This is a genomic window from Pseudomonas sp. PSKL.D1 (genome assembly GCF_028898945.1).
In the GTDB taxonomy this organism is placed as follows: domain Bacteria; phylum Pseudomonadota; class Gammaproteobacteria; order Pseudomonadales; family Pseudomonadaceae; genus Aquipseudomonas.
On sequence record NZ_CP118607.1, the window covers coordinates 1,579,680 to 1,636,758 of the forward strand.

The window sequence follows — 57,079 nt, forward strand, 5'->3', positions numbered from 1 at the left end:
CCGGGTGAATGTTGCGGGCCAGCACCTGCACACGCGGGTGGCCGGCAAGGGCCGCCAGGTCAAAATGCCCGGCCTTGCGCCCTGCCATCACGTCGGGGTGCACCTTCAGCAGAATCGTGCTGTACGGGTAGCGCACCAGGGCGGCGTCGAGCATGGCCTTGAAGTCATCGGCCCCGGCGCCTTGCAGCGAGGCATCGGCGCAGGTCTGGTCGGCCACCAGTACGCAATCGTCTGGCAACAGCGGGTGCTCGATGCGGGCGTCGTTGTATTTGGACACCCGCTGCTGCTGCCACAAGTCACGCAGCGCAAGCGCGCGAGCCGTTTGTTCAGCATTGAGTGGCGTGGCAATCAACTGCTCCAGCCGCGAAGGCTGGCTGGCATCGTAGTACACGCCCACGTCGTCGACGATCAGCGACAGCGGCGGCTCATCGGCACCCAGCCCTACAGACCGCACAAACCCGTCTTCCAGGGTGAGCACTGCCTTGCTCGCCTTGCGTGCTTCGGCCATGGCCTTGATCGCGCTGGGCTTGCGGCCCCAGGCCATTACCCAATCGCTGTGGGGAACGTCACGCACGGCACCATTGTGCAGCGCGTAATCGGGCAGCAGGGCGGGCAAGGTGGTGATGCGCTGGGCGCCCTTTGACAGGACCAGCAAGCGCGGGCGGGGTGACGCGTCGTCCATAAGCGAAAAGCGGAGTTCCGTACCAGAAAAAGGAGAGCAGGACCGGCCAAGGGATCCAAAATTCAGCGCGCGGAATCTTAATACAATTTCACATTTCGGGTTCGGCTTTTAGAGACTTTATCTATAAAGAAATTAGACATTGTGCGGAAATGCCGACGGATGGCATCAGAATGACATCAGTTCGCGTTTGCAGGGGATTATGTGACGAATCACTACGTTGCATGAATCTGGTGAATTTTTTCCGAACTTTGTCACCGCCGCTATTCTCGTAAACAGGGTTCGTCATTCGAATTACGTCATGGAGACCTCCCGCATGCATAAACGCAACCTGCTACGTCACACCTGCCTCCTCGCCCTGATGGGCGCCCCTTTCGCGGCAAACGCCGCCCCCAGCACCGAACCACGGTTTGTCATTGGCGCACTGGGTGCCTATGACGAATTCACCTTCCATGGCGGCAGGCAGTCGCAAAGCGAACACGTAGGGGAGGGCGGTATCTTTGCAAGCTTCGGCAACAAGATGACAGCGGAGGCCGGCCTGGTGTACCAGGTGGGTGCAGAAGGCAAATATGCCGAGCGTGATGATTACAAGTTCAAGGATGCCCGCGCAGCGGTGGACCTGGGCTGGCGCGTGGCGATGGATGCCCGCAACTTTGCCGACGTGATTGTGGGGGTGGGGTATACGTGGCAGCGCTTTGAGCTGGTGTCGCACAACCTGGACACCGACCTGACCTACAAATCGCCCTTCGCCAAGGCGGCGTTGGGCTACAACCACCAGTTCGACGCGGCCACCCTGCGCGTGGAGGCTGGCGTGCGGCATACCTTCGATGGCCGGGTGAAGCTGGATGTGGAAGATTTTGGTGACGACACCGGCGACATGAAAGACCGCACCAACCCCTATGCCGAGGTGACGTTGCTGATGAACCAGCAGGGGGATTTTCCGATTCAGGCGGGGGTTTACTACATTCGGTCCAACTACGAGCTGGATGATCAATCGCTGCTGGCGGATAACACCGAGCTCAAGCGCAACGAGTACGGAGTGAAGCTGGGGATTGCGTTTTAACGGTGATGGCGCGCGCCGTGCAGGCGGCGCGCGGTTTACACCCCCACATTCCTCATGGTTGATCTCCACGCCCCGAAGTCGCTAAGGTCGCGGCCTTGATCCACATGAGGCAACCATGGGCTACCTGATAATCGTCGCGCTGATCCAGGCGTTTTCCTTCAGCCTGATCGGCGAGTACCTGGCCGGGCACGTCGACAGCTACTTCGCCGTGCTCGCCCGCGTGCTGCTGGCGGGGCTGGTGTTCCTGCCACTGACCCGCTGGCGCCAGGTCGAGCCGCGCTTCATGCGTTCGATGCTGCTGATTGGCGCGTTGCAGTACGGCATCACCTACGTCTGCCTGTACCTGAGCTTTCGCGTGCTCACCGTGCCCGAAGTGCTGCTGTTCACCATCCTCACGCCGCTGCACGTGACGCTGATCGAAGACGCTCTGAACCGGCGTTTCAACCCATGGGCGTTGCTGGCCGCATTGGTGGCGGTGGCGGGCGCGGCGGTGATCCGCTTCGACACCATCAGCGGCGAGTTCTTCATCGGCTTCCTGCTGCTGCAATTGGCCAACTTCACCTATGCCGCGGGGCAGGTGTTGTACCGCCACCTGGTCGCGCGCCACCCCAGCGACTTGCCGCACTACAAGCGCTTTGGCTACTTCTACCTGGGCGCCCTGATCGTCGTGCTGCCGGCGTTCCTGCTGTTTGGCAATGCCCAGCACCTGCCCACGACCGATGTGCAATGGCTGGTGTTGCTGTTCCTGGGGCTTTGCCCGACGGCGTTGGGGCTTTACTGGTGGAACAAGGGCGCCTGCCTGGTTTCGGGCGCAACCTTGGCGGTGATGAACAACCTGCCTGTACCGGTGGGCCTGCTGCTGAATTTGCTGATCTGGAACCAGGACGAGCCGTTGGGCCGGTTGTTCATTGGCGGGGCGGTGATTCTGGCGTCGGTCTGGATGAGCCGGTTGGGGACACGGCGCGGTCAGATAAGCCATGACGTAACTAGCTAAGACGCGTTCGTTACTGAACCCAAACCCCGCCGGTGCCTACCCGATAATCATGAAAATGAATCGGGAGACCGGCGTGAAGCTAGAAACGCGAAGTATCGAATTTGTCCCACACGCTGAGCGTTATGGCACGCCGAAACGACTGTTCACCATCTGGTTCAGCTCCAACTTCCAGATAACCGCGCTGATGGTCGGCACCTTGGGCGCCGCTTCGGGGTTGAGTTTTGGCTGGACGTTGCTGGCCCTGCTGGTTGGCAACCTGATCGGCACCGTGTTCATGGCTGCGCACTCTGCCCAGGGCCCTCATTTGGGTGTGCCGCAGATGATCCAGAGCCGGGCGCAGTTCGGCGTCCATGGTGCGGCGATCCCGTTGCTGGTGATGGTCACGGCGGCGGTGCTGTTCCTGGCCGCCAGCGGTGTGCTGATGCGTGAGGCCCTGCAGGCGCTGGTGCCGATGAGCGATGGCCAGGCGATTGTGGTGGTCGGGGTACTGACCTTCATCATCGGCTTCATTGGCTACGAACTCATTCACCGCCTGGGCGCGTGGATGAGCTTGCTGTCCACGCTGGTGTTTGCCGGGGCTTTGCTGCTGATCCTGCTGCACCCAGGCGACAGGGCCGCAGCGTTAGGTACCGGCTTTTCATTCACCGCCTTCAGCCTGATCGTGGCCCAAGCCGCCTCCTGGACGCTGGGCTACGGCCCCTATGTGGCGGATTACTCGCGTTACCTGCCGGCCAACGTCAACCCGCGCGCCACGTTCTGGGCCACCTACGGCGGTTGTGCGTTGGGCTCTTTCGCCATGATGGCATTGGGTGCGCTGGTGGCCGTGGAACTCCCCGCGGCGCTGGGGCACGACCCTGCAACGGCCATTGCTGCGCTGTTTGGCTCTTGGGCACCATTGGCGCTGGCGGTGATTGCGCTGGGGGTGATCCAGTACAACGTGCTGTGCCTGTACAGCGCCTACATGTCGGCGGTGACCATTTTTGGCGCGTTCAAGCCCATCACCCACGTCACCGCGACGGCCAAAGCGATGGTCATGGCTTGCCTGACCACAGCTGCAACGCTGATAGCCATTGCCACCCAGTACCATTTCGACACGTTCTTCGCCGACATCCTGATCGGCCAGCTGTACCTGCTGATTCCGTGGAGCGCGATCAACCTGGTGGATTATTACTGGGTGTGCAGGGGCCGCTATGACGTGGGGGCTTTGTACGACTGCAAAGGGCGTTACGGCCGCTTCAATCGGCGCACCCTGGCGGTGTACGCCGTGTCGATCATTGGCACGATCCCGTTCATGAAACTGTCGTTCTACACCGGCTTCGTGGCCGAGTGGCTGGGCGCGGACATCAGCTGGGCGATGGGCCTGATCCTGGCCGGCGCGCTTTACTGCATGGTCCACAGCCGCGCAAGCAAGCCGCTGCCCACCCCCTTGAAATACGACCCCCTGTAGGAGCGGCTTTAGCCGCGAAAGGGCCGCAAAGCGGCCCCGGCATTCTAAACCCGCGTCCATCTTTATTTGCCTGGGCTGACTCTGTGGGCGTCTTGCTTGCCGGTGCGATTTACCCGTGCAAAAGACACCGTGGTGGATGGCACCGGCTGCGCCGGTGATCGCGGGTAAACCCGCTCCTACACCGATCGCATCCGCTGAGACGCGCGCGATATCAGGTGAGAATGGGCTTATCTCGCGAATGGGCATCAGTTGCTCCCGCAGGTATTTCGCAATGCTCAGGAGAAGGAAATTCCTGTAGGAGCGGCCTTGTGTCGCGAAAGGGCTGCAAAGCAGCCCCAGCGATTTCAGACCTCACTCACCTCTTCTAGGCGGCGCGTGATGGGTTCTAAAGGCGCCCGCCCCGCCAACCCCACCCGCATGTCATTCCCACTCGGCTGCTGATACAAACTCAACCCAAACTCCGGCAGCACCGCCAACAGATAGTCAAAGATATCCCCCTGAATCCGCTCATAGTCGGCCCACACGGTGGTAGTGGTGAAGCTGTAGATCTCCAGCGGCACGCCCTCGGCACGGGTTTGCATCTGCCGCACCATGCAGGTCACCGATTACTATCTACACACTACTACCTACTCGAGTGATTTCGGGCAGAAAGCCCCCTAGGTTCTGTACGAAAAGCCTTGATACTTTTTCATGCTGCGTTGAAAACAGCCTTGCCTGACCTGCGTCTCAAGACTTTTCGTACAGAACCTAATGGCTAAAAAATCAGATTTTGCCTCTTTTTTGTAGGACGTTTCCCAAAGATACTGTCAGCCATTGTGGTGTCATGAGTCGCCCTCTAGTCTCAGCCGGTCGTTGCCATTCAACGACCGGCTTTGACAGGCCGACTCAAATTACAATCCTCAGCTTTGCCTTCAATGGCGGCTGTGCGTGGGGCGCCTTCGGGTGCGCCGGGTTTCTCAATTTGACCGGTCTGTCAACCCGTGCACAGCTGCCACCCTTTGTTTGACAGCAAATGGTGGTGGTCCCCAGCCACAAATTGAGGGTTACACCATGTTGAAGATAGTCCCCGATCCACCGTTCAACCTCCATTCCCTGGAAGACACGCTGCTGATGGCTGCGGACTACGCACTCTGCGCAGAAGCCGTCGCTCAGCAAGCGCGATTGATGCAGCCGAAATCACCCGTCTCGGTTTTGATGATGACGTCGATGCACGAACTGGAAACCCTTCGCAGGTTGCTCGAGTCAGCGTTAGCTCAAGTTCAAAAGCCAACGGATGCACAGCCGCTGCATTAGTCCGCGCCATGATTTGCCTGGGCCGTTGGCTTACCGGTGACGCGCCAGCCCAGGCATCAACAATTTCAGGGAGAAGAACTCGTGGCCACCGAAGAAACTCATTTCACTGTTGGCAAAACCACCTTTTACCAAGGTGAAAATCAGACCCATCCATTGTTCCGCATCGAGCCCGGCATCCCTTGCCAGAGCGCCCGAGAACAAGCCTCAGAATTGATGGGCTACGCTCGTGACCTTTCCATTGATGGCCTGATGGATGACAAACCCCAGCTACTCTGGGCCTCGCACTACCTCTGCGCTCTAGCCAAGGCACTGCTAGACGATGCTGAACTGGGTATGATGAAGAACGCCTGAAACAGCCAATGTGCCGCTCTCCTTTTGTTTTGCGGTGTAGTTGTTGGCCTCTTCGCGGGTAAACCCGCTCCCACAGGTCGGAATTCCTGTAGGAGCGGCTTCAGCCGCGAAAGGGCCGCAAAGCGGCCCCGGCGATCTCAAGCCTCGTCCATCTCTAGCCGACGCGGCGTCACCTCTGTAGCCGCCCGCCCCGCCAACCCCACCCGCATATCATTGCCACTCGGCTGCTGATACAAACTCAACCCAAACTCCGGCAGCACCGCCAGCAGGTAGTCAAAGATATCCCCCTGAATCCGCTCATAGTCGGCCCACACCGTCGTGGTGGTGAAGCAATAGATCTCCAGCGGCACCCCTTCGGCGCTGGTCTGCATCTGCCTCACCATGCAGGTCATGCCCTTGTGCACGTTGGGGTGATTCTGCAGGTAGGCCAGGGCAAAGGCGCGGAAAGTGCCGATGTTGGTCAGCTTGCGCCGGTTGGCCGCCAGCTCCGGCACCGGCCCCAGGGCCTCGTTCCAGGCCATCAGCTCCTGGCGCTTGCCGGCCAGGTAGTCGCCCAGCAGGCTTATCTGGCTCAGGCGGTGCTCTTCGTCCGGCGTCAGGAAACGCACCCCTGCCGCGTCGATGAACAGGCTGCGCTTGATCCGCCGCCCGCCTGATTGCTGCATGCCGCGGTAGTTGCGGAACGACTCGCTCATCAGGCGCCAGGTGGGGATGGATACGATGGTCTTGTCGAAGTTCTGCACCTTGACGGTATGCAGGGTGATGTCCACCACATCGCCATCGGCACCCACCTGCGGCATTTCGATCCAGTCGCCCACGTGCAGCATGTCGTTGCTGGTGAGCTGCACGCTGGCGACGAACGACAGCAGGGTGTCCTTGTACACCAACAGCAGCACCGCCGACATCGCACCCAGGCCAGACAGCAGCAACAGCGGCGAGCGGTCGATCAGGGTGGCGACGATGACGATGGAGGCGAAGATCCACAGCATCATCTTGGCCAGCTGCACGTAGCCCTTGATCGAGCGGGTGCGGGCGTGTTCGGTGCGGGCGTAGATGGCCAGCAGGCCGTCCAGCAGGCACGAAAGCGCCAGGGTCATGAACAGCAGGGTAAAGGCCAGCGCCACGTTGCCGAGGAAGTGCTGGGCGGTGTCGGACAGCTCGGGCACCAGTTTGAGGCCGAACTGGATCACCAGCGACGGCGTGGTCTGGGCCAGGCGGTGGAACACCTTGTTGTGGCGCAGGTCTTCCAGCCAGGCCAGGGCGCTCTGGCGCGCCAGCAGGCGGGTGGCGTGCAGCATCAGGAAGCGTGCCAGGCGGCCCAGCACCAGAGAAATCACCAGCAGCACGGCCAGGCCGATGGCCGCGTGCAGCAGGGGATGTTGGTCGAGCGTGCCCCACAGGTCGAGGCTGTCGCGCCAGATTTGTTGGATATCCATAGCGTGTAGAAGGTCTTTTACAGCGAAACGAAGCGCCATTAGAGCGCGGAAGCCGACAAAGTTGCCAAAAGAAATTCGGCTAAGGCGGCAGAAAACGTTACCCTATGCAACTGAATTTCCCGCACTTGCCTGAGGTTACCTCCGTGTTCTCCCAATTCGCCCTGCACGAACGCCTGCTTAAAGCCGTGGCCGAGCTTAAATTTGTCGAGCCAACCCCGGTGCAGGCCGCGGCCATTCCCCTGGCCCTGCAAGGGCGCGACCTGCGTGTGACCGCGCAGACCGGTAGCGGCAAAACCGCAGCCTTCGTGCTGCCGCTGCTCAACCGCCTGGTCGACCTGAGCGGCCCGCGCGTCGAAATCCGCGCGCTGATCCTGCTGCCGACCCGCGAACTGGCCCAGCAAACCCTCAAGCAAGTGCAGCTGTTCTCGCAGTTCACCTACATCAAGGCGGGCCTGGTCACCGGCGGCGAAGACTTCAAGGAACAGGCCGCCATGCTGCGCAAGGTGCCGGACGTGCTGATCGGCACCCCGGGCCGCCTGCTCGAGCAGCTCAACGCCGGCAACCTCGACCTGTCCCATGTGCAGGTGATGATCCTCGACGAAGCTGACCGCATGCTCGACATGGGCTTTGCCGAAGACATGGAGCGCCTGTGCAAGGAATGCGAGAACCGCGAACAGACCTTGCTGTTCTCCGCCACCACCGGCGGTGCAGCCCTGCGCGACATCATCGGCAAGGTGCTCAAAGACCCTGAGCACCTGATGCTCAACAGCGTTTCGCAACTGGCCGAAGGCACCCGCCAGCAGATCATCACCGCCGACCACGACCAGCACAAAGAGCAGATCGTGCAGTGGCTGCTGGCCAACGAGACCTTCGACAAGGCCATCATCTTCACCAATACCCGTGCCCTGGCCGACCGCATTTATGGCCACTTGGTGGCCAAGGATGTCAAAGCCTTCGTGCTGCATGGCGAAAAGGACCAGAAGGACCGCAAGCTGGCCATCGAGCGCTTCAAGCAGGGTAGCTCCAAGGTGCTGGTGGCCACTGACGTGGCGGCCCGTGGCCTGGACATCGACGGCCTGGACCTGGTGATCAACTTCGACATGCCACGCAGCGGCGACGAGTACGTGCACCGCGTGGGCCGTACCGGCCGTGCCGGCGGTGAAGGCCTGGCGATTTCGCTGATCACCCACAACGACTGGAACCTGATGTCGAGCATCGAACGCTACCTCAAGCAGCAGTTCGAGCGCCGGGTGATCAAGGAAGTGAAGGGCACCTACAGCGGGCCGAAGAAGGTCAAGGCGTCGGGCAAGGCGGTCGGGGCGAAGAAGAAAAAGGTCGACAAGAAGACGGGTGAAAAGAAAACCGCAGCCAAGCGCAAGCCCACGGCCAAGCCGAGAGCCAATGCGCCGCTCACCAGTTCGGATGGCATGGCGCCGCTGAAGAAGCGCAAGTCCACTGCCGAGTAAGCACTGTAGGAGCGGCCTTGCCGGGGCGCCGGACCGGTCGGAAAGGGCCGCAAAGCGGCCCCACGATCTCAGCGTTGACGCTGGAATTGCTGGGGCTGCTCCGCAGCCCTTTCGCGACACTAGGCCGCTCCTACAGGTCTCCTGCAGTCACCGACCCCGTGCTTCCTACAAGCGTTGTGTTACGAAGCTTTCTTTTCTGCTGTCTTCAATTCCTGAATTCGCTTGTCGATCAACTGACACTTGTCGGGCAAGTCCTTACTCGCCGTCCCCAGCTCCATCCCCTGCAGCTCTTCATTAATTTCCTTGGCCTTCTGCGCATTTTGCTCGGTCAGCTGGCTCACCAGCCCGGCCAGTTCTTCGCGTTTCTGGGTGGCTTCCTCCGGCGTACAGGCCCAGGCGGGCAGCGCGCCCAGCAGGGCGGTTGCGCAGACGATCGGCAGTAACAGTTTCATCCTTTGATCCTCCATACGTGGGCATGCCCGGTGGAGGTGCTACTGGCCCGCTTGGTTCAGCCACCGCGACAGGCGGTGGCCTATATCCCTGGGTATATGGACCCGCCACCCACAGTTGATGATTAACGTGCCAGATGAGGCGTTGCGGTCATGTCTATACCCAGTGCTTTCATTACCGCCAAAAATGATTTGAGCGTTGGGTTGCCGTGCTCGCTGAACGAGCGATAAAGCTGTTCACGAGACAAGCCGGTTTCTTTGGCCAACTCCGTCATACCTTTGGCCCGTGCCACCACACCGACAGCTTTGGCCACGTAGCTGGCGTCTCCTGTTTCCAGGGCGTCGGTCATGAATAGTGCGATGGCCTCGGGTGTAGTGAGGTAGTCGGCCGGGTCAAACTCAAAAAAGGTGTCAGTCATTTTGCATCCTCCACGCGCGCAGAATCTGGTGGGCAGCCTTGATGTCTCGTTGCTGGCTATCTTTGTCACCACCGCAAAGCAATATCACCAAGGTATCGCCCGATTGGTGAAAGTACACACGGTAGCCAGGCCCGAGGTGGATTCTGAGTTCACTGACGCCATGCCCAACCGGCGAGACATCGCCGGATATGCCTTCCATGAGTCGGTTGATGCGCGAGATGATCCTGACTCTTGCCTTGGCATCTTTGAGTCCGATCACCCACTTCCTGAAGCTGCTGGATTCGATTTTTTTCATCGAACGAATGTAGTTTATAAAATACATTCGGGTAACGCTGCAAATGGTTTCTGCAGGTTGCTACCTTGGAGCCAACTGAACCAGGAGCACTTTCTCGTGTAGTCCATTTCTGAACTCCACTAGTCTAGAAATCTGCTGCAATAGTTAACTTTGCAGGCGTGATGGCAGGCTTGAGCGTTAGTGGAGTTCGCCAGAGGTCGTTATCAAGCTGGCAACGCTGCCCAAGGAAAACCGATAATCGGATTTTCTTGAACCTGCCGAGCTACTGCCAATGCCAATCTTCACCGTGGAGGCCCGCCCATGAGCGCGGCCCGCAAGAACCCCGACGCCTTCGCCTTCCAGGTCATGCTGGGCCTGTGCCTGATCTGGGGTTGCCAGCAGGTACTGATCAAATCCGCCGCGGTGGACATCGCGCCCGTCATGCAGGCCGCCCTGCGCAACGGCATCGCGGCAGTGCTGGTGGGGCTGCTGGTGTGCTGGCGCGGTGGCTGGGAGCAAGTGGGCAGTACCTGGCGCGCCGGCCTGGTGGCGGGGGGCTTGTTCGGCCTGGAATTCCTGTTCATTGCAGAAGGCCTGAAGCTGACCTCGGCGGCGCACATGTCGGTGTTCCTCTACACCGCACCCGTGTTCACGGCCCTTGGGCTGCACTTCATGTTGCCAAGCGAACGCCTGCGCCTGTTGCAGTGGCTGGGCATCCTGCTCGCTTTCGGCGGTATCGCCACAGCATTTGCCGGGGGCATGTCATTCGCGGAAATGGACGGGCGCATGCTGCTGGGTGATGCCCTGGGCGTGTTGGCAGGCCTGGCGTGGGGCGCAACCACGGTGGTGATCCGTGGGTCGCGGCTGTCGGAAGCCCCGGCGACCCTGACCTTGTTCTATCAACTGGCAGTCGGTTTCGCCGGGTTGTTGCTGATTGCCTTGTTCAGCGGGCAGATCGGCAACGTGACGCTGACGCCGTTGGCGGTGGGCAGTGTGCTGTTCCAGGGCATTGTGGTGTCTTTTGTCAGTTACCTCACCTGGTTCTGGTTGCTGCGCAAGTACCTGGCCTCGAACCTTGCCGTGTTCTCGTTCATCACACCGCTGTTCGGCGTCACCTTTGGGGTGCTGCTGCTGGATGAGCCCCTGAGCGCCAACTTCGTGCTAGGGGCGGTGATGGTGCTGATGGGCGTTATATTGGTGAGTGCCGAGCCTTGGGTGAAGCAGCAATTGCGTCGGGTGTTAGGGTGAGGTTTTTCCGGTTCTGGCCCGCAATCACCAGCACGCCGGCCACCCCCAGCCCCGCCGCAGCCAGCATCAGCGCCGGTTGCAGGCTGCCGCTGTAATGGTTGCTGACCGCCGCCAGCAACGGCCCGCTCAGTTGCCCCAGGGCAAAACAGGCTGTCAGCAAGCCGGCATTACGCTGCGTGGCATGCGGCGCCAACTCGCGCGAGCGTTGCATCACCAGCTGCATGCAGGCCAAAAACGGCGTGCCGCACAGCACCACACCCAGCGCCAGGCCAACGCCACCACCCATCAGGCAGGCCAGCACCCCCAGTCCCTGCAGCCACAGCGTCACGGTCAGCCAGGTTGAGGTGCGGCCCGCGCGCCGTAGGCTGACCAACCATACGCCCAACGCTGCGGCCACGCCAAAGGCTGGCCAGAACAGGTCGGCCATCCAGTTGCCCCGAAACTGCTGGTTGGCCATTTGCGACAGGAAGGTCGCTGGCAGGATATAGCCAATCCCATACAAGGCGTACACCAGGCCCAGCCGGCCGATGCCGACATTGCGCACCGGCTGTTGCACCGATGCCACGGCAGCTTCCTGCGGGCGAGGCAGCCAAGGCAGCACGGCCAGCAGCATGACCAGCGCGGCCACCGCATAAACCAACCACAACGCTGCCGAACTCAATCCGAACAAGTGCGCCACCAGCGCCAACAGGCCGGTAACGGCAATGCCGACGCCAGGCCCGGCAAACACCAGTGCCCCGGCACGCTGGCGCTGATGCGCATTGGCTATCTGTTGGCTCAGGCTGGTAATCATTACCAGCACCCAGGCGCTGGCCACCCCGGTGCCAAAGCGCAGCAGCAGATGCGCCCAGAAGCCGTTGGCGGCCCAGGATGCCAGTGTCAGCAGCACACACAACCACAGCCCGCCATGCAGGCGCAGCCGCACTTGCCCCGGTTTGCGGGCGAACATGGCGTCCAGTGCGCCGAGGAAGTAACCCAGGTAGTTGGCTGCCGCCACCAGGCCGGCGGCGGTCAGGTCGAACTGGCCCTCGGCAATCAGTTGCGGCAGTTGCGGGGTCAGGGCAAAGCGGCCGATGCCCATGGCCATCATCAGGGCCACGGCGCTGGCCAGCAGTTGTACGAGCGGCGACATGAGATAACTCCTGCGCGAGGGTAAGCGATGGATGGCAGGGTAGGGCGGATTGACTTTCAATAAAATTGAATAATGATGATCAAGTTGTTCTGTTTTGGAGAATGCTATGGAGTTCAGCCAACTGCGCATCTTCCAGGCCGTGGCCGAGGAGGGTTCGATCACGCGCGCCGCCGAGCGCTTGCACCGGGTGCCGTCCAACCTGTCCACACGCCTGCGTCAGCTTGAAGAGCAATTGGGCGTGGAGTTATTTTTGCGCGAGCGCCAGCGCCTGCAGCTTTCGCCCGCAGGCAAGGTGTTGCTGGACTACGCCAATCGCTTGGCCGCACTGCATGACGAGGCTGTGGCAGCGGTGCAGGGCGGCCAGCCGGCGGGGGATTTCGTGCTGGGTACGATGTACAGCACCGCAGCCATCCACCTGCCGGCCTTGCTGGCGCGTTACCACCAGGCCTACCCGGCGGTGAACCTGCAGGTGCAGGCGGCGCCCACAGGGGATTTACTTGAGGGATTGCTGAGCCATCGCCTGGATGCCGCATTCATGGATGGCCCGCCACGCCTGGCCGGGCTCGATGGGGTGCTGCTGTGTGACGAGGTGCTGGTGATGATCACCAGCCCGGAACACCCGCCGGTGCATAGCGCCAAGGATGTGGCGGGCAAGGCCGTGTTCACGTTCCGCCAGGGCTGTTCCTACCGCATGCGGCTGGAAGCCTGGTACGCCCACGCCCATACGCCAATGGGCCGGGTGATGGAAATCGAGTCGTACCAAGCCATGCTGGCCTGCGTGATTGCCGGTGCAGGCGTGGCCATGATGGCCCAGTCCATGCTCGACAGCCTGCCGGGGCGCGGCGCAGTGAAGGTTCACAGGCTGCAGGCGCCGTTCGATCAGGCGCAGACGTGGCTGATGTGGCGCCAGGGCATGCGCGGGGCGAATTTGCAGGCGTGGGTCGACTTGCAACAAAGCGAAACGATTAACCAATCGTCGGAATACGCCGTTTCCGCTTGATCCGCGTCAAACTGGCCCTTATCTGTAGGATTAAGGGCATGCGTAGTACAGGACATCGGACTATGATCTGTATAAAACATCTGAAGTTTGATTGACCGTGAGGCTGACCCGTCAAGGGGGCATTATGAATAGACCTATGAACAACTGGCTCCACGACCTGGCGGTCGCATTGGGGCTGATCCCACCACCCTTGCAGCCGGTGCCGATCCCGACTGACGAAGAGCAGCGCAAACGCCAGCCACGTCGTCGCTGAAATGCAAAAGGCCGCTGCATCATCGCTGATGCAGCGGCCTTTTTGTTGCCAGCCGATCAGGCCAGCTTCACCTCACCCACTGGCTTTCGCGACAGCAGGCTCACCACCACGAAGCTCACCAGGCCAATCGCCAGGCTGTAGTAGATCGGGGTGTTGGCATCCAGGCCATCCTTGAACATGAAGAACAACGCGGTGGCAAAGCCCAGCGACATGCTGGCGATGGCGCCGGCGGTGGTCGCGCGTTTCCAGAAGATGGCACCGATCAGCGGAATCAGCATGCCGCCCACCAGCAGGTTGTAAGCCAGGGTCAGGGCACTGATCACATCGTTCACCGCCAGGGCGATGCCCAGCACCACCAGGCCGGTGAGCAGGGTGAACAGGCGGTTGACGCCCAGGCTCGACTGCTTGCCGCCGCGCAGCTTGGGCAGCAGGTCTTCGGTCAGGGTGGTCGACGCAGCCAGCAGGCCGGCACTGGCGGTGGACATCATCGCAGCCAGGGCAGCGGCCATCAGCAGGCCACGCACACCTTCCGGCAACTGGCCCTTGATCATTTCGGCAAAGGCGTTGTTCGGGTTGGCCAGGTCGGGCATCAGCACATGAGCGGCCATACCGATCAGGGCGCAGGCCAGGCCGTACAGCACGCAGTAGATACCGGCGGTGGTACCGGCGCGCTGGCAGACCTTTTCGTCACGGGCGGTGAACACCCGCTGCCAGATGTCCTGGCCAATCAGGATGCCGAAGAAGTAGATCAGGAAGTAGGTGATGATGGTGTCCCAGCCGATGGTGGTCCAGCTGAAGCTTGCCGCTGGCAGCTTGGTCACCAGGGCGTCCCAGCCGCCTGCGTTGTACAGGCAGATCGGCAGCAGGATGAACATCAGGCCCACGGTCTTGATCACGAACTGCACGATGTCGGTCAGGGTCAGCGACCACATGCCGCCGATGGTCGAGTACGCCACCACCACGCCACCGCCAAACAGCATGGCCATCCAGAACGGCACATCCAGCAGCACTTGCAGCACGGTGCCCATGGCCAGGGTCGAAGTGGTTGCAATCATCAGGGCGTAAGCGAGCATGATCGCTGCGCTGGCCTGGCGTGCCATGGGGTTGTAACGACGCTCCAGCACCTGGGTGACGGTGAAGATCTTCAGGCGCAGCAGCGGTTTGGCGAGGAACAGGTTCAGGGCGATGATGCCCAGGCCCAGTGCTGCGCACAGCCAGAAGCCGGAAATGCCGTGGACGTAGCCCAGGCGCACGGTGCCTACGGTGGACGCGCCGCCGAGTACGGTGGTGGCCATGGTGCCCATGTACAGGGTTGGGCCCAGGTTGCGGCCGGCCACCAGGTAGTCTTCGTGGGTTTTTGCACGGCGCATGCCGTACCAGCCCAGTGCGAGCATGCCGGCGGCATAGATCATTACAACGATGATGTCCAAGGCCATTGGGGGTCTCCCGATTATCTTTATTATGGCGAGATCGACCACGCGGGCGTGTTCACGGCGCCCGGCGGTCTTGTCGTGTAGGTGTCATGGCTCCTGCCGTTGTATCAGTCCATCACTGCCCGATTGTGGGAGCGGCCTTGTGTCGCGAAAGGGCTGCGAAGCGGCCCCGGGTTTTCAGCTTCGCAGCACAGATGGCCGGGGCCGCTTTGCGGCCCTTTCGCGACACAAGGCCGCTCCCACAACGGTCAGCGGCGTACCACGCCCGGCAGCACGCAGAGCATTTCGAACAACAGGTTGGCCCCCAGCAGCGAAGTGTTGCCGGTGGTGTCGTAAGGCGGGGAGACTTCGACCAGGTCACAGCCAATCAGGTCCAGGCCGTGGCAGCCGCGGATGATCTCCATTGCCTGAATGGTCGTCAAGCCGCCGATTTCCGGGGTGCCGGTGCCCGGGGCCCAGGCCGGGTCGATGCCGTCGATGTCGAACGACAGGTACACCGGGCCGCCACCGACTTTTTCGCGCACTTCGGCCATCAGCGGTTCCAGTGATTTGTGCCAGCACTCTTCGGCCTGCACCACGCGGAAGCCCTGGCGGCGGCTCCAGTTGAAGTCGTCAGCGGTGTAGCCCTGGGCGCGCAGGCCAATCTGCACCACGCGGTCGCAGTCCAGCAGGCCTTCTTCCACGGCGCGGCGGAAGGTGGTGCCGTGGGCGATCTTCTCGCCGAACATGTGGTCGTTGACGTCGGCGTGGGCATCGATGTGCACCAGGCCAATCTTGCCGTGCTTTTTATGCAGCGCGCGCAGGATCGGCAGGGTGATGGTGTGGTCGCCACCCAGGGTCATCGGGATGATGTTGTGTTCGAGGATCTCGTCGTAGGCTTCTTCGATGATGCGCACGGCGTCGAGCAGGTTGAAGGTGTTGATGGCCACGTCACCGATGTCGGCCACTGACAGCGAATCGAACGGGGCGGCACCGGTGGCCATGTTGTACGGCCGGATCATCACCGATTCGGCGCGAATCTGCCGTGGGCCAAAGCGGGTGCCGGAGCGCAGCGAGGTGCCGATGTCCAGCGGCACGCCAATGAAGGCAGCATCCAGGCCTTCGGCGCTTTGCAGGTGGGGCAGGCGAAGCATGGTGGCGATGCCGCCAAAACGCGGCATTTCGTTGCCGCCCAGTGGTTGGTGAAGAATCTTGTCCACGGTGGGCCTCATCAGTCGGTCGATTGTTTTGTTTGTTCGAACCTGTGCCGCCGCGCGCCTTTCAGAGTGGTTATGCCGGCGGGCAGGGACATTTCGGCCAAGTCTGCGCAAGGTAGTGCGTGGGAAAAATCGCTACCGGCAAATACTTACTTCAGGAATTTCTGAACTAAAGGCCGCCGGACCGGTTAGACTGCGCGCAAATACCCCAGCGGAACCGTTGCACCATGGCCTCGACCCTGCCCGACCTGAAACTGCTGCGCATCTTCGTCAGCGTGGTGCGCCACCAGGGGTTCGCCAATGCCCAGCGCGACCTCAACTTGTCCACGTCGGCCATCAGCACTTACATGAGCCAGCTCGAAGGGGCGCTGGGCATCGTGCTGTGCCACCGGGGGCGGGGCGGTTTCAGCCTGACCAGCAAAGGCGAGCTGTTCCACCAGGAGACCTTGCGCCTGCTGGCCGAGTTGGACGGTTTCGAGCAGTACGCCGCTGCGCTCAAGGGCGAGCTGCGCGGCACCCTCAACCTCGGCGTGATCGACTCCACCGTCGGCGACCGTGCGCTGCCGCTGGCCGAAGCCATTGGTGCCTACAGCCAGGAACACCCGGCCGTGCACCTGCACCTGTCGGTGTCCAGTCCGTACGAGTTGCAACTGGGGGTGCAGGACAACCGCCTCGACCTGGCCATTGGCGCGTTCTCTTCGCGCATGAGCGGCCTGGTGTACCAGCCGCTGTACCGCGAGCAGCACTGGCTTTACTGCAGCAGCCGCCACCCACTGTTCGCCGAACGGCGCATCCCCGAGCAGGTCATTACCCAGCAGCGCATGGTCGGGCGTGGTTACTGGAGCCAGGCCGAACTGGCCCGCCACGGCTTCAAGCACAGCGCTGCAACGGTGGAGAGCATGGAGGCGCAGCTGATCCTGATCCTTTCTGGTGCCTACATCGGTTACCTGCCCGAGCACTACGCCCAGGCCTGGGCCGACAAGGGTGATTTGCGCGTGCTTTCCCCGGCCACCTTCGGCTATCAGGCGCCATTTTCGTTGATCATCCGGCGCGGGCGCAGCCGCGAGCCCTTGATCCAGACGTTCCGCGACCTGCTCAAAAGCCAGCTCATTGTCGGTTGATAAACGCGCTGTATCGGACCCTGCGTCGAGATAGGGAAATTTCCTACAAAACCTGACCGCTTCCGCGGTGGCACTCTGCTAAACCTCTACTTGCTTTGATGATTTTCCCCTTTCATCTATACAAGCAAGGACCGCCCAGATGCGCATGAATTTGCCCGTCACTGAGCACGAAAGAACGTTCCCCAGCGAGCAGCGCCTGATCTCCACGACGGACCTCAACAGCCGGATCACCTATTGCAACGATGCTTTCGTGGCGATCAGCGGGTTCACCTACGACGAACTGGTCGGCCAGCCGCACAACCTGGTGCGCCACCCCGACATGCCGCCGGCGGTCTTCGGCCATATGTGGGACACCCTCAAACAAGGCAAACCCTGGATGGGCGTGGTGAAAAATCGCGCCAAGAACGGCGATTTCTACTGGGTGAGTGCTTACGTCACGGCCGTTTACGAAAACGGGCGCATCAGCGGTTACGAGTCGGTGCGCTCCGTGCCGACCCGCGAGCAGATCCGCCGCGCCGAGGCCCTGTATGCGCGGCTGCGCGCCGGGCGTTCGGCGGTGCCATGGGCGGCAAAACTCAGCCATGGCCTGGGCAGCGGCTGGCCGCTGATTGGCGCGGGCTTGCTGTCTGCCGCCGCCTACCTGTGGTTGCCGCCCTACGCCGCGCTTGGCGTGCTGATGGCCAGCCTGCTGGTGGCCTGGTACCTCATCGAGCAGCGTCAGGACCAAGCCATCCGCCGTACCCTGGCTGAACACCCCAAAGCCTTCACCAGCCCATTGGTTGCGCTGACTTACAGCGACAACCCGGGCCTGCGTGGCCAGCTGGACCTGGCCATCATCAGCGAAGAAGCCCGCCTGCAGACCGCGCTGACCCGCCTGGTGGACGCCGGGGTCGGGGTGAAGTCGCGGGCCGCGCAATCTGCCGACCTGTCCGACGCCCAGGCGCAGATGCTCGACCGCCAACGCAGCGAAACCGACCAGTCGGCCACCGCCATTGCGCAAATGGCGGCGACCATCCAGGAAGTGACCCACAACGTGCAAAGTACTGCCCACGCGGCCGGTGATGCCGACCAACTGGCCCAGCAAGGCAGCGAGCTGGCGAAACAGAGCCTCAAGGCCATGGGCAGCATGAGCGAGGCCGTGACGGACATCGGCCAGGCGGTGAATGCCCTGGCCGAGCAAACCCAGTCCATCGGCAGCGTGGTCGACACCATTACGTCGATTGCCGAACAGACCAACCTGCTGGCGCTGAACGCTGCGATCGAGGCGGCCCGTGCTGGCGAGCAGGGCAGGGGTTTTGCCGTGGTGGCCGACGAAGTACGGTCGCTGGCCCAGCGGACCCGTTCGTCCACCGAGGAAATCCACCACATCATCGCCTCGTTGCGCGCAGGCGCCGAGCGTGCGGTGAGCACGGCCAACCGCGGCGAGCAGATTTCGCGGGACAGCGTGCACAGCGTCGAGGCGGTGCAGTCGGCCCTGGCCGGCATTGCCCAGGCGGTCAGCCGCATCACCGGCATGAGCCAGCAGATGGCCACGGCGTCGGAGCAGCAAAGCCACGTGGCTGAAGACATCAACCAGCAGATCGTGCGGATTGCGCAGTTGTGCGACCAGAGTGCCGGGCAGGCCAAGCAGGGGGCGGAAATCAGCCAGGACCTGGAGCGCATGGCGGAGTACCTGCACAGCCTGGCGGAGCGGTTTAATCGGTGAGGTGTGTGGGCTTCGGGTGAATGGCGTAGGTTATTGGCTGTGTTTGAGATCGGGCGCCGCCGCGCGGCGCTCGATCTCACAGGCGACATACCCCCCCAAGCCTATGGCAAACTACGCCGGGTAAGGAGAACCCCCCCCATGCCCAGACCCCGCTGCGAGCGCTGCACCCGCCCGCTCGACCATTGCCTATGCCCGCTCATCCCGCACCTGCCCAGCCGCACCCGCGTGGTGCTCCTGCAGCACCCCAGCGAAACTTCCCACGCCCTGAACACCGCCCGACTGGCAGCCCTGGGCCTGACCAATGCCGAGTTGCGCGTTGGTGAAGTGTTCGAAAACCTTGAAGCCTTGCTGCAAACACCAGGCTACCGCCCCGTGCTGCTGTTCCCCGGCGAGCACGCACAAGCCTTGTGCGCGTCCCCCTCGGCGGATGAGCTGCCACTGCTGCTGATCGTGCCCGACGGCACCTGGCGCAAGGCGCGCAAGATGCTTTACCTGAACCCTGTGCTGGAAGCGCTGCCCAAGGTCACCCTGGCGAACGTGCCACCCTCCCGTTATCGCCTGCGCAAGGCACCGGAGCCGGGTGCGGTATCGACCCTCGAAGCGGTGGTACACGCATTGAACGTGCTGGAGGCACCGGCCCGTTTCGATGCTTTGCTCAAACCCTTCGAGGCATTGATAGAAGGCCAGATCAGCGCGATGGGCTGCGAAACGTTTGAACGCAACCACGGCGATATTTGATTCACCACCCTGTTTTGGTTCACGCCCCGACGCCTGCTTTGCTCCAAAGCCCCGATCTGGTGCATGCCCGTGCCCACGCCTGCCCAGCCACCCCGCACACCGCCTGAGGCGCCACCATTCCGGCATCGCTATTGCTAGATCAACCCTGCATCTAAAACGGATATGCATCGCGTGTTGGGGAGTTGAGTATGGCTCGGGCCTTTTTCAATGAGATGTATGATGCGGCAGGCGTTTGCCGGCCCCATTACCAGGAGTTCGAACGCTGGTTGGCCGACACGCCGCTGGAGCTGCTGGACCAGCGCCGCCGCGAAGCCGACCTGCTGTTCCATCGGGCAGGCATCACGTTCACCCTGTACGGCGACGAGCAGGGCACCGAGCGGTTGATCCCGTTCGACATCATTCCGCGCAGCATCAAGGCCAGTGAATGGCAAATGGTCGAGCGCGGCTGCATCCAGCGGGTGCAGGCGCTCAACCTGTTCCTCGAAGACATCTACCACGGCCAGCGCATCCTCAAGGAGGGCATCATCCCGCCAGAGCAAGTGCTGGCCAACGATGGCTACCAAGTGGCCATGCAGGGCCTGGACTTGCACCGTGGCATTTACGCGCACATCGCCGGGGTCGACCTGGTGCGCGACGGCGACGGCAGCTACTACGTGCTGGAAGACAACCTGCGCACCCCAAGCGGCGTGAGCTACATGCTCGAAGACCGCAAGATGATGATGCGCCTGTTCCCCGAGCTGTTCGCCGCGCAACGGGTCGCGCCCATCGACCACTACCCGAACCTGCTGCTCGACACGCTCAAACGCTCAAGCCCGCTGGACAACCCCACCACCGTGGTACTCACCCCGGGCCGCTTCAACAGCGCCTATTTCGAACATGCCTTCCTGGCCCGTGAAATGGGCGTGGAGCTGGTCGAAGGGGCCGACCTGTTCGTGCGCGACAACCGGGTGTTCATGCGCACCACGGCGGGGCCCCAGCAGGTGGACGTGATCTACCGTCGCCTGGACGATGCCTTCCTCGACCCGCTTACCTTCAACCCGGATTCGATGCTTGGCGTGCCGGGCCTGATCGCCGCCTACCGCGCCGGCAACGTGGTGCTGGCCAATGCCGTGGGCACCGGGGTTGCCGACGACAAGTCGATTTACCCCTATGTCGACGACATGATCCGCTTCTACCTCACGGAAGAGCCGATCCTGAAGAACGTGCCCACCTGGCAGTGCCGCAAGCCGGCTGAGTTGTCCCATGTGCTGGCCAACCTGCCCGAGCTGGTGGTGAAGGAAACCCAAGGCTCCGGCGGCTACGGCATGCTGGTTGGCCCGGCCGCCACGGCCGCCGAGATCGAAGACTTCCGTGCCCGCATCAAGGCCCGGCCCGACGCCTATATCGCCCAGCCCACGCTGTGCCTGTCCACCTGCCCGACCTTTGTTGAAAGCGGCATTTCGCCCCGGCACATCGACCTGCGCCCGTTCGTGCTGTCGGGCAAGGAAACCCGCCTGGTGCCGGGCGGGCTGACCCGTGTGGCGCTGCGCGAAGGCTCGCTGGTGGTGAACTCGTCGCAAGGCGGCGGTACCAAGGACACCTGGGTGGTGGAGGACTGAACCATGCTGTCACGCACCGCTGCAGACTTGTACTGGATGTCGCGTTACCTGGAACGTGCCGAGAACCTCGCACGCATGCTCGAAGTCAGTTACTCGTTGTCGCTGATGCCCCAGGCCGGGCGCAGCGATGGCCGGCCAGAGCTGGCCATGTCGCTGCTGGCGGCCGGCACGCTGGATGACTACCATCGCCGTCACGGCGAGCTCAACGTCGAAAACATGCTGCACTTTTTTGCCCTGGACGAGCGCAACCCCGGCAGCATCTATTGCTGCCTGCGCGCCGCACGCACCAACGCCCATGCCGTGCGCGGGCGCATCACCGCCGACATGTGGGAGAACATCAACGCCACCTGGCTGGAAATGCGCAACATCGCCAGCAATGGGCTTGGGCGCTATGGCATCAACTATTTCTGCGAATGGGTCAAGGAACGTTCGCACCTGTTCCGTGGCGCCACCGCCGGCACCATCATGCGTAACGATGCCTATGGTTTTATTCGCCTGGGCACCTTCCTTGAGCGGGCGGACAACACCCTGCGCCTGCTGGATGCGCGCTATGAAATGTTCGGTGAAGAGTCCGAAGAAGTCAGCGACAACTCGGCCCGCGGCTATTACCAATGGAGCGCCTTGCTGCGGGCGTTGTCTTCCTTTGAGGCATTCAACGAAATTTACCGCACGGCCCCCGGGGCCGAGCAGGTGTCCGAGATGCTGCTATTGCGCGCCGATGTACCGCGCTCGCTGCACGCCTGCGTGGAGGAACTGGCGCAGCTTTTGGCCGACATGCCCGGCGACAACGGGCGCCCGGCCCAGCGGCTGGCCGCGGAACTCAGCGCCCGGCTGCGCTTTACCGGCATCGAGGAAATTCTGGCATCAGGGCTGCACCAGTGGCTGACCCACCACATCGGCCAGATCAACCATTTGGGGCAAAGCGTTCACGATTCCTACCTGGAGGTTGTATGAGACTGTCCATCCGCCACGACACGACCTACCACTATTCCAACGACGTGTGCATGAGCATCCAGCTGCTGCGCCTGACGCCCAAGACCAGCGAGCGCCAGCGCATTCTGCAATGGCAGCTGGACCTGCCGCGCCCGGTGGGCAGCCAGCTCGACCCGTATGGCAACGTGCTGCACGTGCTGACCATCGACGAGCCCCATGGCGCGCTGATGCTCAGTGCCCACGGCGAGGTGGAAATCGACCAGACCCTGGAAATGGAACACGACACCCAGTCGGCGCTGCCATTCTTGCGCTCGAGCAAGCTCACCACCCCCGATGACGCCTTGCGCGCCTTCGCCAACCGCCAGTGCGGCAACCGGCGTGACCGGGCGGCGCTGATCGACTTGATGAACGGGCTGGCCGACCACATCGCCTACAGCCCCGGCGCCACGGCAGTGGATACCGTGGCCGCCGACGCCTTCGCCAGCCGTGCAGGCGTTTGCCAGGACCACACCCACGCCTTCCTGGCCTGCGCACGCAGCCTGGGCATCCCCGCGCGCTATGTGTCGGGCTACCTGTGCACCGAGGACGAAAGCCACCTGGCCAGCCATGCCTGGGCGGAAGCCTGGCTGGACGATGGCTGGTACAGCTTTGATGTGACCAACCGCCTGGCCCGGCCCGAGCGGCACTTGAAGCTGGCCGTGGGGCACGACTATCTTGATGCCTGCCCGGTGCGTGGCATGCGCAGGGGCGGAGGCACCGAATCGATGCAGGCGTTGGTGCAAGTCAGCTCCATGCCACAGGCTCAGCAATAATGACCTACTGCGTTGCAATGCACCTGGCCGATGGGCTGGTGTTCATTTCCGATTCGCGCACCAATGCGGGCATCGACCAGATCTCGACGTTCCGCAAGCTGTTCGTGTTCAACGTGCCGGGCGAGCGCCTGATCGTGTTGCAAACGGCCGGCAACCTGGCCACCTCGCAGTCGGTGGTCAGCTTGCTGCGCCAGCGGTGCAATCGGGATGGCCAGCACTTGCTGAACGTGCCGACGCTGTATGACGCCACCGCCCTGGTGGCCGAAACCGTGCGCGAGGTGATGGCCCGCGACAGCAGCAAGCTGGCGGGCAAGGTCGACCTGGGCTGCTCGTTCCTGGTGGGCGGGCAGGTGGGTGACCAGCCAATGGGGGTGTACAACATCTACCCCCAGGGCAATTTCATCCAGGCCACGGAAGACACGCCGTTCATGCAGCTGGGCGAGAGCAAGTACGGCCGGCCGATCCTTGACCGTAACCTGCTGTACCACACGCCGCTGGGGGAGGGGTTGCGGTGTGGGTTGATCTCGTTCGATTCGACCATGCGCAGCAACCTGTCGGTGGGCATGCCGCTGGATGTGCTGGTGTACCGCAAGGACAGCCTGGTGGCCAGTAACTGCCATCGGATTACGGCGCATGATCCGTATTTTTTGCGGATACAGGCGCAATGGGCGGATGGGTTACGGGATTTGCTGGCGGCGTTGCCGGAGCCGCCGGATACTTACATCCGGTAGGAGCGGGCGCCGCTGACGCGGCGCATCGCGGATAAATCCGCTCCTACAAGCGCCTCGACCTGTAGGAGCGGATTTATCCGCGATGCGGCGCGCCAGCGGCGCCCACCTACCTCTCCCGCATCGCCTCGGTCCGGGCCTTGAGCACCGGCTTGAGCACATAATCCAGCACGCTCTTCTGCCCGGTAATGATATCCACCGTCGCCACCATCCCCGGGATGATCAGCAACGGCTTGTTATCTCCGCCCAAGTGGTTCTTCTCGGTGCGCACCTGAATCAGGTAAAACGCATTGCCCTTGTCATCGGTCACCGTGTCGGCACTGATGAGCTCCAGCTTGGCCTTCAGCCCGCCATAGATGGTGTAGTCATAGGCACTGAACTTGACCATCGCCGGCTGCCCCGGGTGCAGGAAGGCGACATCTTGCGGCCGTACCTTGGCCTCGATCAGCAAGTTGTCCTCGATGGGCACGATTTCCACCAGGTCGCTGCCCGGCTGCACCACGCCGCCGATGGTGTTCACCTTCAGCAGCTTGACGATGCCGCGCACCGGTGACACCACGGTGGTGCGGTTGACCCGGTCGTCGATGGCGATGCTGGTGGCGGTGATCTTCGAAAGCTCCGTGCGTTTGTCGTTGAGCTCCTTGGCGGCCTCGGAACGGAAGGTGGCGTCGGACTCCTGGATCTTGCTGCGGATTTCGGCTACCGCCGCCTCGGCGCGGGGGATGGCCAGGTTGGTGGCGTTGAGCTGGCCGCGGGCTTCCACCGTGCGTTGCTTGAGGCGCAGGATTTCCACCGGTGAGATGGCGCCCTTGCTCACCAATGGCGCCGACATGTCGGTCTCTTGCTGCAGCAGGGCGACGGCGGAGCGGTACTGGTCGACCTTGGAGCGGAACTCGGCCAGCTCCTGGGTTTTTTGCCGCAGTTGTTCGTTCAGGGTCTGCTTTTCGCTGGCCAGGCGGCGCTGGCGCGAGTCGTACAGGGCGATTTCGTCTTCGGCCACCTGCGGCGCCTTGCTGCGCACGTCGTCCGACAGCACGAACGGGCGGCCTTCGGCTTCGGCCGACAGCCGTTCGACCTGGGCAGTGAGGGCATAGCGGTCGGCTTCACTCTCGCCCTTGTTCGACTTGAAGCGGGTGTCATCCAGGCGCAGCAGCGTGGCGCCTTTCTCGACCATCTGGCCTTCGCGCACGAAAATCTCGGTGACGATACCGCCTTCAAGGTTTTGCACCACCTGGATCTTGCTCGAAGGGATCGCCTTGCCTTCGCCCACGGTGACTTCATCGAGCACCGCCAGGCTGGCCCAGACCAATGCGGTCAGCAGCAGGGCGCCGGTCAGCCACACTGTCAGGCGCGACAGGCGTGGGGAGTCTTGCAGGGTGGCGCTGGCCAGCTCCGGCATGTAGTCGCGTTCGACGTGCTTGCCGGTGGCGTGGGGGCTGCGGATGCTCGGGCTTACAGGCATGGTCTGTCTCTCCTACAACGCCGCGCCGATGCGGCCTTTGCGCAGGGCGTCGATCACCGCATCCTTCGGCCCGTCCGCCACCACTTTGCCGTTGTCCAGTACCAGCAACCTGTCCACCAGGCTCAGCATCGAGGTGCGGTGGGTGACCAGCAGCAGGGTCTTGCCCGGTACCCAGCTTGCCAGGCGTTGGCGCAGTTGCTCCTCGCTGCTGTTGTCCATGTGGCTGGTGGGCTCGTCCAGAATCAGGATTGGCGGCTCCAGCAGCAACGCCCGGGCCAGCAACACGGCCTGGCGCTGGCCGCCGGACAGCAACTGGCCGCGCTCGCCCACCGGGCGATCGAAGCCGTTCGGGTGCTGCCGGGCCAGCTCGCTGACGCCGGTCAGCTCGGCCACTTCAAGCATGCGCGCGTCGCTGATGTGGCGGGCGCCCAAGGTCAGGTTGTCGCGCAGGCTGCCAGCCAGCAACGGCAGGTCGTGGGCCACGTAGCCCAGCTGGTTGCGCAGGTCGGCGATGTCGAGTTGGCGCAGGTCGAGGTTGTCCAGCAGCACCTGGCCTTCGTCGGGGTGGTGGAAGCCCATCAGCAGGCGGCCCAGCGTGCTCTTGCCAGAACCGCTGCGGCCGATGATGCCGATGCGTTCACCGGGCTTGACCGACAGGGTCACGTCCTGCAACGCCGGGCTGGTTTGCCCAGGGTAGCGGAAGGTGACGTGGCTCAGGGCAAGGCCGCCCTTGAGTGCAGTGTGGTCCAGCGCCTGCTGCTCGGCCTGGCGCTCCTGGGGCAGGGCCATCAGCGCGTCGGTGCTTTTCATGGTGAGCTGTGCTTGCTGGTAGCGGGTAATCAGCCCGGCGATCTGGCCCAGCGGCGCCAGCACCCGGCTGCCGAGCATGTAGCTGGCCACCAGTGCGCCGACGCTGAGGTTGCCGGCCACGATGCTGTACACGCCGGCAACGATGGTGGCCATGCCGCAGAACTGCTGGATGAACAGCGTGCCGTTGCTGGCCAGCGACGACAGGTTACGGGCGTGGGCGTCGAGGCGGGCGATGGCGCCATTGGTGTGCTCCCATTGGTACTGGCGCTCGCTCTCGGCACCGCAGGCCTTGAGTGTTTCCAGCCCGCCGAGGGTTTCGATCAGCAAAGCCTGGCGCACGGCGCCCAGGCTCAGGCTTTTTTGCACGGTGTCGCGCAGGCGGGCTTGTATGAACAGTGCAAAGCCCACGGCGAGCGGGAAGGCAATCAGCGGAATGAGCACCAGCCAGCCGCCAAGCAAGCCGATCACCAGCAGCATCAGGGCTACGAACGGCAGGTCGATGATGCTGGTCAGGGTAACCGCCGTGAGGAATTCGCGCAGGCCCTGGAAGTCGTGGATGCTCTGGGCAAACCCACCAATGGTGGCGGGCTTGGCCTTCATGGCCATGCCGGTGATGCGTTCGAACAGGGTGGCGGAGAGGATCAGGTCGGTTTTTTTGCCGGCCTGGTCCAGCAGGTGCGCGCGGACCATGCGCAGCACCAGCTCAAAGGCGGTGCCGATGAACAGGCCGGCCACCAGCATCCACAACGTCGACAGTGCCTGGTTGGGCACTACCCGGTCGTAGGTCTGCATGACGAACAGCGGCACCATCAGCCCCAGTACGTTGATCAGCAGGCTGGCCAGCAGGGCATCGCCGTACAGCCAGCGGGAATGGCGCAGGGTGTCGCGGAACCAGGCGTCGACCCGGGGCAGCAGGGGTGAGCGCAGTTCTTCCAGGGTGTGCCGTGGGCGTGCGAACAGGGCGTGGCCGCTGTAGGCCGTTTCCAGCGTTTCACGGTCTACCCACTGCTCGCCTCCCTGCGCCTCGCAAGGCAGGATCAGCGCCCGGCCATCGTCACCCCAGCGTTGCAGCACCGCGCTGCGGCCATCGGCCAGCAACAGCAGCACGGGCAGGTTGAGCGCCGAAATGTCGCCCAGCCCACGCGCCAGTACCCGCCCTTGTAAGCCAGCGCGGGCGGCGGCACGTGGCAGCAGGTCTGGCCCCAGGCGTTGCTGCGCCAGGGGCAGGCCGCTGCTGAGGCTGGCCCGGCTGGCGGGGCAACCGTGCAGCCGGCAAAGGATCAGCAGGCCATCGAGCAGCGGGTCGTCCACATCCGGGCGCGGTTGCGCACTTTGCATACTGGTCACGATGGCCTACTCCCGCCTCTGTGGATGGGTGGTGACGCTCAGCGGTCCGTGCCAGTAGCGTTAAGCGGTTAGCGCATTTCCGGCAGCTTGGCCTGGTTACGCACTTCGCTCTGTGCAATCGCCTCCGGTGGCAACGAAATGCGCTGCTTGCTCAGCAACTCGCCCATGGTCGACAGCACGCGGTACATCGAAAACTCTTCGGTGTAGCGCACTTCGGTGTAGCGGCGGTTGGCGTTGTACAGCTCGTTTTCACTGTCGAGCACGTCCAGCAGGGTACGCTGGCCAAGGCCGAACTGGTCCTGGTAGGCGGCACGCACGCGCTGGGTGGTTTCGGCGTATTCGCGGGCGGTCGGGGTTTGCTTGCGTGCGTTGTTCATGGCGTTCCAGGCCAGGCTCAGGTTTTCGGTCAACTCGCGCAGGGCGTTGTTGCGGATGTCCATGGCCTGGTTGATCTTGTGCGCATCGGACTGCAGGCGGGCTTTGTCGCTGCCACCACGGAACAGGTTGTAACTGAGCTCGACGCCGGCCTGCCAGTCGTTGTTGCTGTGGCCTTTCTCGCCGCTGAGGTTGTTGTTGGCGCCGGTGGCCAGCACCGCGTCCAGGCGAGGGTAGAAGGGCGACTTGGCCACTTCGTACTGCTGCTCGGCGGCATCCACGTCAGCCTGGGCCGATTTCAGGTAGGGGTTGTTTTCCAGCATGCCCTGGCGCGCACCGTCCAGGCCGGTGGGTACTTCGGCCTTGATGGTGGAAGGCGCTTCCAGTTCGTCCGGCATGCGGCCAATCACGCTGTAGAAGTTGGCCTCGGCATCGGCCAGGTCAACTTCGGCGGTGTCCAGGTTGTTTTCCGCCAGGGCGCGACGGGCGCTGGACTGGTCGAGGTCGGCGGTGCTGCCCACGCCGCGCTCGCTGCGCAGGCCGATCTGGTCGTTCACCCGCAGGTGCGCTTGCAGGTTGTTCTTGGCCAGGCTTACCAGTTCGCGGCGCTTGAGTACTTCGAGGTACACCTCGACGGCGCGCAGGGCCACGGTCTCGGCGGTGGCTTGGGTGTAATAGGCACGCGAATTGGCCACCGCCTGCGTGCGGCCAACTTCATTGGAGGTGTTGAAGCCGTCGAACAGCATCTGCCGCAGGCGCAGTTCGGACTGGGTGTAGTTGAGTGTTTCCTTGTTGTGGTTGGTGGTGCCGTCGGCATTCAGGCCGCGGGTATTGAGGTTGTCCGAGCGCTGGCGACCATAGCCGGCCACCAGGTCCACCGACGGGTAGTAACCGCCACGGGCGAATTTCACATCCTCGTCAGCCGACAGCCGGCTGTTACGGCTGGCGCTGATCTCCGGATGATTGTCCACGGCGTTCTGGACTGCCTCGTTGAGTGACATCGCCTGAACGTTGGCGCACGCCATGGCCAACAGAATTGCACTGGTGATGGGGGTGAAAACGCGCATGGGGTACTTCTCCCTGGGGTCTTGAAAAATGTCCTGCTTTCGCCAAAAAAATGGCGATATTTATCATTCAAACCGTTTCAAGTTTGTAACAACAGAGCTAAGAACATTTAACGCGCGAGCTAAGAAGATTTTTTCATAAGCCCTATGCGAAAAAAAACTTATGCGGTCTAACGAAACCAAGACATTGTTTCATTCAAGTGAATTGGCGGCCCGCTGCAACGCGCGGTTTACAAGCACTGCACAGAGTTCCAGATTTTTTACAGCTAAGGACGCGGGGCGGTAAGGTGAAAGCGGTATTTGGCGACAAAAATTTGGCATCTATTGATGGCCAACTTACATTACGACTATCGCCAAAGTAGGGCCTTCGAAACCGATTCTCACCGTTGAGACAGTCGAGATCGAAGGCCATCAATCGCCACCCGGCCTGTGATTGCAATCGGTAAGGGGAGGCGTGCGCTCATGGCTAAATTGGTCGGTGTGGTCAGCAAGGTGGTGGGTGAGGTGTTTGCCGTTGGCAGTGATGGCAGCCGGCGCCCCTTGATCGAAGGTGACCGCCTGTACGCGGGCGAGCAACTGGACACGGGCAGTGCAGGTGCCGTGGCGGTGCACTTGCAGAACGGCGCCGAGCTGACGTTGGGGCGGGGCAGCAGCTTGCTGATGACCCCCGAGCTGTTGGCCAACCGCGCACCCGATGTGCAAACCCATGACGTGGCGCCCAGCGACGCGCAGCTGTCGGATGTGGAGCGCATTCAGCAGGCGATAGCAGCAGGTGATGACCCCAGCCAGAGTGCCGAGGCCACGGCGGCCGGGCCTGGCTCTGGTGGTGCACCGGGTGCCTTGGGCGGCGGCCACAGCTTCGTGCTGCTGACCGAGGTGGCTGCGCGCGTCGACCCGGTGATTGGCTTCCCGACTGCGGGCTTCAATGGCATCCCCGAACTGGCCAACCGTGAGGTGGGTGACCTGAGCAACAGCACTGCCCGCGACTTGCTCGGCATCCCCGAGGACGATGGCCCCGACGCAGGCCTGCCGCCCGTGCAGCCCAATCCGCCGGTAGACCCCACGCCGCCGGTGGGCGTCAACCCGCCAACCGACCCGACCCCGCCTGTGGACCCGAACCCGCCCATTACACCCATCGATGAGGATCACCCTGTCGAACTGCGGGGGCTGGACCTGAGCCCAGCCGAGCTGGAACTGAACGAAGCCAACTTGCCCCTGGGCTCGGCCAGTAACCCGGCTGCCCTGACCCAGCAAGGCAGCTTCACCGTGGTCGCACCGGACGGCGTGTTCAACCTCAACGTCGGTGGCATCAATGTGGTCACCGCTGGCGTGGTGACCGGTGTCGGCCAGTCCATCACCACCGGGCTGGGCAACACCCTGACCATCACCGGCTACAACCCGTCCACCGGGGTAGTGAGCTACAGCTACACCCTGACCGGTGCCGAGCAGCATGCCGATGGTGCCGGTACCAACACCCTGAGCGAGCACTTGCCGGTGCTGGTCAGCGACACCGACGGCGATGTGGCGCAAGGCTCGCTGGATGTGATCATCCGCGACGACGTGCCCAAAGCCGTGAATGATGGCAATGCCACCGCCGCCACTGAGCAGCATGTCGAGCTGACAGGCAACGTGCTCACCAACGATGTGCAAGGCGCCGACCGCGTGCCCGGCGGCCCGGTGATTGCCGGTACATTCGTGGGCACCTACGGCACGCTGGTGCTGGCGGCGGATGGCTCTTACACCTACACGCTCAACACCAGCGACCCGGACTTCAAGCAGCTGGGCGGTGGCGGCAATGGCGTGGAAACTTTCGCCTACACGATCAAGGATGCCGACGGTGACACCAGCACCGCGACCCTGGCCCTGAACGTCAGCAACCTCGACGACCCGGTCACGCTCGATGGCCTGGGCACTCAAGGCAGCCAGCTGACGGTGTACGAGAAAAACCTCGTTGACGGCACCGCGCCCGATGCCAGTGCACTGACCCAGCAGGGCAGCTTCAAAGTCACTGCACCGGACGGCCTGCAGAGCCTTACCGTGGGCGGTATCACCGTGGTCAGTGGGGGTGTGGCGGCGGGCTTCCCGCAATCGATCGTCACCCCCGAAGGCAACACGCTGACCATTACCGGCTACAACGCCAGCACCGGAGTGGTGAGCTACAGCTACACCCTGCTCGACAACGAGAGCCACCCCAATGGCCAGGGCAGCAACAGCATCACCGAGCAGTTCCAGGTGGTGGCCACGGACGTGGACGGCAGCACCGCCAGCGGCACGATTGCGGTGAAGATCGTCGACGACCTGCCGCAGGCCAATGACGATTACGTGAGCGTGGGCAAGGGCGATGTGGTGCGCGGCAACGTGATGTGGAACGACGTGACCGGCGCCGACACGCGCGCCGACGGCCAGTACGTGGTCGGCGTGCGTGCCGGCAGCGATACCTCCACCTCGGCCATTGGCCAGCTGGGTGTTCACGTGCAGGGCCAGTACGGCTACCTGATCATCGATGCCGAGGGCAATGCCGAGTATTACTCCGACCCCACCGTCACCTCGCCGCGTGATGCGCTGGAAACCTTCGTCTACACCATCCGCGATGCCGATGGCGACGAAAGCACCACCACCATCACCATCAATGTGCACAACGGCCTGATGGCCTGTGTGGACCGGGATGTGACGGTGTATGAAAACGCGCTGGACCTGTACAAGGACGGCAATGACCTGGCCGCTGGTACCGTCACCGGCAGCAACCCGGATTCGCCCCGTGAAACGGCCTCGGGCACCTTGGTCGGCTCGACCAGCGGCGGCGTGGGCGCGCTGACCTACACCTTGGTCGGCAGCAGCGCGGGCCAGTACGGTCAGCTGCAATTGAACGCGGACGGCAGCTACACCTACACCCTGACTTCACCGGCCAACTCGCCCACCCACGCCAACGACGGCCCGAACACCGTCACTGAAACCTTCACCTACAAGGTGACGGACTCCCTGGGCAATTCGACCACCAGCACCATCGTGGTCAGCATCGTCGATGATGTGCCGCAGGCCCATTGCGACTTTGTCAGCGTGGCCAAGGGTGATGTGGTGCGCGGCAACGTGATGTGGAACGACGTAACCGGCGCCGACACGCTCAGCGATGGCAAGTACGTGGTGGGCGCGCGTGCCGGCAACGACACCTCGACCTCGGCCATCGGCCAACTCAATGTGCAGATCAATGGCCAGTACGGCTACCTGACCATCGACGCCTACGGCAATGCCGAATACCACTCCAACCCCAACGTTGCATCACCGCGGGATGCGCTGGACACGTTCGTTTACACCATTCGCGATGCCGACGGCGACGAAAGCACCACCACCATCACCATCAACGTGCACTCAGCGCTCATGGCCTGTGAGGACCGTGATGTCACGGTGTACGAAAAAGCGCTGGACCTGCACAAAGACGGCAACGACCTGGCTGCAGGCACCGTGACCGGTAGCGACCCGGATTCGCCCCGTGAAACCGCCTCGGGCACGCTGGCCGGCTCCACCAGTGGCGGGGTTGGCGCCTTGACTTACACCCTGGTCGGCAATGCCGCCGGGCAGTATGGCCAGTTGCTGTTGAACCCGGATGGGACTTACACCTATACCCTGACGTCGCCGGCCAACTCGCCGACCCATGCCAATGACGGTGCCAACACCGTGACCGAAACCTTCACCTACCGCGTGGAGGACAGCGCAGGCCACTGGACCACCAGCACCATCGTCATCAGCATTGTCGATGACGTGCCCACGGCCAACAGCGACTACGTGAGCGTTGGCAAGGGCGACGTGGTGCGTGGCAATGTGATGTACAACGACGTGGTCGGTGCCGACACCCTGAGCGACGGCAAGTACGTAGTCGGCGTGCGCGCCGGCAGCGACACCTCCACTTCGGCCATTGGCCAGCTCAACACGCACGTGCAAGGGCAGTATGGCTACCTGACCATCGATGCCTACGGCAACGCCGAATACCACTCCGACCCCAATGCCGTGGCACCCCGCGATGCGCTGGAATCCTTCGTCTACACCATCCGCGATGCCGATGGCGACGAGAGCACCACCACCGTCACCATCAACGTGCATGACCATTCGCTGAACCCATGTGGCGACGGTGGCGTCACGGTGTACGAAAAAGCGCTGGACCTGAACCAGGACGGCCGTGACCTGGCCCCCGGCACCGTCAATGGCAGCGAACCCTGCTCGCCACGTGAAACCGCCACCGGCAGCCTGGTCGGGCAGGTGGCCGGCGGCGTGGGCGCGCTGACCTGGAGCCTGGTAGGCAGCGCCGAAGGCCAGCATGGCCTGATCCAGCTGAATGCCGATGGCACCTATACCTACACGCTGACATCCCCGGCCAACTCGCCGGTGCACGCCAATGACGGCGCCAACACCGTGACCGAATCGTTCACCTACCGCGTCGAGGACACCGCCGGCCACTGGACCACGGGCACCATCAACATCACCATCGTCGACGACGTGCCGCAGGCCCACTGCGATTTCGTCAGCGTGGCCAAAGGCGATGAGGTGCGTGGGAATGTGCTGCACAACGACGTGATCGGCGCCGATGTGCCCAGCGACTGTGGTTATGTGATCGGCGTGCGCGCCGGCGGCGATACCTCGACTTCGGCCATCGGCCAGCTTGGCACCCATGTGTATGGGCAGTATGGCTACCTGACCCTGGACGCCCGGGGCAACGCGGTGTACCACTCCGACCCCAACGTGGCGGCACCGCGGGATGCCATCGACAAGTTCGTCTACACCATTCGCGATGCCGACGGTGACGAGAGCACCACCACCATCACCATCAACGTGCACGACAATTCGATCTCCGAATGCGGCGAGGGCTATGGGCGCGGGCAGGAGCGGGTGGTGGATCGGGGGGCGTTCACCTTCGATGCCAGCAGCATGACCGCAGCGCTGGTGGTGCTGGGCTATCTTGGCGCCATGGGCACCGCCCAGGCCAATGGCGAAGACGTGATCAACGTGAGCCTGCGCAAAGGTGAAACCCTGCAACTGAACCATGACCCGCACGATGGCAACCTGACCATGGAGTGGAAGGACAGCGGCGGCAGCTACCATTCCATTGCTGCCGGTGACAGCATCACCGCCAGCCATGACGGGGTGTACAGCATCCATGTGAATAACCCGGCCGGCGATGGCAAGGCAGGGGAGGGCTACAAGCTGAGCATGGTGCTTGATTACGCCAATGCGCAGCAGCCGGCGCCCCATGCCGATGAGCATTCCGCGGCGGGGCTGGTGGCTGCCGAGGATGTCACACCGCCGCAAGTGCATGGCAGTGCAGGCCATCAAACCCAGGATACGGCGAACTTCGCACATGCCAAAGGCGCGGTCATCCTCGACCTCAGCCACGAAGGCCCGCAGGACACCGGCGGGGCGGGCATGCAGAACCTGAACGGCATCCACAACCTGGTCGGTTCGGACTACGGCGATACGTTGATCGGCGACAGCCACGACAACGTGCTCACCGGCGGCAAAGGCAACGACACCTTCGTTTGGCAGAAGGGCAACACGGGCCACGACACTGTCACCGACTTCACCCCCGGCAGCGACAAGCTCGACCTGTCGCACCTGTTGCAGGGCGAGCATGCCACTGCGGCATCACTGGATGAATTCCTGCACTTCAAGGTCAGCGGCAATGGCAACCAGGTGGTATCGACCATCGAAGTCAGCAGCACGGCGGGGGCTGCGCCGACCCAGACCATCGACCTGGCAGGCGTGGACCTGGCCCAGCATTACGGAGTTACGGCGGGGGCGGGCGGGGTGATTTCGGCGGGGCACGACACGGCGACGATCATCAACGGGATGTTGAATGATCATTCGTTGAAGGTGGATACGGTGTAGGGCTTACCGGCCTCTCGCGGATAAATCCGCTCCTACAGACGATCGCGGACCCTGTAGGAGCGGATTCATCCGCGATGAGGCTTGCGCAGCGTCTTCTGCCGCAAAATATACACACTCACCAGCACCGCACTGGTCAGCATGAACACACGCGCCCAAAACAACGGCACCAGGTAACAGGACAACCCGATACTCGCCCACATCAGCCCGATCGCGTACACCTTGCCCTTCAGCGGTATGCCTTCGCCGCTCAGGTAATCACGAATCCACGGCCCAAGCTGTGGGTGATGAATCAACCAATGATGAAAGCGCGGCGAACTGCGGGCAAAGCAGGCGGCTGCCAGCAGCAGAAAAGGGGTGGTGGGCAACACCGGCAGGAAAATCCCCAACACCCCTAGCGCAACGCTGAGCCAGCCGATGGCCAGCAACAGGTAGCGCACGGCCGCACTCAGTGGCGGCGTGGCTTGAGCAGTGCGGGTGCAGGCTTTTCTTCAGGGGCGTGCAACAGCAGGAACAGCGCGCTCAGCGCTTCCGGGATCTGCACGATCATGTCGTCCTGCAGGTTGGCGTTGCTGGCGATGTCGGCAAACTCCGGCTGCTCATCGAACAGGCCCGAGCCGACCATGATCGGCAGCAGCATTTCGCTCACTTCCTCTTCGGCGTTCTCGAACCACGCCTCTTCACGCAGGAATACACCCTCCATGAAGCCGATGCACCAGCCGCGCAGGTCGGAATCGTCCGGCTCGTCGGTCAGGTCCAGGTCGCACGGCAGGTCGAATTCTTCGTCGCTGGCCAGCTGGCGGGCGATGTGGCCTTTGAGGGCCACCAGGGTCGCTTCGATTTCAGTGCGCTGGGCGTCGCTGGCGTAGTGTGGTTCTTCAGCGAACAACGCGTCGATCCATTCACGCTCGGGTACGTCCTCCGAGCAGATCGAAAGGGCGGTCAGGTAGCCGTGGGCGGCGACGTAGTCCAGTGCTTCTTCGTGCAGCTCGTCAGCGTCGAGGAAGGCTTGCAGGCGGGTCAGTTGCTCGGCGAAGGACATTACAGGGCTACCTTGGGGGAATAAACGATAGTGAATTCTAGCACCTTGCGGCGGCGGCGGGGCAAAGGGAACGTCTGTCACCGGGCATCCTGTGTAACGCGGCGCTGGGGTATACTCCGCAGCTTTTCATGCACGGGCGGGGTTTCCCGGCCGTTTGGTAAAAGCCGCTTACGCATTCGGCGTGTGCGGAGCGGGTTTTTCGTCCAGCCTGTGTGCAGGGTGGTACGGCGATTTGGAGTTGCACATGCTCGAACAGGCTCAGCGCGTTCTCAAGGATGTCTTCGGTTACGACAGTTTCCGTGGGCGCCAGGCTGCGATCATCGAATGCGTGGCCAATGGCGGCGACGCCTTGGTGCTGATGCCCACCGGTGGCGGTAAGTCGCTGTGCTTCCAGGTGCCGGGGTTGCTGCGGCCGGGCCTGACGGTGGTGGTGTCGCCGCTGATCGCGCTGATGGACGACCAGGTCGCCACTTTAGATGAACTGGGGGTGGCCGCCGCCGCGTTGAACTCCACGCTTACCGCCGACCAGCAGCGCGACCTGGCCGGGCGCTTGCGCCGTGGCGAGGTGAAAATGCTGTACCTGGCGCCGGAGCGCCTGGTGCAGCCGCGCATGCTGGACTTTTTGCGCGGGCTGGATGTTTCGCTGTTTGCCATCGACGAAGCCCACTGTGTGTCGCAATGGGGCCATGACTTCCGCCCGGAATACCTGCAACTGGGCCAGCTCGCCGAGCTGTTCCCGCATGTGCCGCGCATCGCTCTGACCGCCACCGCCGACATGCGCACCCGCGAGGAAATCGTCCAGCGCCTGCACCTGCAGGGCGCCGAGCGCTTCCTTTCCAGCTTCGACCGGCCAAACATTTTCTACCGCATCGTGCCCAAGGAGGCGCCGCGCAAGCAGCTGATGGCCTTCCTGGGCGAGCGCCGTGGCAACGCTGGCATCGTTTACTGCCTGTCGCGCAAGAAGGTGGATGAAACCGCCGCGTTCCTGTGCGAGCAGGGCTTCCCGGCGCTGCCGTACCACGCGGGCCTTGCTGCCGAAACCCGGGCTGCCAACCAGCACCGCTTCCTCAACGAGGAAGGGCTGATCATGGTCGCCACCATTGCCTTCGGCATGGGCATCGACAAACCGAACGTGCGTTTTGTTGCCCACCTGGACCTGCCCAAGTCGCTGGAAGCCTACTACCAGGAAACCGGCCGGGCAGGCCGTGACGGCCTGCCGTCCGACGCCTGGATGGCCTACGGCCTGCAGGACATGGTGATGCTCAAGCAGATGCTGCAGAACTCCGAAGGCGACGAGCGCCACAAGCGCATCGAACAGCACAAGCTCGATGCCATGCTGGCCTTGTGTGAAGAAACCCGCTGCCGCCGCCAGTCGCTGCTGGCCTATTTCGATGAAGTGCTCGAACAGCCGTGCGGGCATTGCGACAACTGCGTCGACCAGGTGCAAACCTGGGACGCCACCGAGCCTGCGCGCCAGGCTTTGTCGGCGGTGTTCCGCACTGGCCAGCGCTACGGCGTGGGCCATCTGGTGGACGTGCTGCTGGGCAAGGACACTGAAAAAGTGCGCAACTTCGGCCACGAGAAACTCTCGGTATACGGGGTGGGCAAGGCCATGGCGGAGGCTGAGTGGCGCTCGCTGTTCCGCCAGCTGGTCGCACGCGGTTTGGTGGACATTGACCTGGACGGCTACGGCGGCCTGCGCCTGTCGGACAGTTGCCGGCCGTTGCTGCGCGGCGAAGTGACGCTGCAGTTGCGCCGTGACTTGAAGCCGCAGACCGTGGCAAAAACCGCCAGCGGCGGAGGCAGCCCTGCCAGCCAGCTGGTGCGTGCCGAAGAACGCGAGCTGTGGGAGGCGCTGCGCACCCTGCGGCGCAAGCTGGCCGAAGAGCACAGTGTGCCGCCTTACGTCATCTTCCCCGACTCCACTTTGCTCGAAATGCTGCGCAGCCAGCCCAACAGCCTCAGCGACATGGCCCAGGTCAGCGGCGTGGGCGCGCGCAAGCTGGAACGTTACGGCCAGGCGTTCCTCGAAGTGCTCAACGGCGCTGGCGGCACCGAGGAGGCGCCGAAAGTGGTGCTGGACCTGCGCCACGAACTGGTCAGCCTGGCCCGGGCCGGCATGACCCCGGCGCAGATCGCCGGCCAGCTCAAGTGCAGCGAAAAGAACGTCTACAGCCTGCTGGCCGAAGCCATCGGCCGCCAGGAATTGAGCCTTGAACAGGCGCTGGACCTGCCCGAAGACCTGATGATGGAAGTGCAGGACGCCTTCCTCGACGGCGAAGGCGAGTTGCCTCCGGTGGCCGCCATTGCGCCGCTGTTTGGTGCCCGGGTGCCAGAAGGGGTGCTGTATTGCATACGTGCTGCACTGGCTGCGGAATTCGAGCTCTGATTGAAGACATTTCGGACATCCGCTGACCTTTGCCATCCTTTTTGACGATAATCGGACGTTTCCAGGCCCGCCAGCCTTGCCTCATGGCTGTGCTCATGGTTAGCTGACTAATAATTAGTTCTAGTCAATGAGTTGCTTATGCCCCTGACCGACAACCAACACCGCTTCGGCATGCAGCTGGCCCAGATGTCCCGGGGCTGGCGTGCCGAGCTGGATCGCCGCCTGGCCGGGCTCAACCTGTCCCAGGCGCGCTGGCTGGTGTTGCTGCATTTGGCACGTTTCGATGAAGCCCCCACCCAGCGTGAGTTGGCCCAGAGCGTTGGCGTCGAAGGCCCGACCCTGGCACGCTTGCTCGACAGCCTGGAAAGCCAGGGCCTTGTGCGGCGCCAGGCGGTGCTGGAAGACCGGCGGGCGAAGAAAATCCTGCTGTGCCCACCGGCCAAGCCGTTGATCGAGCAGATCGAGACCATTGCCAACGCGCTGCGCCTGGAGTTGTTTACCGGGGTGGATGAGGCGGACCTTGAGGTGTGCATGCGGGTGCATGCGAAGATTTTGGCGAACCTCGAAAAATCCTGATGTTTTGGGGCCGCGTTGCGGCCCATCGCGGATAAATCCGCTCCTACGACGATCGCGGTTCGCCCTGTAGGAGCGGATTTATCCGCGATGGGCTGCAAAGCAGCCCTAACAATTCAGAAGGTATGCCCAAGGTTCAGATACACCGCCTGCTCATGCGCACTGTTGGCCCCATAACTCAGGTTCAACGGCCCAAGCGGCGTCTCCAGCCCCAAAAAGATGCTCGCCGCATTGATATAGCCACTGTCGAACTCATTGTCATTGTTCCACGCCCGCCCGCGCTCCAGCGACCCCCCGATGTACAGCGGGAAGTCCAGCGGCACATAAGCCCGTGGCGTCAAACGCCGGTAATAGACCATCCGCATCAGGCTCACGTTCTGCCCTGACACCGAGTCCTGGCGGAAGCCCGACAGCTCCCGCGCGCCGCCAATTACAAAGCTCGACGTCACCACCTCGGTGGCATCCAGCGTGCGCCCGTACCGCCCGCCCAGTACAAAGGTATTCGGGCCGCTGCTGATGGCCTTGTCGAGGTTGATCAGCCATTGCCGGTAATCCTCGTCCGAATCCAGTGACTTGTCGTACTTGCGCAGGGTAAGGCCAATGTCCTCGCCATTGTGCGGGAAGTACACGTTGTCCATCGTGTCGAACGAATACTTCAGCTCGTAGAAGCCCTCGTTGAAGCTCACCTTGGGCAGGTCCTGGTCGCCGATGCGCACCTCGGCCTCGCCCCAGGCCTTGCCCACGCCCAGGCGCACCTCGCCACTGGTGCCGATCTGCCGACCGACGTTCAGGCCCAGCCCGTAGCGCTGCAGGCGGTACTCGGCAACCGGGTCGTCGTCCAGTGTGGCCTCGATGTTCTGCGAGCCAAAGTCCAGGTAGGGCGCCACAAAATAGCGCGAACCCACATCCAGTGGCTGGTAGAACTCGCTATACAGCTCCTGCTGGTCACCGATCTGGGCGCGGGTGAGCCATTCGGCACCCAGCCGGTTGATGCCGTTCATGCGGTAGCTGGCGCCCAGGTTGAAGGCGCTGTCGCCGCGCAGGTCGTCCGACAGGTTCAGGCCCAGGCGCAGGTAGTCGGTGCCGCCCCGCTTGCCACGGGCGTTGATGACCAGCGTGTTGTCTTCGCCTTTGTGCACCACGCGGTACTGCACCCGGTCGAAGTAGTCCAGCCCGTAGAGCGTGCCCATGTCTGTCTGCAGCCGGTCGAGTTCCAGCGGCTCACCAATGGGCTGGCGAATGTAGTAACGAATCACGTCATCGCTGACCTTGGAATCGTTCTCTACGCGGATGGCGGTAATGACCGGCGTGCGTTGGCGGGGGGAGCGGGCTGCGGCCAGTTCGGCATCGCCCTCGGTCTGGCGCAGCGCGGCAAGCCGTGTGTCGAGCAGGCGGGTAGCGCGGTAACCGGCGTCGATCATGTCGTGGGCCCGGCCGAAATCGGTCACGCCAAAGGCCGCCAGCTGCGGCTGGATGAGAATGTCGTCGCGGTGCAGGCTGGCCAGTTGTTCCTCTGAATTGCGCCGGGTCATCAGGGTGATCGACTGGTTGAGCACATCCACCACGGTGCTCAGCTGCTTGCGGTCGCGCAGCGGGGTGCCGATGTCGACCACGATGGCCAGGTCCACGCCCATTTCGCGGGCCACGTCCACCGGGATGTTGTCGACCATGCCGCCGTCCACCAGCAGGCGGCCATCCAGCTCGACCGGGGCGAAAACCGCCGGGATCGACATGCTGGCGCGGATAACCTGAGGCAGGTGGCCGCGGCTGAACACCACCTTTTCACCGCTGGCGATGTCGGTGGCCACGGCGCGAAAGGGAATGGGCAGTTTATCGAAGTCGCGGGTGTCGGCAGTGTGGGCCAGTTTGCTTTCCAGCAGCAGCGCCAGGTTCTGGCCCTGGATCACGCCTAGCGGCAGACCCAGGCTGCCATCGTCGCGGAAGCTGAGTTTTTGTTTGACCAAGAAGTCCCGGTCATCCTGCTTGCGGCGAAACGGCACGTCCTTGCGCGGCGGCGCATCAGACAGTGCTTGCTGCCAGTCCAGCGTGGTGGCGAGCTTCTCAAGCTCTTCCACGCTGTAACCCGAGGCGTACAGCCCGCCCACCACGGCGCCCATGCTGGTGCCGGCAATGGCGTCGATGGGCACACCCTGTTCCTCCAGGGCCTTGAGCACGCCGATGTGGGCCAGGCCCCGGGCAGCGCCGCCGGAAAGCACCAAACCCACCTTGGGGCGGGCCGGTTCGGCGGCCAGGGCAACAAAGGAAGTGAGCGTCAGCAGAAGGCATAACAGCAAGCGGCGCATCGTGAGTCTCAAACCGTGGGCTAAAGACCGCTAGTATAAGCGGCCCCTCACCTGGAGATGCTTCACCATGGCCAACAGCAAACCGGAAATCGTCATCACCTACTGCACCCAGTGCCAATGGCTGCTGCGCGCGGCCTGGCTGGCGCAGGAACTGCTCAGCACCTTTGCCGATGACCTTGGCCGGGTGGCGCTGGAGCCGGGCACTGGCGGCATCTTCCGTATCACCTGCGATGGCGTGCAGCTGTGGGAGCGCAAGGCCGATGGCGGCTTCCCGGAGGCCAAGGTGCTCAAGCAGCGGGTGCGTGACCAGATCGACCCGCAGCGCGACCTGGGCCACAACGACCGCTGAGTCAGGCGCTTTCGGCCAGGGCGGGCTGCTTGGGTGGGTGATCCGCCGCCAGGCGGCTGGACAGCACGATGGCGAAGATGATCAGCGCGCCGCCCAGCAACATGCGCAAGGTGGGCGTTTCGGCAAATACCAGCCAGGCCACGGCGATGCCGTAGACCGGCTCCATGCCAAACACCACCGCCGCGGTGCGGGCCTTGATCACCGCCAGGCTGGCAACGAACAGGCTGTGCGCAACGCCGGTGCAGAAAATGCCCAAAAGGGCGATCCACAGCCAGTCCATCGGCTGCACGGCGCTCAGGCCCGGTGCGGCGAAGGGCAGCAGGCACAGGCCCACCACCAGGTTTTGCCACAGCGCCGCCTGCACGGCGGGTACCCGGCCGGAGCCGGCGCGGTTGGTCAGTGACAGCAGCGAGAACAACAGCCCTGACAGCAACGCCCAGAGCAGGCCGCCGGTGGCCTCGCTGGCCAGGTCAAACGACGGTGTCACCAGCACCAGGCCAATGCTCACCAGAAGCACCAGCACGGCTTCGTTGCGGCGGATGCGTTCGCGGAACAGCAGGCCTTCGAGGATTACGGTAAAAGCCGGGAAGCTGGCGAAGCCCAGCGTGGCGATGGCCACGCCACCAACCTTCACGGCAATGAAAAAGCTCACCCAGTGCCCGGCCAGCAGCACGCCACCCAGCAGCAGACGGCGAATGTCGGCGCCGGTCAGGCGGTGCCAGCCCTGGCGGGCCAGGCCGGCAAACAGGGCCAGGGCCAGCACGGCAAAGGCGGCGCGGCCGAACACGATGATGGCCGGGGTGGCGCTGGCGGCCAGTTTGCCGAAGACGCCGGTCAGGCCGAAGAACAGCGCGCCGATGTGCAGGGCGCCCAGGGCTGTGCGGTGGTTCATGGTGGTCCTTTGAATTGGAGGCAGTCAGTGCCGGCCCTTCGCGGATAAATCCGCTCCTACAGGGGTTAAACATTACCTGTAGGAGCGGATTTATCCGCGAAGGGCCGGCACAGGCACAGCATAAATCCTCAGGCTGTCGAGATCTGTCGCACACCTCACATCATTTGTCGCCAGACTCGCGCCGCAACCCCATTGGCGTACACCCGAACGCCCGCAACATCGCCGCTGAAAACGCACTCTGCGAACCATAACCAACCTGCGCCGCAATCTCGCCCATTGGCAGCGCCGTCTGCACCACCAGCTGCCGCGCCTTCAGCAGCCGCCGCTGGCGAATGTAATCCATCGGCGTCATCCCGCTCTCGGCCGTGAACCGCGCATGCAGCCGCGCACTGGACAACCCGGCAATACGCGCCAGGTCCGCCACCTGTAGCGGGTAGGCTGCATGTTGCTCGATGTAGGCGTCAAACGCCGCGTAAGGCAGGCGATGGCTGGGCGTGACGATCCCCGAGGCCGTCGGGTTGAGGCTGGCCAGCAACAACACCGCGCCTTGCCGGGCAATCAACGGGTCGTCCACCGGGCTGGCCGCCAGCCAGTCCACCAGTTGCTGTTGGCGGTTATCCAGTGCTACGGCCACAGGCTGGTCGAGCAGCCGCCTGCTGGCCTCGGCATGCTCACCCAATTGCTCACGCAGCCACTGCTCGCCCGGCACATCCAGCACCAGGCAATCGCTGCCCGCATTACTGGCACAGGCGTGGTGGGCACCGGCCGGCACCACCATCAGCCCCTGCCGGTCAACCCGCGCGCCATGCCCTTGCACGTCGAAATCCAGTTTGCCGCGCAGGCCGAACACCAGTTGCGGGTGTTCGTGGCTATGGGCAATCAGGCCATCGCGGTAATGGCGCAGGGACAGAATCGGGCCGGCAGACATGGCGCTTCCTCGCAGGGCAGGGGTACATTGTGCCCCATTCCCTGCGCCCCATCACTCGTCACATCGCTGCCACCAACCTGTCATGCGCGCCTGCCAGTCTCCAGCAAACAGCGCCGGAGCCTGCCCATGACCCATGCCGAACTCGCCCGCCCCTCGCGCAAGCAGCGCGTGCGCACCTTGTGGATTTCCGATGTGCACCTGGGCACCCGGGACTGCCAGGCCGAACACTTGTCGCAGTTTCTCAAGGGCTACCAGGCCGACCGCATCTACCTGGTCGGCGACATCATCGATGGCTGGAAGCTGCGCAGCGGCATCTACTGGCCGCAGGCGCACACCAATGTCATCCGCCGTTTGCTGACCATGAGCAAGCGTGGCACCGAGGTGATCTATGTCACCGGTAACCACGACGAGTTCCTGCGCCGCTATTCCAAATTGCTGCTCGGCAACATCCAGCTGGTGGACGAGGCTGAGCACCTGACCGCCGATGGCCGCAGGCTGTTGGTCATTCATGGCGACCAGTTCGATGTGATTACCCGCTACCACCGCTGGCTGGCCTTCCTCGGTGACCGGGCCTATGAATTCACCCTGGTGCTCAACCGCTGGCTCAACCATTGGCGTGCCCGGTATGGCTACGGCTATTGGTCGCTGTCGGCCTACCTCAAGCACAAGGTCAAGGGCGCAGTGAACTTCATCAGCGATTTCGAGGATGCCATTGCCCACGAATGCACCCGCCGGGGCTTTCATGGGGTGGTGTGCGGGCATATCCACCATGCCGAGATTCGCAAGGTGGGCGAGGTGGACTACCTCAATTGCGGGGATTGGGTGGAATCATGCACCGCCTTGATCGAGCACTGGGACGGCAGCATTGAGCTGTACCGGCTGGCAGACGCCCAGGCCCGCCAGGCCCAGGCAAGTGCGGCATTGAGAGAACCCGCCTAAAGGCTGATTCTGCCCAGCAGAATATCGCGGAACATCACGAAGTCACCAATCAGGCTGTACCACGGGTGCTTGAAGGTGGCCGGTTTGTTCTTTTCATAAAAGAAGTGCCCTACCCAGGCGAACCCATAGCCGAACAGGGGCACCGCCAGCAAAAGCAGCCACTTGCCGCTGCCAATCGTGTAGGCCAGCAATGCGATCACCAGGCTGGTGCCGACGAAATGCAGGCGTCGGCACGTGGTGTTGCTGTGCTCGCCCAGGTAGTAGGGGTAGAACTCGGCAAAACTGCGAAACTGCGCGGTGCTGTGCATGGCAATGCTCCGGAATTATCACTTTTTGACAGGATACACGGCGTGGAGCCTGAATCGAGTCTAGAGTCATTGGCGGGGCCGACCAGTGACAATAGGCGCCATTTAAGTATCCTTGGGGTTCACCGCACAGGCGGTCAGGGAAGAAACCGGTCATGAGTGAACGAACCACGTCAGCCAGTTGGGCATCAGGCATCGTCAAGGCTCTCGAACTTGAAGGGCTGGACTGCAGGGCCATGTTCAAGCAATTGGGCCTGGACTTTGCCGCCCTTGACGACCCGGATGCACGCTTCCCCCAGGACGCCATGACCCGGCTTTGGCTACTGGCGGTGGAGTTGTCGGGCAACGAGGCCATTGGCCTGAACATGGCGCGGGTGATTCGCCCGGCGTCGTTTCATGTGGTGGGTTATGCGCTGATGTCCAGCCGCACCCTGGCAGAAGGGTTCGAGCGGTTGGTGCGTTACCAGCGCATCATTGCCGAAAGCTCCGACCTGAGTTTTGAACTCGGCCCCGATGGCTATTCGTTGATTCTGACTGTACATGGCGACCACCTGCCGCCCACCCGGCACAGCGCGGAAGCTTCGCTGGCCTGTGCGCTGGCGCTGTGCAAGTGGCTCAGTGGCCGGCCGATTCAGCCACGTAGGGTGCTGGTGCAGGGGCCGCAACCCAAGGATGTGGAGCCGTACAAGGTCGCCTTCCATTCGCCACTGGTGTTCAGTGCACCCCACGATGCGCTGGTGTTCGAGCGTGCCGACATGGAAGCGCCGCTGCCGACCGCCAACGAAGCCATGGCCATTTTGCACGACCGCTTTGCCGGGGAGTATCTGGCGCGGTTCTCTGAAAGCCGGGTAACCCACCGGGTGCGCCAAGTGTTGTGCCGCATCCTGCCCCAGGGCGAACCCAAGCGCGAAACCCTGGCCCAGGCACTGCACCTGTCCCAGCGCACCTTGCAGCGGCGCCTGCAGGAAGAAGGCACCAGCTTTCAGCAGTTGCTGGACGACACCCGTCGCGAACTGGCCGAGCAGTACCTGGCCCAACCCGGCATGACCCTGCTGGAAACCGCCTACCTGCTGGGTTTTGCCGACCCGAGCAACTTCTACCGTGCCTTCCGCCGCTGGTTCGACGCCACGCCCAGCGAGTATCGCGCCCGCCTGGGAGGGGATTGCGCCCCTGTCAGTGACGCCAGAACGCCGGCATCAGCAACACCAGCACAGTGATGATCTCCAGGCGGCCGAGCAGCATGCCGGCAGCCAGAATCCACTTGGCGGCATCCGGCAGCGACGCGTAGTTGCCCGAAGGGCCGATCACCTCACCCAGCCCAGGCCCCACACCTGACACCGTACCGGCGGCGCCGGTCAGCGCGGTCATCCAGTCCACGCCCAGCAACGACAGCAGCAGCGCCATGACGCAAATGGTGATGGCGAAGAAGAACGAAAACGTCAGGATCGAACGCACGATCTCTTCGTCGAGGCGGTGGCCGTTGTACTTCTGCTTGATCACCGCGCGTGGGTGGATCAACTGGTTGAGGCTGGCCTTGAGCAGGATGTAGGCCACCTGGAAGCGGAAAATCTTGATCCCGCCTGCCGTTGACCCCGAGCAGCCGCCGACGAAGCCCAGGTAGAAGAACAGCATCAGCGAGAAGTTGCCCCACAGGCTGTAGTCGCCCAGGGCAAAGCCGGTGGTGGTGACCACCGAGGTTACGTTCAGCGCCACGTGGCGCAAAGCGTCCAGCCAGTGCAAGTCGGTGGTGGCCCAGTACCAGGTGCCCAGCACCAGCCACGTTACTACCAGCATGCCCAGCAAGCCCTGCACCTGCTGGTCGCGGATCAATGCCTTGCGGTTGCCGCGCAGGGTGGCCACGTACAGGGTGAATGGCAGGCTGCCCATGATCATCACCACCACAGCCACCCAGTGCACGGCCGGGATGTCCCACTTGGCCAGCGACTGGTCGGAGGTGGAGAACCCGCCGGTGGAAATGGCCGACATGGCGTGGTTGATTGCATCGAACGGGCTCATGCCTGCCCACCAGAAGGCCAGGGCACCAATGACCGAGAACCCCACGTATACGCCTACGATCGACTTGGCGACCATGTGCGAGCGCGGCATGACCTTTTCCGAGCGGTCGGAAGATTCGGTCTGAAACAGCCGCATGCCACCGATGCGCAGCAGCGGCAGAATCGCCACCGCCATGGCGATAAAGCCGATGCCGCCGAGCCAGTGCAGCATCGAGCGCCACATCAGGATGCCCGGCGACATGTTGTCCAGCCCGCTCAGCACGGTCGCGCCGGTGGCGGTAATACCCGACATGCTTTCGAAGAAAGCGTCGGTGTAGCTGATGTGCTGCGTCAGCAAAAAGGGCAGGGCGGCGAAGATGCACACCACCAGCCAGCTGCTGACGGTGAGCAGGTACATGTCCCGCGGGCGCAGGTGCACATGCTCGGGGCGGCCTTGCAGGACCATGGCCAGGCCGGCAACGAAGGTGATCAGGCTGGACCACAGGAACGAGGGCATGTCGCCGGTGCGCTGGAAGATCACCAGCGTGGCCATGGGCACGACCATGCTGACCGCCAGGGTGATCAGGAAGATGCCGATGAGGAATGCAATGATTCTTAAGGTCGGCAACGCCATGTGATCTGCTCTGACTCTGAACGGAAGGGCGCCATTCTACCTATGGGTCTGGTGATGTAAACGTTAGAATGGCCGCACATTTATCTGCCAGGAGGGTAGCCGATGGAGGCTCTCGACGCATTGCTCAACCGTGTTTCCGTGCCACGCCTGACCGAGCCTGCACCCAATGACGCTCAGCGCGAAGCGCTGTTCCAGGCGGCGCTGCGCGCGCCAGACCACGGCCAGCTGCGCCCATGGCGTTTTCTGACCATTGAAGGCCAGGCGCGTGAAAAGCTCGGTGAGCTGTTCGCCGAAGCGGTGCAGCACAAAGGCGATGCCACCCCGGCCGCGCTGGACAAGGCCCGCGCCATGCCGCTGCGCGCGCCGTTGCTGATAGTGGTGATAGCCAAGCTGCAGGACCATTACAAGGTGCCGAAGGTGGAGCAGCGCCTGGCGGCAGGCTGTGCGGCACATGGCATTCTGATTGCGGCCCATGCTCAAGGGATTGGCGCGGTGTGGCGTACCGGTGACATGGCGTTTGATGCGCATGTACACAAAGGGCTGGGTATGGCCGAGAACGAAGAGCTGATCGGTTACCTGTATGTGGGCACGCCAATGGCCGAGCCGCGCACGGCGCCGGTGCTGGAAACGGCCGAGTTCGTCAGCGCCTGGGGCGAGTGAGTTTGGGGGCTGCTTTGCAGCCCATCGCGACACAAGGCCGCTCCTACACAGGAATGCGATCCCCCTGTAGGAGCGGCCTTGTGTCGCGAAAGGGCCGCAAAGCGGCCCTGGCAATCTCAGCCTGGTACTTCAACCGTCGGCAACTCCAACCGCGCCAAAAACCCACCCTGCGGATGATTGCCCAACACCAGGCTCCCGCCATGGCGTTCCGCCGCCTTGCGCGCAATCGCCAGCCCCAGCCCATGCCCCGCCGCCTCCTGCCCCGGCGCTCGGAAGAACGGCTCGCCCAGCTGAGCCAGATGTTCCTCCGCTGCCCCCGGCCCATGGTCACGCACGCTCAGGATGATCTTGTCCTGCTCGCGCACCGCGCCAATTTCGATCGGCTGCCCCGGTGGGCTGAAGCGCAGCGCATTGCGCACCAGGTTATCCACGGCTCGCTCCACCAGTGTCGGCCAGCCCTGCAAGGTCAGCCCTGGCTGCGCCTCAAGTTTCACTTCCTGCTCGGGCGCGCTGAGCTGGGCGTCCTTGCGCACGCTGCCCAGCAGCGCATTCACGTCCACCGGCTCGGCGTGGGCCTGTTCGGCATCGACCCGGGCCAGGGCCAGGATTTCGCTGATCAGGTCTTCCAGCCGGTCGCACTCGCGGGTCAGCCGTGGCCACAGCGCCTGGCGCTGTTCAGGCTCGGCACGTTCTGCCAGGGCCAGGGCGATGCGCAGGCGGGCCAGCGGTGAGCGCAGTTCGTGGGACACATCGCGCAGCAGCTGGCGCTGGCTGCCGATCAGGCTCTGCAGGCGCGCGCCCATCTTGTTGAAGTCCTTGGCCAGCACGCCAAACTCGTCACGCCTGCCCGCCAGCTGGGCCAGGCTGTTCTGCTGGTAGCTGGCCTGGCCAAGGTCGTGCACCGCGCCGCGCAGGCGGCTGAGCGGGCGGGTGATGGACAGTGTCACCAACAGGCTGAACAGGGTCAGCACCACCAGCGCTATCCCTAACGCACTCAGCGGCCACAGCAGGCTTTCACGGTGCCAGGCGTCCAGCTCCGGGTGCGGAATGCGGTAGATCAACAGGTAGGTCTCGCCGCTGTCGGGGCTGGTGTACTCCTCGGTCAGGCGGCGCCAGGGCAGGCGGCGTTCGTCATTGTGCTGGCGTGCCTCGAAGGCGGCCGCGCGGCGTGGGAAGGTGCCGGGCACCACGGCGTCGCCGCTGTCGTCGAGCACCTGCACGTCGACTTTGAAGCGTTGCTTGCGCCGCTCCAGAAACGCCTGGGCCGACTCGATGCCTTCCTGTTCGTAATGCTTGGCCCAGTGGCTGGCCAGCGTGTTGAGGCCCGGGTGGCGGCTGAGGATCCAGGCGTCCTGGTTGAGCATGTGGCCCAGCAGGATCGACAGGCCGGCAACCAGGGTGATGGCCAGCCAGAAGCTGGCCAGAATGCGCCAGAACAGAGAACGCAAGAGCACCTCCTGTAAACAAGAAAAGCCCGGCTCGCTTGGGGGCGGGCCGGGCATTGGGGGTGAAGCTTACTGGGCCTTGCCGGCTTTTTCAGCTTTCCAGGCTTGGAATTCCTTCCATTCAGCCTTGCGCGCTTCGCGCTCTTTCTGCAGTTCGTCGAACTTCTTCTGCTGGTCTGGCTTGAGCAGTGCGCGGACCTGGCTGTCGGCCTTGTCATGGCTGGCCTTGAGCTCGTCTTTCATGGCCTTCTGGTCGGCGGCTGGCAGTTTGGCCAGGTAGCGCTCGGTGATGTCGCGGCGCTGCTTCATTTGCTCGCCCATCAGCTTGCCGATTTGCTGGCGCTGGTCGCGGCTCAGGTCCAGCTGGGCGAAAGGCGCGTCACCGCGGTGATGCGGGCCGTCGTGGCGCGGGCCGCCTTCTGGCATGGCCATGGCTACGGTCGGCAGGGCGGCGGCGAACATCAGGGCGATAAGGGTCTTGCGCATGGTGTTTCTCCTTTCATGGGCCGGCGTTTACCGGATGAGCTCAGTCTAGGGAGAACAAGGTCAAGCGCAGTCAGCGGACGGTAAAGGCTCGGTAAAGATGAAAGGCAATGTAAACGCTGGCGTAATCCCTGTAGGAGCGGATTTACCGAGACGTCGGACCGCCGCGATCACCGGCGAAGCCGGTGCCATGCACCGAGTTGTCTGCATCGCGGCTAAAGCCGCTCCTACAGGCTGTAGTAATAGCCGCGGCTGCGCAGCGCAACGATGCGCGGGCGACCATCGGCATGCGGGCCGATCTTTTTGCGCAGGTTGCTCACGTGCATGTCCAGGCTGCGGTCGTACAGCGTCAGCTTGCGGCCCAGGCCGATTTGCGCAAGGTCCTGTTTGTCCAGCGGCTCGCCCGGCTGGCGCAGCAGCGCTTCGAGGATGCGGCTTTCGGACAGGGTCAGGCTCATCTCCCGGCCATCGATGCTGACCACGCCACGTACCGGGCTGAACGCCAGGTCGCCGATTTCAACTTGCGTGGTGATGGCGGTGGGGTGGCTGCGGCGCAGCACGGCGCGCAGGCGCGCGGTGAGTTCACGAGGGTCGCACGGTTTGGCCAGGTAATCGTCGGCGCCCAGTTCCAGGCCGAGGATACGGTCCAGCGGTTCGCCGCGTGCCGACAGCATCAGCACGGGCAGTTCGGCATGGTCGCTGCGCAGTTGCTTGAGCAGCTCCAGGCCGCTGCCATCTGGCAACATCACGTCCAGCACCACCGCGGCCGGGGCTTGCTCGGCCAAGGCCTGGCGCGCGCTCTGCCCATCGTGGCAGGCGCGGACGGTAAACCCTTCCTGGGTCAGCCAGCTGCCGAGCAGCTCGCAGAGTTCCTGGTCATCATCAATCAGTAACAGCTCGCTCATGACTCACTCAATTCAAATCGACGGCGTCTGACGCGCCTGCCAGTGGCAAAGATACCTCAGGCGCCATCAATTTTATCGGCTAGGGCAAGACTTGCTTGAAGGGCTTGACGATAACCTTGTCGTACACGCCCGCGGCAATGTACGGGTCGGCGTCGGCCCAGGCCTGTGCGGCGGCCAGCGAATCGAACTCGGCGACGATCAGGCTGCCGCTGAAACCGGCTTCACCCGGGTCGTTGCTGTCAATGGCCGGGTGCGGACCGGCCAGCACCACGCGGCCTTCGGCCTTGAGCTGCTGCAGGCGCTCGATGTGCGCCGGGCGGGCGGCCAGGCGTTTTTCCAGGGAGTTCGCGACGTCGCTGGCAATGATGGCGTAGAGCATGTCAATCCTTGGTTTTGGAGGTGGACGGGTCGTCGTGCAGGTGGCGCGACAGGTACACACCCTGCGCCACGAGGAAGATTACGGTCATGCCCAGGCTGCCGAACACTTTGAAGTCGACCCAGAAGTCCTGGAAGGTGAAGGCCACGAACAGGTTGGCGGCGCCGCAGAACAGGAAAAATGCGATCCAGGCCAGGTTCAGGCGGCCCCACACGGCGTCAGGCAGGCTCAGGGCGTGGCCCATGATGCGTTTGATCAGTACCCGGTCGCCGATGAAGTGGCTGCCGGCAAAGGCCAGGGCAAACAGCCAGTTGACCACCGGCGCCTTCCACTTGAGGAAGGTTTCGCTATGGAAGGCCAGGGTAAGGCCACCGAACACAAGGCAGGCCACCAGCGTCAGCCACTGGCCTTTCTCCAGCTTGCGCTGGCGCAGGAACAGCAGGCCGTACACCACCAGCGAACTGGCGATCAGCATGGCCGTGGCACTGTAGATACCGCCGAATTCGAAGCTGTGCCCAGCCACTTCCACGGGGCGCGGGTCGAGCTTGTAGACGATGAAGAACAGCAGCAGCGGAATGAAATCGATGAATTGTTTCACAATGGGAGCCAGAATCGGGATGTGACGGCATAATAACAAACATCGAATCCAGCGAAAGCGCTCCTCCATGAATGTTGATCTGCACTGTCACAGCACGGCCTCCGATGGCGCCCTGGCGCCTTCGGTTCTGGTCGCCCGCGCCCATGAGCACGGGGTGCAAACGCTGGCGCTTACCGACCACGACACCATCGAAGGCCTGCCCGAGGCGCGTCAGGCGTGCCGCGAGCTGGGCATGCGCTGGGTCAGCGGGGTGGAGATGTCGTGCACCTGGGGCGGCGCGACCATTCACGTGCTGGGCTATGATTTCCCGCTTGACGCACCGCCGCTGCTGGAGGCCATCGAGGCCTTGCACCGCGGCCGCTGGCTGCGCGCCGAAGAAATCGACAAACGGTTGGCCGCCAAGGGCATGCCGGGCGCCCTCGAAGGTGCCCGCGCCGTGCAGCAGGAGCTGGGCGACAGCGGCAACGCCCCGGCGCGCCCGCATTTTGCCGAGTTCCTGGTGCGTGCCGGCCACGTCAAGGACCGCGCCGAGGCGTTTCGCAAGTGGCTGGGGGCCGGCAAGCTGGGCGACGTCAAGCTGCACTGGCCGACGCTTGAGGAAACCGTTGCCACCCTGCGGCAGTCCAAAGCGTGGGTGAGCCTGGCGCATCCCATGCACTACGATCTGACCCGCAGCAAGCGCAGGCGGCTGATTGCCGACTATATTCAGGCAGGCGGGCAGGCGCTTGAAGTGGTCAACGGAATGATGCCGGCCGAGCAGGTGGGCACGATGTCCATCCTCACCCGTGAGTTCGGCCTGCTGGCAAGCGCTGGCAGCGACTTCCACGGCCCCGGCACCTGGGGCGAGATCGGTGCCTACCGGCCATTGCCCGAGGACCTGCCACCCCTGTGGCGTCGATTCAGCCATGAACAGCCTTTGGCGGTATGAACAGGACGACTACGTGAGCCAATTTTTCCAGATTCATCCGGAGAACCCGCAACCGCGGCTGATCCGCCAGGCGGTGGAGATCATTCGCAAGGGCGGAGTGGTGGTTTACCCCACCGATTCGGCCTATGCACTGGGTTGCCAGATTGGCGACAAGGCGGCCATCGAGCGTGTGCGGCGCTTGCGCGGGCTGGATAAAACCCACAATTTCACACTGATGTGCTGCGACATGTCGCAGCTGGGCCTGTACGCCAAGGTCGACACCGGCACGTTCCGCCTGCTCAAGGCCCATGTGCCGGGGCCTTATACCTTTATCCTCAATGGCACCCGTGAAGTGCCGCGCCTGCTGCTGCACGAAAAGCGCCGCACCATCGGCCTGCGCGTGCCAGACCATGCCATCACCCTGGCGCTGCTGGCCGAGCTGGGCGAGCCGTTGATGAGCGTGAGCCTGATCCTGCCCGGCGATAATGAGCCGATGGTCGACCCCTATGAGATTCGCCAACGTCTGGAGCATCACGTGGACCTGGTGATCGATGGCGGTTTCGGCGACCTCAAGGCGTCCACCATCATCGACTTGTCCGGCGACCAGGCCGAACTGATCCGCGAAGGATGCGGCGACCCTACGCCGTTCATGGCCAACGCGTGAATCAGCCAGTAGCTCCCGAAGCCCCGGTGATTGAGGCCGAGGCGCCGCAGCAGTTGCAACTGGCGCTGGTTTACGGTGAAGCCCTGACCGAGATGCCGCTGGACCTGTACATCCCGCCGGACGCGCTCGAAGTCATCCTCGAAGCCTTCGAAGGCCCGCTGGACCTGCTGCTGTACCTGATCCGCAAGCAGAACATCGACATCCTCGACATCCCCGTGGCGGAAATCACCCGCCAGTACATGGGCTATGTCGAGCTGATGAAAAGCGTGCGCCTGGAACTGGCTGCCGAATACCTGGTGATGGCCGCCATGCTGGCCGAGATCAAGTCGCGCATGCTGCTGCCGCGCTCGGCCGAGGTGGAGGAAGAAGAGGGCGACCCGCGCGCCGAGCTGATCCGCCGGCTGCAGGAGTACGAGCGCTTCAAGGCCGCCGCCGAGGGCATCGACGAGCTGCCACGGGTGGGCCGTGATGTGGTGGTGCCGCAACTGGAAGCGCCCCAGGCCAAGGTGCGCAAGCTGCTGCCGCAGGTGAGCCTGGAAGAGCTGCTGGTGTCCATGGCCGAGGTCATGCGCCGCAACGATCTGTTCGAAAGCCACCAGATCACCCGCGAGACGTTGTCGACCCGCGAGCGCATGAGCGAAGTGCTGGAGCGCCTCAAAGGCGGCGGTTTTGTGCCGTTTGTCGAGCTGTTCACGGTGGACGAGGGCAAGCTTGGCGTGGTGGTGACCTTCATGGCGATTCTTGAGCTGGTGAAGGAGCAACTGATCGAACTGGTGCAGAATGAGCCTTTTGCGCCGATCCATGTCCGGGTGCGTGCCGAGTCTGTCGAAAAAGCTGATGAACCTGAATGAACCCCGCGACCTGGCGTCGCTGATCGAAGCGTTTCTGCTGGCCTCGGGCAAGCCGCAATCCCTTGAGCGGCTGTATGAGTTGTTCGAAGAGGCCGAGCGCCCCGAGCCCAAGGTGTTCAAGAAGGCGCTGGAAGTGCTGGGCAAGTCCTGCGCGGGCCGCGCGTTCGAACTCAAGGAAGTGGCCAGCGGTTATCGCCTGCAAATTCGTGAAGACTTTGCCCCGTGGGTAGGCCGGCTCTGGGAGGAACGCCCGCAGCGGTATTCCCGTGCGTTGCTCGAAACCATGGCGCTGATTGCCTATCGCCAACCGATTACCCGTGGCGAGATCGAGGACGTGCGTGGGGTGGCGGTCAACAGCAACATCATCAAGACGTTGATGGAGCGCGAGTGGATCCGCGTGGTCGGGTACCGCGAGGTGCCCGGGCGGCCGGCGATGTTTGCCACGACCAAGGCGTTTCTCGACCATTTCAACCTGAAGAGCCTGGACGAGCTGCCGGCATTGGCAGAATTGCGTGCATTGGAGCCTGAGCCGGAGCCGCTGCTTGACCCGGATGATGCGCCGGTGCCCGCGCATTTGCAGGCGTTGGCCGATGCCAGCCTGGCTGAGGAAGAAGCGGCGTGCGAGCCGAAAGAAGAGACCAGCTTCAGGACTTTGTTGGTGGAACTGGATGCTATGGAAGAGGGCCTCAAGACTGATTTCGACGATTTGCGCGAAGAAGAGGTTGGGGAGGCTGAGGACAAGCTGCAGCCTTGAACCTTCTTGAGCGTGTGCGGGCCCTATCGCGGATAAATCCGCTCCTACAGGGCTGGCATGAACTTGTAGGAGCGGATTTATCCGCGATAGGGCCGGCAGCCTCCACACACGACCACCCGGCTGAATTACCGCCAGCAGCCCACAAATCGCACTACGCTCCAAGGCCTGAACCGCGTATGATGCGCGGCCCTTTGGCGCTTCAGTCGCCAAAACCCACATTTCATTCCTACACCGGGAGGTGCCCAGATGAGTGAGCAAGACCTGCAAAATACCGAAATTACCCCTCCGTCCGGCGAAAAGCTGCAGAAAGTGCTGGCACGCATCGGCGTGGGCTCGCGCCGTGACGTCGAGGCCTGGATCAGCCAGGGCCGTATCAAGGTCAACGGCGTGGAGGCCACCCTCGGCCAGCGCGTCGACCTGCACGATGCCATCGCTGTCGACGGCAAGCTGATCAAGCGCGAAGAGGCCGCCGAGGCCACCCGCCGGGTGATCATGTACAACAAGCCCGACGGCGAGATCTGCACCCGTGACGACCCGGAAGGCCGCCCGACCGTGTTCGACCGCCTGCCACGGCCAAAAGAAGGCCGCTGGATCAACATCGGCCGCCTGGACATCAACACCACCGGCCTGCTGCTGTTCACCACCGACGGCGAACTGGCCAACCGCCTGATGCACCCGTCGTACGAGATGGACCGCGAGTACGCCGTGCGTGTGCGCGGTGAAGTGGACGACGAGATGATCGACCGCCTGAAGGCTGGCGTCATGCTCGAAGACGGCCCGGCCAAGTTCACCGACATCCAGAAGGCACCCGGCGGTGAAGGCTTCAACCACTGGTACCACTGCGTGGTGATGGAAGGCCGTAACCGCGAAGTACGCCGCTTGTGGGAGTCGCAGGGCATGGTGGTCAGCCGCCTGAAGCGCGTGCGATTCGGCCCGGTGTTCCTCAACTCCGACCTGCCGATGGGTCGCTGGCGTGAAATGACCCAGGGCGAGATCGACATCCTGGCCGCTGAAGTGGGCCTGCAGCCAGTTGCGCTGCCGACCTTGAACCTCAAGGCCAAGGACAAGATGGAGCGTATGCAGCGCAAATCCACCCGCCCGCTGGGCCGTGGTGAGCGCGTGCGCCAACTGCGCCCCGCCCAGGAAGGTGGTGCGGCCGAGCGCCCGGCACGTCAGCCGCGTGAAGAAGCCCCGCGCAAAGGCAGCCGTGGCAGCACCGTTGCCGAGCGCCCGAGCGAGATGCGCAAGCGCCCGGGCAAGCCTGAGGGTGACAAGCCGGCAGGCCGTGGTCGTGGCAAGCCTCGCGGTTGATCTGTTGCGGTAAAGAAAAGCCAGCGTTCGCGCTGGCTTTTTTTTGTCTGCGGGATTTTGGGGCCGCTGCGCAGCCCTTTCGCGACACAAGGCCGCTCCCACAAGAGATTGCGTTCCCTTTGTGGGAGCGGCCTTGTGTCGCGAAAGGGCCGCAAAGCGGCCCCAAGATATTGAACAAAAAGAAAATTTCCGATGACTGGCAAGTTTTCAAACCGACCTGTAAGGAAATTTTTACAAATTCCTTAGGTTTAATGGCTTGGCACCCATTCCTGTAAAGGCAACTTGCCGCGCGGCAGCCCTCCAAGCATCCCGGTTGGCGCCGCCCCTATTGCCCAAACCCCCGTCCCACGCTGATATAGCCCCCATTGCCCTGCGCAAAAAGCCCGCCTCAAGTGCCGGGCCTATAAAACAACAAATGGAGGCGCCATGTACGCCGATCAGCCCGCCTTTGAAGGCTCCTACCACAGGATCGCTGCGTTTTTTCCAATGGAAGCAACGCAACGCGTTGACGCCTGCGCGTTTGCAGGGGTATACAGTGCGCCGCGTTTTACCTGTGACCCCTTTGCGTACCGCGCACTCTTGCTCACACCCGGTTGACCCGCCCAGGCGGCACCTGTTTGCAAGAAACCCAAGGTAACCACCTTGCCCATTCCGCTGCGCCACGAGCGCGGTGGGTCCGATCCCGTCACAGATAAAAACAATGCAGGTGACTTCGTTCATGAGTGGACAAAACACGCATTCAGGCGAGCTCAAGCGGGGCCTGAAGAACCGCCACATCCAGTTGATCGCCCTGGGCGGCGCCATTGGTACCGGCCTGTTCCTCGGTTCGGCAGGCGTGATGAAATCCGCCGGCCCGTCGATGATCCTTGGTTACGCCATCTGCGGCTTCATCGCCTTCATGATCATGCGCCAGCTGGGCGAAATGATTGTCGAAGAGCCGGTGGCCGGCTCGTTCAGCCATTTCGCGCACAAGTACTGGGGCGGTTTCGCCGGCTTCCTGTCGGGCTGGAACTGCTGGGTGCTGTACATCCTGGTGGGCATGTCGGAGCTCACCGCGGTCGGTAAATACGTGCATTACTG

52 protein-coding genes and 1 pseudogene (2 of these 53 only partly in view) are annotated in these 57,079 nt (G+C 63.1%); 29 read left to right on the top strand and 24 right to left on the bottom strand.

The window, feature by feature from the left end; translation table 11 throughout:
- Positions 1–682: the 5' end (the start) of a capsular polysaccharide biosynthesis protein gene (locus tag PVV54_RS06940; protein ID WP_274909225.1), read on the bottom strand. The gene continues 1,340 nt to the left of window position 1, outside the view; 682 of the gene's 2,022 nt are visible here — the first part of the coding sequence; it begins with the start codon at positions 680–682; its stop codon lies beyond the left edge, outside the window.
- A 313-nt stretch (positions 683–995) separates the two neighbouring features.
- On the opposite strand from PVV54_RS06940, the gene PVV54_RS06945 reads away from it, so the two are divergent.
- From PVV54_RS06945 to PVV54_RS06955, 3 genes are all read left to right on the top strand, one after another.
- On the top strand, positions 996–1,742 hold the full coding sequence (locus tag PVV54_RS06945) for an outer membrane beta-barrel protein (RefSeq protein ID WP_274909226.1): 747 nt from the start codon (positions 996–998) through the stop codon (positions 1,740–1,742).
- A 115-nt stretch (positions 1,743–1,857) separates the two neighbouring features.
- The gene (locus PVV54_RS06950; RefSeq protein WP_274909227.1) at positions 1,858–2,736 is read left to right on the top strand and encodes a carboxylate/amino acid/amine transporter; all 879 of its coding nucleotides are present in this window, start codon (positions 1,858–1,860) and stop codon (positions 2,734–2,736) included.
- Between the two features lie 73 nt (positions 2,737–2,809).
- Positions 2,810–4,183, top strand: a complete 1,374-nt coding sequence (locus PVV54_RS06955; protein ID WP_274909228.1) for a purine-cytosine permease family protein — start codon at positions 2,810–2,812, stop codon at positions 4,181–4,183.
- Positions 4,184–4,527: 344 nt separating this feature from the next.
- Here PVV54_RS06955 and PVV54_RS06960 read toward each other — a convergent pair.
- Positions 4,528–4,788: pseudogene (locus PVV54_RS06960) on the bottom strand (mechanosensitive ion channel family protein); the annotation flags it as partial.
- A gap of 445 nt (positions 4,789–5,233) precedes the next feature.
- Here PVV54_RS06960 and PVV54_RS06965 point away from each other — a divergent pair.
- Both PVV54_RS06965 and PVV54_RS06970 read left to right on the top strand, forming a co-directional pair.
- The gene (locus PVV54_RS06965) at positions 5,234–5,476 is read left to right on the top strand and encodes a hypothetical protein (RefSeq protein WP_274909229.1); all 243 of its coding nucleotides are present in this window, start codon (positions 5,234–5,236) and stop codon (positions 5,474–5,476) included.
- Positions 5,477–5,557: 81 nt separating this feature from the next.
- Positions 5,558–5,827, top strand: a complete 270-nt coding sequence (locus PVV54_RS06970) for a DUF3077 domain-containing protein (protein WP_274909230.1) — start codon at positions 5,558–5,560, stop codon at positions 5,825–5,827.
- A gap of 137 nt (positions 5,828–5,964) precedes the next feature.
- Here PVV54_RS06970 and PVV54_RS06975 read toward each other — a convergent pair whose 3' ends face one another.
- Entirely contained in the window at positions 5,965–7,263 is a 1,299-nt protein-coding gene (locus PVV54_RS06975) for a mechanosensitive ion channel family protein (protein ID WP_274909231.1), read from the bottom strand.
- A 104-nt stretch (positions 7,264–7,367) separates the two neighbouring features.
- On the opposite strand from PVV54_RS06975, the gene PVV54_RS06980 reads away from it, so the two are divergent.
- Entirely contained in the window at positions 7,368–8,729 is a 1,362-nt protein-coding gene (locus tag PVV54_RS06980; protein WP_274909232.1) for a DEAD/DEAH box helicase, read from the top strand.
- Between the two features lie 179 nt (positions 8,730–8,908).
- Here the strand turns inward: PVV54_RS06980 and PVV54_RS06985 are convergent, their stop codons facing one another.
- The 3 genes from PVV54_RS06985 to PVV54_RS06995 all read right to left on the bottom strand — a co-directional run bounded on the left by PVV54_RS06985 (position 8,909) and on the right by PVV54_RS06995 (position 9,892).
- Entirely contained in the window at positions 8,909–9,181 is a 273-nt protein-coding gene (locus PVV54_RS06985; protein WP_274909233.1) for a hypothetical protein, read from the bottom strand.
- A gap of 122 nt (positions 9,182–9,303) precedes the next feature.
- A complete protein-coding gene (locus PVV54_RS06990) occupies positions 9,304–9,597 on the bottom strand; it encodes an addiction module antidote protein (RefSeq protein WP_274909234.1) in 294 nt (97 codons plus the stop codon).
- Positions 9,590–9,892 (bottom strand): type II toxin-antitoxin system RelE/ParE family toxin, encoded by a 303-nt coding sequence (locus PVV54_RS06995; RefSeq protein WP_274909235.1) that lies wholly within the window; start codon positions 9,890–9,892, stop codon positions 9,590–9,592. The genes PVV54_RS06990 and PVV54_RS06995 overlap by 8 nt, the downstream gene beginning before the upstream one ends.
- A gap of 300 nt (positions 9,893–10,192) precedes the next feature.
- Here PVV54_RS06995 and PVV54_RS07000 point away from each other — a divergent pair, with 300 nt between their 5' ends.
- The gene (locus PVV54_RS07000; protein WP_274909236.1) at positions 10,193–11,119 is read left to right on the top strand and encodes a DMT family transporter; all 927 of its coding nucleotides are present in this window, start codon (positions 10,193–10,195) and stop codon (positions 11,117–11,119) included.
- On the opposite strand, the gene PVV54_RS07005 is transcribed toward PVV54_RS07000, so the two are convergent.
- Complete coding sequence (locus tag PVV54_RS07005) at positions 11,061–12,251, bottom strand: MFS transporter (RefSeq protein WP_274909237.1); 1,191 nt, start codon at positions 12,249–12,251, stop codon at positions 11,061–11,063. The genes PVV54_RS07000 and PVV54_RS07005 overlap by 59 nt on opposite strands.
- A gap of 106 nt (positions 12,252–12,357) precedes the next feature.
- Here PVV54_RS07005 and ptrR point away from each other — a divergent pair, with 106 nt between their 5' ends.
- Positions 12,358–13,251 (top strand): putrescine utilization regulator PtrR, encoded by an 894-nt coding sequence (gene ptrR, locus PVV54_RS07010; protein WP_274909238.1) that lies wholly within the window; start codon positions 12,358–12,360, stop codon positions 13,249–13,251.
- A gap of 124 nt (positions 13,252–13,375) precedes the next feature.
- Entirely contained in the window at positions 13,376–13,504 is a 129-nt protein-coding gene (locus PVV54_RS26500) for a PA1414 family protein (RefSeq protein WP_342456607.1), read from the top strand.
- A gap of 56 nt (positions 13,505–13,560) precedes the next feature.
- On the opposite strand, the gene PVV54_RS07015 is transcribed toward PVV54_RS26500, so the two are convergent.
- Together PVV54_RS07015 and speB are read right to left on the bottom strand one after the other, a co-directional pair.
- On the bottom strand, positions 13,561–14,940 hold the full coding sequence (locus PVV54_RS07015) for a sodium:solute symporter (protein ID WP_274909239.1): 1,380 nt from the start codon (positions 14,938–14,940) through the stop codon (positions 13,561–13,563).
- Between the two features lie 245 nt (positions 14,941–15,185).
- A complete protein-coding gene (speB, locus tag PVV54_RS07020) occupies positions 15,186–16,136 on the bottom strand; it encodes an agmatinase (RefSeq protein ID WP_167059716.1) in 951 nt (316 codons plus the stop codon).
- 224 nt (positions 16,137–16,360) lie between these two features.
- Between speB and PVV54_RS07025 the strand changes: the two genes are divergently transcribed.
- From PVV54_RS07025 to PVV54_RS07055, 7 genes are all read left to right on the top strand, one after another.
- Positions 16,361–17,254 (top strand): LysR family transcriptional regulator, encoded by an 894-nt coding sequence (locus tag PVV54_RS07025; protein ID WP_274909240.1) that lies wholly within the window; start codon positions 16,361–16,363, stop codon positions 17,252–17,254.
- A gap of 139 nt (positions 17,255–17,393) precedes the next feature.
- On the top strand, positions 17,394–18,959 hold the full coding sequence (locus PVV54_RS07030; RefSeq protein WP_274909241.1) for a methyl-accepting chemotaxis protein: 1,566 nt from the start codon (positions 17,394–17,396) through the stop codon (positions 18,957–18,959).
- Between the two features lie 138 nt (positions 18,960–19,097).
- Entirely contained in the window at positions 19,098–19,697 is a 600-nt protein-coding gene (locus PVV54_RS07035) for a tRNA-uridine aminocarboxypropyltransferase (RefSeq protein ID WP_274909242.1), read from the top strand.
- Between the two features lie 188 nt (positions 19,698–19,885).
- Entirely contained in the window at positions 19,886–21,295 is a 1,410-nt protein-coding gene (locus PVV54_RS07040; RefSeq protein ID WP_274909243.1) for a circularly permuted type 2 ATP-grasp protein, read from the top strand.
- A gap of 3 nt (positions 21,296–21,298) precedes the next feature.
- Positions 21,299–22,249, top strand: a complete 951-nt coding sequence (locus PVV54_RS07045) for an alpha-E domain-containing protein (RefSeq protein WP_274909244.1) — start codon at positions 21,299–21,301, stop codon at positions 22,247–22,249.
- Positions 22,246–23,040 (top strand): transglutaminase family protein, encoded by a 795-nt coding sequence (locus tag PVV54_RS07050; protein ID WP_274909245.1) that lies wholly within the window; start codon positions 22,246–22,248, stop codon positions 23,038–23,040. Before PVV54_RS07045 ends, PVV54_RS07050 begins: the two co-directional genes overlap by 4 nt.
- Complete coding sequence (locus tag PVV54_RS07055) at positions 23,040–23,771, top strand: proteasome-type protease (protein WP_274909246.1); 732 nt, start codon at positions 23,040–23,042, stop codon at positions 23,769–23,771. The genes PVV54_RS07050 and PVV54_RS07055 overlap by 1 nt, the downstream gene beginning before the upstream one ends.
- Positions 23,772–23,877: 106 nt before the next feature.
- On the opposite strand, the gene PVV54_RS07060 is transcribed toward PVV54_RS07055, so the two are convergent.
- The 3 genes from PVV54_RS07060 to PVV54_RS07070 form a co-directional block, all read right to left on the bottom strand.
- Positions 23,878–25,230: an HlyD family type I secretion periplasmic adaptor subunit gene (locus PVV54_RS07060; protein WP_274909247.1), complete on the bottom strand. Its 1,353-nt coding sequence runs from the start codon at positions 25,228–25,230 to the stop codon at positions 23,878–23,880.
- Positions 25,231–25,242: 12 nt separating this feature from the next.
- Positions 25,243–27,378, bottom strand: a complete 2,136-nt coding sequence (locus PVV54_RS07065; RefSeq protein ID WP_274910398.1) for a type I secretion system permease/ATPase — start codon at positions 27,376–27,378, stop codon at positions 25,243–25,245.
- 77 nt (positions 27,379–27,455) lie between these two features.
- Entirely contained in the window at positions 27,456–28,829 is a 1,374-nt protein-coding gene (locus PVV54_RS07070; protein WP_274909248.1) for a TolC family outer membrane protein, read from the bottom strand.
- A gap of 459 nt (positions 28,830–29,288) precedes the next feature.
- Between PVV54_RS07070 and PVV54_RS07075 the strand changes: the two genes are divergently transcribed.
- On the top strand, positions 29,289–34,700 hold the full coding sequence (locus tag PVV54_RS07075) for a retention module-containing protein (RefSeq protein ID WP_274909249.1): 5,412 nt from the start codon (positions 29,289–29,291) through the stop codon (positions 34,698–34,700).
- 65 nt (positions 34,701–34,765) lie between these two features.
- On the opposite strand, the gene PVV54_RS07080 is transcribed toward PVV54_RS07075, so the two are convergent.
- Together PVV54_RS07080 and PVV54_RS07085 are read right to left on the bottom strand one after the other, a co-directional pair.
- Positions 34,766–35,137 carry a YbaN family protein gene (locus PVV54_RS07080; RefSeq protein WP_274909250.1) on the bottom strand — a complete coding sequence of 124 codons (372 nt, stop codon included), beginning with the start codon at positions 35,135–35,137 and terminating at the stop codon, positions 34,766–34,768.
- Between the two features lie 8 nt (positions 35,138–35,145).
- A complete protein-coding gene (locus PVV54_RS07085; protein ID WP_274909251.1) occupies positions 35,146–35,739 on the bottom strand; it encodes a YecA/YgfB family protein in 594 nt (197 codons plus the stop codon).
- Between the two features lie 244 nt (positions 35,740–35,983).
- Between PVV54_RS07085 and recQ the strand changes: the two genes are divergently transcribed.
- Both recQ and PVV54_RS07095 read left to right on the top strand, forming a co-directional pair.
- The gene (gene recQ, locus PVV54_RS07090) at positions 35,984–38,128 is read left to right on the top strand and encodes a DNA helicase RecQ (protein WP_274909252.1); all 2,145 of its coding nucleotides are present in this window, start codon (positions 35,984–35,986) and stop codon (positions 38,126–38,128) included.
- A gap of 138 nt (positions 38,129–38,266) precedes the next feature.
- Positions 38,267–38,704 carry a MarR family transcriptional regulator gene (locus PVV54_RS07095; RefSeq protein WP_085675823.1) on the top strand — a complete coding sequence of 146 codons (438 nt, stop codon included), beginning with the start codon at positions 38,267–38,269 and terminating at the stop codon, positions 38,702–38,704.
- A 113-nt stretch (positions 38,705–38,817) separates the two neighbouring features.
- On the opposite strand, the gene PVV54_RS07100 is transcribed toward PVV54_RS07095, so the two are convergent.
- Positions 38,818–41,004, bottom strand: coding sequence for a patatin-like phospholipase family protein (locus PVV54_RS07100; protein WP_274909253.1), 2,187 nt, complete (start codon positions 41,002–41,004; stop codon positions 38,818–38,820).
- A 67-nt stretch (positions 41,005–41,071) separates the two neighbouring features.
- Between PVV54_RS07100 and PVV54_RS07105 the strand changes: the two genes are divergently transcribed.
- Positions 41,072–41,353: a SelT/SelW/SelH family protein gene (locus PVV54_RS07105; RefSeq protein ID WP_274909254.1), complete on the top strand. Its 282-nt coding sequence runs from the start codon at positions 41,072–41,074 to the stop codon at positions 41,351–41,353.
- 1 nt (position 41,354) lies between these two features.
- Here the strand turns inward: PVV54_RS07105 and PVV54_RS07110 are convergent, their stop codons facing one another.
- Together PVV54_RS07110 and PVV54_RS07115 are read right to left on the bottom strand one after the other, a co-directional pair.
- Complete coding sequence (locus PVV54_RS07110; protein WP_274909255.1) at positions 41,355–42,245, bottom strand: DMT family transporter; 891 nt, start codon at positions 42,243–42,245, stop codon at positions 41,355–41,357.
- 160 nt (positions 42,246–42,405) lie between these two features.
- Positions 42,406–43,173, bottom strand: a complete 768-nt coding sequence (locus PVV54_RS07115) for a helix-turn-helix transcriptional regulator (RefSeq protein ID WP_274909256.1) — start codon at positions 43,171–43,173, stop codon at positions 42,406–42,408.
- Between the two features lie 126 nt (positions 43,174–43,299).
- Here PVV54_RS07115 and PVV54_RS07120 point away from each other — a divergent pair, with 126 nt between their 5' ends.
- A complete protein-coding gene (locus PVV54_RS07120; protein WP_274909257.1) occupies positions 43,300–44,112 on the top strand; it encodes a UDP-2,3-diacylglucosamine diphosphatase in 813 nt (270 codons plus the stop codon).
- Here PVV54_RS07120 and PVV54_RS07125 read toward each other — a convergent pair.
- Positions 44,109–44,420 (bottom strand): DUF962 domain-containing protein, encoded by a 312-nt coding sequence (locus PVV54_RS07125; RefSeq protein WP_274909258.1) that lies wholly within the window; start codon positions 44,418–44,420, stop codon positions 44,109–44,111. The two genes, PVV54_RS07120 and PVV54_RS07125, sit on opposite strands and share 4 nt — an antisense overlap.
- A gap of 152 nt (positions 44,421–44,572) precedes the next feature.
- Between PVV54_RS07125 and PVV54_RS07130 the strand changes: the two genes are divergently transcribed.
- The gene (locus PVV54_RS07130) at positions 44,573–45,634 is read left to right on the top strand and encodes an AraC family transcriptional regulator (protein ID WP_274909259.1); all 1,062 of its coding nucleotides are present in this window, start codon (positions 44,573–44,575) and stop codon (positions 45,632–45,634) included.
- On the opposite strand, the gene PVV54_RS07135 is transcribed toward PVV54_RS07130, so the two are convergent.
- Positions 45,591–47,045 carry a TrkH family potassium uptake protein gene (locus PVV54_RS07135; protein ID WP_274909260.1) on the bottom strand — a complete coding sequence of 485 codons (1,455 nt, stop codon included), beginning with the start codon at positions 47,043–47,045 and terminating at the stop codon, positions 45,591–45,593. The two genes, PVV54_RS07130 and PVV54_RS07135, sit on opposite strands and share 44 nt — an antisense overlap.
- Before the next feature lie 102 nt (positions 47,046–47,147).
- Between PVV54_RS07135 and PVV54_RS07140 the strand changes: the two genes are divergently transcribed.
- A complete protein-coding gene (locus PVV54_RS07140; protein ID WP_274909261.1) occupies positions 47,148–47,705 on the top strand; it encodes an NAD(P)H nitroreductase in 558 nt (185 codons plus the stop codon).
- A gap of 116 nt (positions 47,706–47,821) precedes the next feature.
- On the opposite strand, the gene PVV54_RS07145 is transcribed toward PVV54_RS07140, so the two are convergent.
- From PVV54_RS07145 to PVV54_RS07165, 5 genes are all read right to left on the bottom strand, one after another.
- Complete coding sequence (locus tag PVV54_RS07145) at positions 47,822–49,159, bottom strand: sensor histidine kinase (RefSeq protein WP_274909262.1); 1,338 nt, start codon at positions 49,157–49,159, stop codon at positions 47,822–47,824.
- 60 nt (positions 49,160–49,219) lie between these two features.
- On the bottom strand, positions 49,220–49,636 hold the full coding sequence (locus tag PVV54_RS07150) for a Spy/CpxP family protein refolding chaperone (protein ID WP_274909263.1): 417 nt from the start codon (positions 49,634–49,636) through the stop codon (positions 49,220–49,222).
- Between the two features lie 224 nt (positions 49,637–49,860).
- The gene (locus PVV54_RS07155; protein ID WP_274909264.1) at positions 49,861–50,538 is read right to left on the bottom strand and encodes a response regulator transcription factor; all 678 of its coding nucleotides are present in this window, start codon (positions 50,536–50,538) and stop codon (positions 49,861–49,863) included.
- Positions 50,539–50,617: 79 nt separating this feature from the next.
- A complete protein-coding gene (locus PVV54_RS07160; protein WP_008091826.1) occupies positions 50,618–50,917 on the bottom strand; it encodes a YciI family protein in 300 nt (99 codons plus the stop codon).
- A 1-nt stretch (position 50,918) separates the two neighbouring features.
- Positions 50,919–51,512, bottom strand: coding sequence for a septation protein A (locus PVV54_RS07165; protein ID WP_274909265.1), 594 nt, complete (start codon positions 51,510–51,512; stop codon positions 50,919–50,921).
- 67 nt (positions 51,513–51,579) lie between these two features.
- Between PVV54_RS07165 and PVV54_RS07170 the strand changes: the two genes are divergently transcribed.
- The 6 genes from PVV54_RS07170 to PVV54_RS07195 form a co-directional block, all read left to right on the top strand.
- The gene (locus PVV54_RS07170; protein ID WP_274909266.1) at positions 51,580–52,440 is read left to right on the top strand and encodes a PHP domain-containing protein; all 861 of its coding nucleotides are present in this window, start codon (positions 51,580–51,582) and stop codon (positions 52,438–52,440) included.
- A 13-nt stretch (positions 52,441–52,453) separates the two neighbouring features.
- Positions 52,454–53,083 carry an L-threonylcarbamoyladenylate synthase gene (locus PVV54_RS07175; RefSeq protein WP_274910399.1) on the top strand — a complete coding sequence of 210 codons (630 nt, stop codon included), beginning with the start codon at positions 52,454–52,456 and terminating at the stop codon, positions 53,081–53,083.
- Positions 53,084–53,175: 92 nt separating this feature from the next.
- Positions 53,176–53,934, top strand: coding sequence for a segregation and condensation protein A (locus PVV54_RS07180; RefSeq protein WP_274910400.1), 759 nt, complete (start codon positions 53,176–53,178; stop codon positions 53,932–53,934).
- Entirely contained in the window at positions 53,921–54,688 is a 768-nt protein-coding gene (gene scpB / locus PVV54_RS07185) for an SMC-Scp complex subunit ScpB (RefSeq protein WP_274909267.1), read from the top strand. The genes PVV54_RS07180 and scpB overlap by 14 nt, the downstream gene beginning before the upstream one ends.
- 246 nt (positions 54,689–54,934) lie before the next feature.
- Complete coding sequence (rluB, locus tag PVV54_RS07190) at positions 54,935–55,999, top strand: 23S rRNA pseudouridine(2605) synthase RluB (protein ID WP_274909268.1); 1,065 nt, start codon at positions 54,935–54,937, stop codon at positions 55,997–55,999.
- A gap of 718 nt (positions 56,000–56,717) precedes the next feature.
- Positions 56,718–57,079: the 5' portion of an amino acid permease gene (locus PVV54_RS07195; protein WP_274909269.1), read on the top strand. Its footprint extends 1,048 nt past the window's final position; 362 of the gene's 1,410 nt are visible here — the first part of the coding sequence; the start codon lies at positions 56,718–56,720; its stop codon lies off the right edge, out of view.

Coding starts and splice junctions, on each gene's coding strand:
- PVV54_RS07105 (WP_274909254.1), top strand. CDS start 41,072: ATGGCCAACAGCAAACCGGAAATCGTCATCACCTACTGCACCCAGTGC.
- PVV54_RS07150 (WP_274909263.1), bottom strand. CDS start 49,636: ATGCGCAAGACCCTTATCGCCCTGATGTTCGCCGCCGCCCTGCCGACC.
- PVV54_RS07110 (WP_274909255.1), bottom strand. CDS start 42,245: ATGAACCACCGCACAGCCCTGGGCGCCCTGCACATCGGCGCGCTGTTC.
- PVV54_RS07135 (WP_274909260.1), bottom strand. CDS start 47,045: ATGGCGTTGCCGACCTTAAGAATCATTGCATTCCTCATCGGCATCTTC.
- PVV54_RS07030 (WP_274909241.1), top strand. CDS start 17,394: ATGCGCATGAATTTGCCCGTCACTGAGCACGAAAGAACGTTCCCCAGC.
- PVV54_RS07100 (WP_274909253.1), bottom strand. CDS start 41,004: ATGCGCCGCTTGCTGTTATGCCTTCTGCTGACGCTCACTTCCTTTGTT.
- PVV54_RS07065 (WP_274910398.1), bottom strand. CDS start 27,378: ATGCAAAGTGCGCAACCGCGCCCGGATGTGGACGACCCGCTGCTCGAT.
- PVV54_RS07015 (WP_274909239.1), bottom strand. CDS start 14,940: ATGGCCTTGGACATCATCGTTGTAATGATCTATGCCGCCGGCATGCTC.
- PVV54_RS07040 (WP_274909243.1), top strand. CDS start 19,886: ATGGCTCGGGCCTTTTTCAATGAGATGTATGATGCGGCAGGCGTTTGC.
- PVV54_RS07085 (WP_274909251.1), bottom strand. CDS start 35,739: ATGTCCTTCGCCGAGCAACTGACCCGCCTGCAAGCCTTCCTCGACGCT.
- PVV54_RS06990 (WP_274909234.1), bottom strand. CDS start 9,597: ATGACTGACACCTTTTTTGAGTTTGACCCGGCCGACTACCTCACTACA.
- PVV54_RS07075 (WP_274909249.1), top strand. CDS start 29,289: ATGGCTAAATTGGTCGGTGTGGTCAGCAAGGTGGTGGGTGAGGTGTTT.
- PVV54_RS06950 (WP_274909227.1), top strand. CDS start 1,858: ATGGGCTACCTGATAATCGTCGCGCTGATCCAGGCGTTTTCCTTCAGC.
- ptrR (WP_274909238.1), top strand. CDS start 12,358: ATGGAGTTCAGCCAACTGCGCATCTTCCAGGCCGTGGCCGAGGAGGGT.
- recQ (WP_274909252.1), top strand. CDS start 35,984: ATGCTCGAACAGGCTCAGCGCGTTCTCAAGGATGTCTTCGGTTACGAC.
- PVV54_RS06985 (WP_274909233.1), bottom strand. CDS start 9,181: ATGAAACTGTTACTGCCGATCGTCTGCGCAACCGCCCTGCTGGGCGCG.
- PVV54_RS07130 (WP_274909259.1), top strand. CDS start 44,573: ATGAGTGAACGAACCACGTCAGCCAGTTGGGCATCAGGCATCGTCAAG.
- PVV54_RS07005 (WP_274909237.1), bottom strand. CDS start 12,251: ATGTCGCCGCTCGTACAACTGCTGGCCAGCGCCGTGGCCCTGATGATG.
- PVV54_RS26500 (WP_342456607.1), top strand. CDS start 13,376: ATGAATAGACCTATGAACAACTGGCTCCACGACCTGGCGGTCGCATTG.
- PVV54_RS07050 (WP_274909245.1), top strand. CDS start 22,246: ATGAGACTGTCCATCCGCCACGACACGACCTACCACTATTCCAACGAC.
- PVV54_RS06980 (WP_274909232.1), top strand. CDS start 7,368: ATGCAACTGAATTTCCCGCACTTGCCTGAGGTTACCTCCGTGTTCTCC.
- PVV54_RS07060 (WP_274909247.1), bottom strand. CDS start 25,230: ATGCCTGTAAGCCCGAGCATCCGCAGCCCCCACGCCACCGGCAAGCAC.
- PVV54_RS06965 (WP_274909229.1), top strand. CDS start 5,234: ATGTTGAAGATAGTCCCCGATCCACCGTTCAACCTCCATTCCCTGGAA.
- PVV54_RS07170 (WP_274909266.1), top strand. CDS start 51,580: ATGAATGTTGATCTGCACTGTCACAGCACGGCCTCCGATGGCGCCCTG.
- PVV54_RS07155 (WP_274909264.1), bottom strand. CDS start 50,538: ATGAGCGAGCTGTTACTGATTGATGATGACCAGGAACTCTGCGAGCTG.
- PVV54_RS06975 (WP_274909231.1), bottom strand. CDS start 7,263: ATGGATATCCAACAAATCTGGCGCGACAGCCTCGACCTGTGGGGCACG.
- PVV54_RS07115 (WP_274909256.1), bottom strand. CDS start 43,173: ATGTCTGCCGGCCCGATTCTGTCCCTGCGCCATTACCGCGATGGCCTG.
- PVV54_RS07000 (WP_274909236.1), top strand. CDS start 10,193: ATGAGCGCGGCCCGCAAGAACCCCGACGCCTTCGCCTTCCAGGTCATG.
- PVV54_RS07055 (WP_274909246.1), top strand. CDS start 23,040: ATGACCTACTGCGTTGCAATGCACCTGGCCGATGGGCTGGTGTTCATT.
- PVV54_RS07070 (WP_274909248.1), bottom strand. CDS start 28,829: ATGCGCGTTTTCACCCCCATCACCAGTGCAATTCTGTTGGCCATGGCG.
- PVV54_RS07025 (WP_274909240.1), top strand. CDS start 16,361: ATGGCCTCGACCCTGCCCGACCTGAAACTGCTGCGCATCTTCGTCAGC.
- PVV54_RS06995 (WP_274909235.1), bottom strand. CDS start 9,892: ATGAAAAAAATCGAATCCAGCAGCTTCAGGAAGTGGGTGATCGGACTC.
- rluB (WP_274909268.1), top strand. CDS start 54,935: ATGAGTGAGCAAGACCTGCAAAATACCGAAATTACCCCTCCGTCCGGC.
- PVV54_RS07120 (WP_274909257.1), top strand. CDS start 43,300: ATGACCCATGCCGAACTCGCCCGCCCCTCGCGCAAGCAGCGCGTGCGC.
- PVV54_RS07045 (WP_274909244.1), top strand. CDS start 21,299: ATGCTGTCACGCACCGCTGCAGACTTGTACTGGATGTCGCGTTACCTG.
- PVV54_RS06945 (WP_274909226.1), top strand. CDS start 996: ATGCATAAACGCAACCTGCTACGTCACACCTGCCTCCTCGCCCTGATG.
- PVV54_RS07035 (WP_274909242.1), top strand. CDS start 19,098: ATGCCCAGACCCCGCTGCGAGCGCTGCACCCGCCCGCTCGACCATTGC.
- PVV54_RS07095 (WP_085675823.1), top strand. CDS start 38,267: ATGCCCCTGACCGACAACCAACACCGCTTCGGCATGCAGCTGGCCCAG.
- scpB (WP_274909267.1), top strand. CDS start 53,921: ATGAACCTGAATGAACCCCGCGACCTGGCGTCGCTGATCGAAGCGTTT.
- PVV54_RS07140 (WP_274909261.1), top strand. CDS start 47,148: ATGGAGGCTCTCGACGCATTGCTCAACCGTGTTTCCGTGCCACGCCTG.
- PVV54_RS07125 (WP_274909258.1), bottom strand. CDS start 44,420: ATGCACAGCACCGCGCAGTTTCGCAGTTTTGCCGAGTTCTACCCCTAC.
- PVV54_RS07160 (WP_008091826.1), bottom strand. CDS start 50,917: ATGCTCTACGCCATCATTGCCAGCGACGTCGCGAACTCCCTGGAAAAA.
- PVV54_RS07180 (WP_274910400.1), top strand. CDS start 53,176: ATGCCGCTGGACCTGTACATCCCGCCGGACGCGCTCGAAGTCATCCTC.